This window comes from Streptomyces sp. NPDC059092, assembly GCF_042756365.1.
Taxonomy (GTDB): domain Bacteria; phylum Actinomycetota; class Actinomycetes; order Streptomycetales; family Streptomycetaceae; genus Streptomyces.
This window is the reverse complement of record NZ_JBHZEJ010000043.1, coordinates 12,582-70,252: the sequence shown is the minus strand read 5'-3', so window position 1 is coordinate 70,252 and position 57,671 is coordinate 12,582. Positions and strand designations below refer to the sequence as shown.

The 57,671-nt window shown below is 71.2% G+C and carries 42 protein-coding genes; 24 read left to right on the top strand and 18 right to left on the bottom strand.

What is annotated here, in order from left to right:
- Nucleotides 1-26: 26 nt before the first annotated feature.
- From ACFXPL_RS23675 to ACFXPL_RS23665, 3 genes are read right to left on the bottom strand one after another with little or no spacing between them, the layout of a single operon-like run.
- A complete protein-coding gene (locus tag ACFXPL_RS23675) occupies nucleotides 27-2,231 on the bottom strand; it encodes an MMPL family transporter (protein WP_384922919.1) in 2,205 nt (734 codons plus the stop codon).
- Between the two features lie 12 nt (nucleotides 2,232-2,243).
- Nucleotides 2,244-3,101, bottom strand: coding sequence for a TetR/AcrR family transcriptional regulator (locus ACFXPL_RS23670; protein WP_384922916.1), 858 nt, complete (start codon nucleotides 3,099-3,101; stop codon nucleotides 2,244-2,246).
- 56 nt (nucleotides 3,102-3,157) lie between these two features.
- Complete coding sequence (locus ACFXPL_RS23665; RefSeq protein ID WP_384922913.1) at nucleotides 3,158-3,925, bottom strand: DUF4097 family beta strand repeat-containing protein; 768 nt, start codon at nucleotides 3,923-3,925, stop codon at nucleotides 3,158-3,160.
- Between the two features lie 221 nt (nucleotides 3,926-4,146).
- On the opposite strand from ACFXPL_RS23665, the gene ACFXPL_RS23660 reads away from it, so the two are divergent.
- The 3 genes from ACFXPL_RS23660 to ACFXPL_RS23650 all read left to right on the top strand — a co-directional run bounded on the left by ACFXPL_RS23660 (nucleotide 4,147) and on the right by ACFXPL_RS23650 (nucleotide 7,185).
- Nucleotides 4,147-5,490, top strand: a complete 1,344-nt coding sequence (locus ACFXPL_RS23660; protein WP_384922910.1) for a MerR family transcriptional regulator — start codon at nucleotides 4,147-4,149, stop codon at nucleotides 5,488-5,490.
- Nucleotide 5,491: 1 nt separating this feature from the next.
- Complete coding sequence (locus ACFXPL_RS23655) at nucleotides 5,492-5,800, top strand: hypothetical protein (RefSeq protein WP_384922907.1); 309 nt, start codon at nucleotides 5,492-5,494, stop codon at nucleotides 5,798-5,800.
- A gap of 173 nt (nucleotides 5,801-5,973) precedes the next feature.
- Nucleotides 5,974-7,185: a hypothetical protein gene (locus ACFXPL_RS23650; protein WP_384922905.1), complete on the top strand. Its 1,212-nt coding sequence runs from the start codon at nucleotides 5,974-5,976 to the stop codon at nucleotides 7,183-7,185.
- A gap of 132 nt (nucleotides 7,186-7,317) precedes the next feature.
- Here ACFXPL_RS23650 and ACFXPL_RS23645 read toward each other — a convergent pair whose 3' ends face one another.
- Nucleotides 7,318-7,902, bottom strand: a complete 585-nt coding sequence (locus ACFXPL_RS23645) for a methylated-DNA--[protein]-cysteine S-methyltransferase (RefSeq protein ID WP_384922933.1) — start codon at nucleotides 7,900-7,902, stop codon at nucleotides 7,318-7,320.
- Between the two features lie 34 nt (nucleotides 7,903-7,936).
- Nucleotides 7,937-9,439 (bottom strand): AlkA N-terminal domain-containing protein, encoded by a 1,503-nt coding sequence (locus tag ACFXPL_RS23640; protein ID WP_384922930.1) that lies wholly within the window; start codon nucleotides 9,437-9,439, stop codon nucleotides 7,937-7,939.
- A gap of 562 nt (nucleotides 9,440-10,001) precedes the next feature.
- Here ACFXPL_RS23640 and ACFXPL_RS23635 point away from each other — a divergent pair.
- From ACFXPL_RS23635 to ACFXPL_RS23540, 20 genes are all read left to right on the top strand, one after another.
- Complete coding sequence (locus tag ACFXPL_RS23635) at nucleotides 10,002-11,852, top strand: phage tail sheath family protein (protein ID WP_384922902.1); 1,851 nt, start codon at nucleotides 10,002-10,004, stop codon at nucleotides 11,850-11,852.
- A gap of 34 nt (nucleotides 11,853-11,886) precedes the next feature.
- Nucleotides 11,887-12,411 (top strand): phage tail protein, encoded by a 525-nt coding sequence (locus ACFXPL_RS23630; RefSeq protein ID WP_382885789.1) that lies wholly within the window; start codon nucleotides 11,887-11,889, stop codon nucleotides 12,409-12,411.
- A 45-nt stretch (nucleotides 12,412-12,456) separates the two neighbouring features.
- Complete coding sequence (locus ACFXPL_RS23625; protein ID WP_384922899.1) at nucleotides 12,457-13,203, top strand: hypothetical protein; 747 nt, start codon at nucleotides 12,457-12,459, stop codon at nucleotides 13,201-13,203.
- Entirely contained in the window at nucleotides 13,196-13,984 is a 789-nt protein-coding gene (locus tag ACFXPL_RS23620) for a hypothetical protein (protein WP_384922896.1), read from the top strand. The genes ACFXPL_RS23625 and ACFXPL_RS23620 overlap by 8 nt, the downstream gene beginning before the upstream one ends.
- Before the next feature lie 4 nt (nucleotides 13,985-13,988).
- Nucleotides 13,989-14,864: a Pvc16 family protein gene (locus ACFXPL_RS23615; protein WP_384922893.1), complete on the top strand. Its 876-nt coding sequence runs from the start codon at nucleotides 13,989-13,991 to the stop codon at nucleotides 14,862-14,864.
- 5 nt (nucleotides 14,865-14,869) lie between these two features.
- Complete coding sequence (locus ACFXPL_RS23610) at nucleotides 14,870-16,885, top strand: ATP-binding protein (RefSeq protein WP_384922890.1); 2,016 nt, start codon at nucleotides 14,870-14,872, stop codon at nucleotides 16,883-16,885.
- The gene (locus ACFXPL_RS23605; RefSeq protein ID WP_384922887.1) at nucleotides 16,876-17,196 is read left to right on the top strand and encodes a hypothetical protein; all 321 of its coding nucleotides are present in this window, start codon (nucleotides 16,876-16,878) and stop codon (nucleotides 17,194-17,196) included. Before ACFXPL_RS23610 ends, ACFXPL_RS23605 begins: the two co-directional genes overlap by 10 nt.
- A complete protein-coding gene (locus tag ACFXPL_RS23600; protein WP_384922884.1) occupies nucleotides 17,193-23,681 on the top strand; it encodes a DUF4157 domain-containing protein in 6,489 nt (2,162 codons plus the stop codon). Before ACFXPL_RS23605 ends, ACFXPL_RS23600 begins: the two co-directional genes overlap by 4 nt.
- Before the next feature lie 26 nt (nucleotides 23,682-23,707).
- Nucleotides 23,708-24,304 carry a HEAT repeat domain-containing protein gene (locus ACFXPL_RS23595; protein WP_384922881.1) on the top strand — a complete coding sequence of 199 codons (597 nt, stop codon included), beginning with the start codon at nucleotides 23,708-23,710 and terminating at the stop codon, nucleotides 24,302-24,304.
- A complete protein-coding gene (locus ACFXPL_RS23590) occupies nucleotides 24,301-24,993 on the top strand; it encodes a hypothetical protein (protein WP_384922878.1) in 693 nt (230 codons plus the stop codon). Before ACFXPL_RS23595 ends, ACFXPL_RS23590 begins: the two co-directional genes overlap by 4 nt.
- Nucleotides 24,994-24,999: 6 nt before the next feature.
- Entirely contained in the window at nucleotides 25,000-25,362 is a 363-nt protein-coding gene (locus ACFXPL_RS23585; RefSeq protein WP_384922876.1) for a hypothetical protein, read from the top strand.
- Nucleotides 25,355-26,494 (top strand): hypothetical protein, encoded by a 1,140-nt coding sequence (locus ACFXPL_RS23580; protein ID WP_384922873.1) that lies wholly within the window; start codon nucleotides 25,355-25,357, stop codon nucleotides 26,492-26,494. Before ACFXPL_RS23585 ends, ACFXPL_RS23580 begins: the two co-directional genes overlap by 8 nt.
- 33 nt (nucleotides 26,495-26,527) lie before the next feature.
- The gene (locus ACFXPL_RS23575) at nucleotides 26,528-27,052 is read left to right on the top strand and encodes a phage baseplate assembly protein V (RefSeq protein ID WP_384922870.1); all 525 of its coding nucleotides are present in this window, start codon (nucleotides 26,528-26,530) and stop codon (nucleotides 27,050-27,052) included.
- Between the two features lie 65 nt (nucleotides 27,053-27,117).
- A complete protein-coding gene (locus ACFXPL_RS23570; protein WP_384922867.1) occupies nucleotides 27,118-27,465 on the top strand; it encodes a hypothetical protein in 348 nt (115 codons plus the stop codon).
- Entirely contained in the window at nucleotides 27,462-27,845 is a 384-nt protein-coding gene (locus tag ACFXPL_RS23565) for a GPW/gp25 family protein (RefSeq protein WP_384922865.1), read from the top strand. The genes ACFXPL_RS23570 and ACFXPL_RS23565 overlap by 4 nt, the downstream gene beginning before the upstream one ends.
- Nucleotides 27,842-31,078, top strand: coding sequence for a putative baseplate assembly protein (locus tag ACFXPL_RS23560; protein WP_384922862.1), 3,237 nt, complete (start codon nucleotides 27,842-27,844; stop codon nucleotides 31,076-31,078). The genes ACFXPL_RS23565 and ACFXPL_RS23560 overlap by 4 nt, the downstream gene beginning before the upstream one ends.
- Entirely contained in the window at nucleotides 31,075-34,977 is a 3,903-nt protein-coding gene (locus tag ACFXPL_RS23555; protein ID WP_384922859.1) for a putative baseplate assembly protein, read from the top strand. Before ACFXPL_RS23560 ends, ACFXPL_RS23555 begins: the two co-directional genes overlap by 4 nt.
- A complete protein-coding gene (locus tag ACFXPL_RS23550) occupies nucleotides 34,974-37,253 on the top strand; it encodes a hypothetical protein (RefSeq protein WP_384922856.1) in 2,280 nt (759 codons plus the stop codon). The genes ACFXPL_RS23555 and ACFXPL_RS23550 overlap by 4 nt, the downstream gene beginning before the upstream one ends.
- 103 nt (nucleotides 37,254-37,356) lie before the next feature.
- Nucleotides 37,357-39,009: a DUF6519 domain-containing protein gene (locus ACFXPL_RS23545; protein ID WP_384922853.1), complete on the top strand. Its 1,653-nt coding sequence runs from the start codon at nucleotides 37,357-37,359 to the stop codon at nucleotides 39,007-39,009.
- Between the two features lie 157 nt (nucleotides 39,010-39,166).
- Nucleotides 39,167-40,060, top strand: a complete 894-nt coding sequence (locus ACFXPL_RS23540) for a peptidoglycan-binding protein (RefSeq protein ID WP_384922850.1) — start codon at nucleotides 39,167-39,169, stop codon at nucleotides 40,058-40,060.
- Nucleotides 40,061-40,112: 52 nt separating this feature from the next.
- Here ACFXPL_RS23540 and ACFXPL_RS23535 read toward each other — a convergent pair whose 3' ends face one another.
- The 6 genes from ACFXPL_RS23535 to ACFXPL_RS23510 all read right to left on the bottom strand — a co-directional run bounded on the left by ACFXPL_RS23535 (nucleotide 40,113) and on the right by ACFXPL_RS23510 (nucleotide 47,434).
- Complete coding sequence (locus ACFXPL_RS23535) at nucleotides 40,113-41,537, bottom strand: phytoene desaturase family protein (RefSeq protein WP_384922847.1); 1,425 nt, start codon at nucleotides 41,535-41,537, stop codon at nucleotides 40,113-40,115.
- A gap of 485 nt (nucleotides 41,538-42,022) precedes the next feature.
- On the bottom strand, nucleotides 42,023-42,883 hold the full coding sequence (locus ACFXPL_RS23530) for an inositol monophosphatase family protein (protein ID WP_384922844.1): 861 nt from the start codon (nucleotides 42,881-42,883) through the stop codon (nucleotides 42,023-42,025).
- Nucleotides 42,884-42,960: 77 nt separating this feature from the next.
- Complete coding sequence (locus ACFXPL_RS23525; protein ID WP_384922841.1) at nucleotides 42,961-44,775, bottom strand: gamma-glutamyltransferase family protein; 1,815 nt, start codon at nucleotides 44,773-44,775, stop codon at nucleotides 42,961-42,963.
- A 402-nt stretch (nucleotides 44,776-45,177) separates the two neighbouring features.
- Nucleotides 45,178-46,356 (bottom strand): cytochrome P450, encoded by a 1,179-nt coding sequence (locus tag ACFXPL_RS23520; protein WP_384922838.1) that lies wholly within the window; start codon nucleotides 46,354-46,356, stop codon nucleotides 45,178-45,180.
- A gap of 108 nt (nucleotides 46,357-46,464) precedes the next feature.
- A complete protein-coding gene (locus ACFXPL_RS23515; protein WP_384922835.1) occupies nucleotides 46,465-46,605 on the bottom strand; it encodes a hypothetical protein in 141 nt (46 codons plus the stop codon).
- Between the two features lie 322 nt (nucleotides 46,606-46,927).
- Nucleotides 46,928-47,434 carry a GNAT family N-acetyltransferase gene (locus ACFXPL_RS23510; RefSeq protein WP_384922832.1) on the bottom strand — a complete coding sequence of 169 codons (507 nt, stop codon included), beginning with the start codon at nucleotides 47,432-47,434 and terminating at the stop codon, nucleotides 46,928-46,930.
- A gap of 103 nt (nucleotides 47,435-47,537) precedes the next feature.
- Between ACFXPL_RS23510 and ACFXPL_RS23505 the strand changes: the two genes are divergently transcribed.
- A complete protein-coding gene (locus tag ACFXPL_RS23505; protein WP_384922829.1) occupies nucleotides 47,538-49,049 on the top strand; it encodes a multicopper oxidase family protein in 1,512 nt (503 codons plus the stop codon).
- A 7-nt stretch (nucleotides 49,050-49,056) separates the two neighbouring features.
- Here the strand turns inward: ACFXPL_RS23505 and ACFXPL_RS23500 are convergent, their stop codons facing one another.
- The 7 genes from ACFXPL_RS23500 to ACFXPL_RS23470 form a co-directional block, all read right to left on the bottom strand.
- Nucleotides 49,057-49,395: a hypothetical protein gene (locus tag ACFXPL_RS23500; protein ID WP_384922826.1), complete on the bottom strand. Its 339-nt coding sequence runs from the start codon at nucleotides 49,393-49,395 to the stop codon at nucleotides 49,057-49,059.
- Between the two features lie 229 nt (nucleotides 49,396-49,624).
- Nucleotides 49,625-51,340 (bottom strand): IlvD/Edd family dehydratase, encoded by a 1,716-nt coding sequence (locus ACFXPL_RS23495; RefSeq protein ID WP_384922823.1) that lies wholly within the window; start codon nucleotides 51,338-51,340, stop codon nucleotides 49,625-49,627.
- 119 nt (nucleotides 51,341-51,459) lie between these two features.
- Nucleotides 51,460-52,746 carry an alpha-L-fucosidase gene (locus ACFXPL_RS23490; RefSeq protein WP_384922820.1) on the bottom strand — a complete coding sequence of 429 codons (1,287 nt, stop codon included), beginning with the start codon at nucleotides 52,744-52,746 and terminating at the stop codon, nucleotides 51,460-51,462.
- A gap of 106 nt (nucleotides 52,747-52,852) precedes the next feature.
- A complete protein-coding gene (locus ACFXPL_RS23485; RefSeq protein ID WP_384922817.1) occupies nucleotides 52,853-53,617 on the bottom strand; it encodes a carbohydrate ABC transporter permease in 765 nt (254 codons plus the stop codon).
- Between the two features lie 166 nt (nucleotides 53,618-53,783).
- Nucleotides 53,784-54,743 carry a carbohydrate ABC transporter permease gene (locus tag ACFXPL_RS23480; protein ID WP_384922927.1) on the bottom strand — a complete coding sequence of 320 codons (960 nt, stop codon included), beginning with the start codon at nucleotides 54,741-54,743 and terminating at the stop codon, nucleotides 53,784-53,786.
- A gap of 68 nt (nucleotides 54,744-54,811) precedes the next feature.
- Nucleotides 54,812-56,026, bottom strand: coding sequence for an ABC transporter substrate-binding protein (locus ACFXPL_RS23475; protein ID WP_384922814.1), 1,215 nt, complete (start codon nucleotides 56,024-56,026; stop codon nucleotides 54,812-54,814).
- A gap of 49 nt (nucleotides 56,027-56,075) precedes the next feature.
- Entirely contained in the window at nucleotides 56,076-57,407 is a 1,332-nt protein-coding gene (locus tag ACFXPL_RS23470) for an enolase C-terminal domain-like protein (protein WP_384922811.1), read from the bottom strand.
- Between the last annotated feature and the right edge of the window lie 264 nt (nucleotides 57,408-57,671).

The window sequence follows — 57,671 nt, the reverse complement described above, 5'->3', positions numbered from 1 at the left end:
GGGCTACGCGGCCCGGACCGGTGGTGTCACCTGACCGCCGTCAGCGGGCTCCCGTCCTTCCGCGGCTCGGTCCGGTCCAGCTCGGCGCCCTCGATGTCCAGGTCGGGCAGCAGCCGGTCCAGTCGGCGGGGCAGCCACCAGGCGCCCTTGCCGACCAGCACGAGGATGGCCGGCCCCAGCGTCATCCGGACCAGGAACGCGTCGACCATGATGCCGACGGCGAGGCCGAAGGCGATCGGCTTCAGCGTGAGGTCCTCGGCGGTCACGAAGCTAGCGAACACCGCGAACATGATCAGCGCCGCGGCGGTGACGACCCGCGAGGCGTGCCGCGAACCGGCGATCACCGACTCGTGGTGCCTGCCGGTGTGGACGAAGTCCTCCCGCATCCGGGAGACCAGGAAGACCTCGTAGTCCATCGCCAGTCCGAACAGCACCGCGATCAGGATGATCGGCATGAAGCTGAACACCGGTCCCTGGGTCGGCACCCCGACCAGACCGGCGAGCCAGCCCCACTGGAAGACGGCGACGACCGCGCCGAACGCCGCGGCCACCGAGAGCAGGAACCCGAAGGCAGCCTTGAGCGGGACGACGATCGAGCGGAAGACCAGCAGCAGGAGGAGGAGCGCCAGTCCGACCACGATCGACGCGAACGGCAACAGGGAGGCGCTGAGCTTGTCGGAGACATCGATCGCCGCGGCGGTCGAGCCGGTGACCAGGATCTCGGCGTCAGCCTTCGCGGCCAGTTCCGGTGTCCCGGCGCGGATGTCGCGGACCAGTCCCTCCGTACGCTCGTCACGCGGCCCGGCCTTCGGGACCACGGTGAGGACCGCCGTGGTGCCGTCCTCGCTGATCTGCGGCGCGCTGATGGAGACGACCTCGGGCAGGTCGATCCGCCCCAGGCCGGCCGCCACCTCGGCGGCGGCGGGCGCGGGATCACCGTCCGCGCTCCGGACGAGGACGAGCAGCCGGCCGTTGCGCCCGGGGCCGAAGGCGTCGGAGATCAGGTCGTACGCCTTACGCTGGGTGGACTCGGGCGCGGCAGTGCCGTTGTCGGGCATGGCCAGGGCGAGTTGGGCGGCCGGGAGCGCGACGGCGCCGAGCGCGATGACGACGGCGAGCACCGTGGCGAGCGGCCTTCGGGTGACCAGCCGGGCCCAGCGCTCGCCGCCGGAAGGCCGCCGGCCGCCGCCCGTGGCGCGCTCGCGGCGCTCGGCCCGCGAGCCGGGCTTCGGCCGCAGCCGCGTCCCGGCGAAGCCGAGCAGGGCGGGCAGCAGGGTGATCGCGACCGCCACCGCCATCAGGACGGTGCCGGCGGCGGCCAGCCCCATGACGCTCAGGAACGGGATGCCGACGACGGAGAGCCCGGAGAGCGCGATGATCACGGTGAGCCCGGCGAAGACCACGGCGCTGCCCGCGGTACCGGTGGCCCGGGCGGCGGACTCCTCCGCGTCCATGCCGTTCGTCAACTGGGTGCGGTGGCGGGAGAGGATGAGCAGGGCGTAGTCGATGCCCACGGCGAGCCCGACCATCAGCGCCAGGCTCGGTGCGGTGGAGGAGACGGTGGCGATGTTGGACACCAGCAGCAGTCCGACGAGCCCGACGGCCAGCCCGATCAGTGCGGTGAGCAGCGGCAGTCCGGCGGCCAGCAGAGAGCCGAAGGTGAGGATGAGGACGATGACCGCCACGCCGAGGCCGATCACCTCTCCGATGCCCACGGTCAGCCCGGCGGAGCTGTAGATCGTGCCGCCGACCTCTGCCTGGAGGCCGCTGGAGCGCGCCGAACCGGCGATCTTCTCCAGGGCGGTGACGCTGGAGTCCTCCAGCGCGTCGCGCTTGATCGGGTAGAGGACCTGTGCCAGCGCCGTGCGCTGGTCCTCGGAGACGGACTTCGCCTCGAAGGGGTCGACGGCCGTCTCGACCTGGGGCGCCTTCGCGGCCTCCCGTACGGTCTTCTGGATGACGGCGCGGAAGGCCGGGTCGTCGACGGTCGCGCCCTCGGGGGCGACGAAGACGAGTTGCGCCGTGACACCGATGGCCGCGGGCTGCGACTTCTCCAGTACGTCGATGCCCTTCTGCGACGGGGAGCCGGGGATGGTGGCCTCGCTGTCGAGATGCGAACCGAAGGTGGCTGAGCCGCCGATCGTCAGCGCGATGAGGAGCAGCCAGCCGATGAGGAACGCGCCTCGGTGACGGAACGCCGTCCGGCCGAGCGAGCAGAGCAGGGTGGCCATCGAAATATTCCTTCAGCCGTGGGACTGACCGGAATGGTCGGTAGGGGAAGCAAGCGCGGTGGACGGGGTGTGCGGAGCCTGCGGGGCTTTGGGGGCGGGCGGGTCGATCAGCGCGGTCAGCACCGCCGACAGCGCCTCTTCGACGGTGTCGGCACCGATCGCCTCCGGGTCGGCGACGCACTCGTTCGACAGGCCGTTGCACAGGCAGTGCAGGATCAGGGCAGCCAGTTCGGGCCGGACGGCCGGACGGACGCCGGTGCGTTCGGCGACCGCCGCGATCGAGCGGGCCGCGGTGGCGCGCTGGGCCCGGCGCAGCGGGGTCAGGATGGCCCTGGTCCGCTCGTCCCTGGCGGCGCGGGCCGCGAACTCCAGTCCGAGCCGGCCGCGTTCGGCGTCGCCGACGATGCGGCGCGCGACCGTACGGGCGGCCAGGCCGACCGCTTCGGACGGCTGGTCGGTATCGCCGATTCCCTTCATGACGGCGGCGAACTCGCTGTCGGCGCCGGCACCGAGGATGGCGCCGAACAGCTCCTGTTTGCCGGAGAAGTTGGAGTAGACGGCGCCCTTGGTGAAGCCGGCGGCGTTGGCGATGTCCTCCAGCCGGCTGTCGGCGTAGCCGTGTTCGGCGAAGGAGCGTGCGGCGGCCGTCAGCAGCCGGCGACGGACCTCGTCACGCGGGACGCGCGGGACGGGCCCGTCATGCTCGGCAGGGTGTGAAGGAGCGGGGTGCGGAGGAGCGGGGTGCGGAAGGGCGGGGTGCGGAAGGGCGGGGGCTGACGGGGCGGAGTGTTCCAGTGGGTCGGGATACCCGGGGTATTCGATACCCGGAGTACCGTGCCGCGTCGTGACTCCGCTGGACGGGAAGCGCATGGTGGTTCTCCCTGGGTGTGAGGAGCCGCGTCCGGGTCCGGTCGGCGGAGGGGTTCTCAGCGGGCCGTGCGCACGGTGATTCCGCCGTTGTCGGTGGTGGCGGTGATGGTGTGCGCGCTGCCCGCGTCGTTCGGCACGTCGACCTGGACCTTGCCGTTGTCGGTCTTGGTGGTGACCTTGTACGTGCCGTCCGGGACCTCGACCGTCACCCCGCCGTTGTCCGTCTTCACGCCCACCTGGTCGGGGACGGCGGTGAAGGCGAGATACACCTTTCCGTTGTCCGAACCGGCCTCGACGCGGCGCGACTTGAGTCCGGTGGCCCGTACCTCGCCGCTGCCGCTGCGTACGGTGAGGGCGCCGGACGAGTCGCTGACGGTGACCGCCCCGTTGTCCGAGGAGATGTCCAGGTCGGTGGTGAATCCCGACGCGGTGGTCCTGCCGTTGTCGCCGTCGATGGTGAGCGCGGTCCTCCGCGGTACGAGCACCTCGTACCGCGCGCCGCAGTTGCTGATGACGGATCCGCAGCTGGTGGTCAGGCTGAGCGCGTCGCCGGTGAGCTTCCACGACGCCTTCGGCTTGTCGCCGACGGCGGACCAGCCGGAGAACCAGCGGGTGACCTCGACCTCGTCGACGTCGGCGGGCTTGACCGTGAGGTCGCCGTTGCTCCGGGAGATCGTGAGCTGGTCCCCGACCGGCCCGAAGGAGCGCTTCTCGGGGGTGTTGTCGTCTCCCGTCGACTCACCGCACCCGGTGACGGCCACCAGTGCGAGTAACGCGCCGCCGGCCAGGATCGAGGTGCGGAAGATGCGGTTGGGCGGGGCCACGGGGTGCCTCCGAAGTCTGGGGTCCTACCGACCGGGTGGACCGATGACGCTACGGAGGAATCGACGTGCCATCGATCCGGTCCGCCCCCCGGATTCGGGGGGGGCTATCCCCCGGTCGTGCCCTACGGTCCGCCTCCCCGGGGTGCGTTCGGGCGGCGACCGGCCGCCCGAACGCACCCGGAGTTGACTTTCAGGTTGCCTGAACCTCGACAATCACCGCCATGGACAGCACTACAGGTTCCACCCCGACCGGCTCCACCCCCGTCGACATCTCGATCGGCCTCTTCCAGCCGGAGCTGCTGAGCATCAGCGCCTTCGCCCGGCGCGTCGGTGTCGCCCCGAGCGCCCTGCGCTTCTACGACGACTGCGGCGTCCTGGTCCCCGCCCGGGTCGACGCCACGACCGGCTACCGCTCCTACAGCCTCGACCAGGAGATGCGGGCGCGCGTCCTGCGAAGCCTGCGGGAGGCGGGACTGCCGCTCGCGGAGGTCGTGGTCGTGCTCGACGGCGATCCGGACGCGGCGCGTACGGTGCTGGAGCGGCACCGCGGCACCGTACGGGAACGGTCACGGACGGCCGATGCCACGATCGCGGCCGTGCTGCGCTCCCTGCCCGGTGCGGAGGGCCCGGACGGCGCGGACGCGGAGGCGAGCGCCCCCGGGGCCGGGCCGGTCACCCGGGTGCGGCTCGGTGGCGCGGAACTGGCCGGTGCCGTACGGCAGGTGGGGGCGGCCGTCGGCGACGATCCGGAACATCCGGTGCTCGGCCGCGTCCTCGTGGAGATCGACGAGAGCGAGGTCCGGCTGGTGGCCACCGACCGCTACCGCCTCTCGACCCGGGTCCTGAAGCCGGTGGTCGCGGTGGAGGGCCCGGACCGCCGGGTACTGCTGGACGCCGGGCCGTTGGCCGAGGCGGGCGTCTGGGCCGCGCGGTGCGCCGCGGTGACCGTCGAGGTCGACGCGGACGAGGCCCGGATATCCGACACGGACGGCTCGGGCTCCCGCGAACTGAAGCTGTGGGACGGCGAGTTCCCCGCCTACCGGGACCTGCTCACCGAGCTGCCCGAGGCCCGGCACCGGCTGATCGTCGACCGGACGGCGCTCCTCGACGCCATCACCGCGTACGCCAGGACGGACGACGAGACCGACGGCGGGGTGGACGGCGGGGTGGACGGCGAGACGGAGAACGGGGTGGACGGCGGAACGGACGGCCGATCGGGTGGCGAAGGCGCGGCGCGAGGAGCGCCGGGCACGTCGGCGGTCGCCCTGCGGCTCGGTGAGGACGACGTACACATCTCCCCGGCCGAGCGGACGGACCAGCCGCCCCGATCGGGCCGGTCGCACGACGCGTCCACCACCCTGCGCGCCCTCCGCATCGGCGAGACGCCCCTGCGGATCGGCTTCGACCCGGCCGTCCTCGCCGCGGCGCTCGAAGCGAGCGTCGGCCCCGACGTCCTGCTGGAGATCTCCGCCGTGACCGAACCGGTGGTGGTGCGCTCGGCGGACCAGGGCAGCTTCACCACCCTGGTCATGCCCGTCGCCCTCGCCGCGACCCCGGAGGACTGACATGACATCGGCAGGACGTTCGGACACGGCGACGGACCCGGGGACCCCCGTCGTACAGCTCTGCGCGCAGGGCACGCGGGCCGAGACGGATGGCCGGGCCGACGAGGCGCGGGCCCTGTTCCTGCGGCTCTGCGCACGCGCCGACCTGGAGGCGCTGAGTCTGCTCCTGCCCACCTGCATGGGGAGCCTCGGCACCCCGGAGGGCGAGGAGCGGGTCACGGCCGCCTTGCGCATGCTCCACACCGAGCGGCGCCTGCCCGACCCGGAGCAGCGCGCCCTCGCGGACGCGATCAGGGCCCGGGCGGCCTGACGGCACCCCCGTCACCTCATCCGCGCGCGGCTCGCCCCCGTCGCCCCGCCACACAGCCGATATGACGGACCGTTCGAGCCGAATCGCACGTTCATTCCGCGTTGGTCCCCCGTGCACGCCCTCGCGGCACCATCCTGGTGTCCCACTGGAGTCCCACGACCACCGGAGGCACCATGCGAAGGCAGACACGCGGCCGGCTCACGGCGGCCCTCTTCACGTCCGTGCTCGTCGGCTCCGCCGTCGTGGCCGGCGGGGGCGCGGCCCATGCCGAGGACGCGGCGGCGGCCCGTTCCGTACGGAAACCGGCCGCCCCGCCGGCCTCGGCCGCCCTGCCCACGCTGCCCGCGGCGGTCGACGGCGGTGCCTGGGAGTCCGGACACCTCCAGGGCATGGCTGTGGACCGCACCAAGGGCGTCATGTACTTCTCCTTCACCAACCTGCTGGTGAAGACGGATCTGAACGGCAGACCGCTCGGCTCCGTCACGGGCTTCACCGGCCACCTCGGCGACCTGGACCTCAACACGGCGGACGGCCGGGTGTACGGCTCCCTGGAGTACAAGATGGCGAAGGCGTTCTACATCGCCGTGTTCGACGGGGACCGTATCGACCGGATGAACATGGACGCGGCCTCCACGGGTGTCGTCTCCACCGTCCATCTCAACGAGGTCGTGAAGGACTACACCGCCGACATGAACGGCGACGGGGTCTTCGACGGCGACACCGCCGACACGCCGGACCACCGCTACGGTTGCAGCGGCATCGACGGGGTCGCCTTCGGCTCCTCGTTCGACGGCAGGGGCGGCCTCAAGCTCACCGTCGCGTACGGGATCTACTCCAACACCGCCCGGCGGGACAACGACCACCAGGTCCTGCTCCAGTACGACGTCCGGGCGTGGAAGAAGTACGAACGCCCACTGACCGAGGACGCCCCGCACACCTCGGGCCCTCCCGCGCCGGACGGCAAGTACTTCGCTTACACCGGCAACACCACGTACGGCGTGCAGAATCTGGAGTACGACGCGCGCAGCGGCAACTGGCTGATGTCCGTGTACAAGGGCAAGAAGACGACGTTCCCCAACTACTCCCTCTTCGTCCTGGACGGTTCCAAGCGCCCGGTGCAGGGTGCTGTGCGCGGCCAACGGCTCGCCGAACGCGGTACGTTGCTGTCGCTGCTCCCGCGCGGGCTGCACCACGCGGCGTCCGGTGTGTACGGCTGGGAGGCGGCCGGACAGTACGGGCTGATCTCCTTGGACGACGGCCGCTATTACGTCGCCGAGGCGGGCACCGTCCAGTCCGGCGGTGTGACCCGGCAGACCGGCCGCGCCGTCCTGCACCGCTGGACGGCGCTCACACCGAACCCGTTCACGCCGGCGGACGCTTCCTGACCCGGGCGGCGCGGTGGCGGGGCGGCCGGGCGGTGGGGCGGCGCGGTGGCGGGGCGGCCGGGTGGCCTGGTGGTGAGGCGGTCGACTGGTCGCGGGCGGCACGCCGCACCGCCGCTCACCGGCCGTCGCGTCTCACCACAGCCCGTCGGTCACCACTCCCCCGCCGGCCGCCGGGGCGCCCTCGAAGGAGAGGAGTTGCTGCTTGCGGCTCAGCCCGCCGCCGTATCCCGTGAGACTGCCGGTGGAGCCGATGACCCGGTGGCAGGGGACGATGATGCTGATCGGGTTCTTTCCGTTGGCCAGCCCGACGGCGCGCGAGGCGCCCGGCTTGCCGAGGTCTTCGGCGAGTTCGCCGTACGAGCGGGTCTCGCCGTAGGGGATCCGCAGAAGCCGCTCCCACACCTGGCGCTGGAACGGGGTGCCGTTCAGCGTCAACGGGACGTCGAACGCAGTCAGTTCACCGTCGAAGTACGCGGTGAGCTGACGCACGGTCTCGGTGAACGGCCCCGGGTCCTCGGCGCCGAAGGACTCCTCGGGCGGACGGTGGCGCTGCTCGTGCATGTAGAGACCGCTCAGGATTGCGCCGGTGGCGACGAGGGTCAGCGGTCCGTACGGGCTGTCGATCACCGTGTGAACTGTACGAGCGGTGTCAGCGGTGTCAGCGGTGTCAGCGAGATGAACGGTGTCAGCAGTGTGCACCGTACGCGTGGTGGCCATGGTGTTCTCTCCGGTCATGGTGGGGTCAACTCCCTCACGCGGGAAGGTGGTTGATGGCATGGTTCTCGGTGGCCCACAGATACTGCACGGCGTACGCGCGCCAGGGCCGCCAGGCGGCGGCGCGCGCGGTCAGCGCGGCGGGTGTCGAGGGCAGTCCGAGGCCCGCCGCGGCCCGGCGGATCCCGAGGTCCGTGGGCAGGAACGCGTCGGGGTCGCCGAGCGCGCGCATGAGGATCACCTCGACCGTCCACGGCCCGAAGCCGGGCAGGGCGTTGAGCCGGGCCCGCGCCTCCTCCCAGTCGCTGTCGGGGCCGAGCCGCAGCGTGCCGTCGGCGAGGGCCGCGACCAGCGTGGTGAGCGTCGTCCGCCGGCTGCGCGGCAGGGCCAGGGCCTCCGGGTCGAGCGCGGCGAGCGCCGCCGGGGGCGGGAAGAGGTGCGTGAGCCCGCCCTCGGGGTCGTCGACGGGCTCTCCGTACGCCCTGACCAGCCGGGCCGCGTGCGTCCTGGCGGCGGCGGTGGAGACCTGCTGTCCGAGCACGGCCCGTACGGCGAACTCGGCGGCGTCCACGGTACGGGGCACCCGCCGCCCCGGCGCCTTGTCGACCAGCGGGGCCAGCAGCGGGTCGGCGCGCAGTTGTCCGTCGACGGCGACGGGGTCGGAGTCGAGGTCGAGCATCCGGCGGCAGCCGCTGATCGCGACCGTGAGATCGCGCGGGTCGGTGAGGGAGAGCCGGCACGCGATGTGGTCGGGGCGCGGGGTGAGGGCGACGATGCCGTGTCCGTACGGGAGGGAGAGCGTGCGACGGTACGCGCCGTCCCGCCACTCCTCGACGCCCGGGACGGCGGTCGCGGCGAGGTGGCCGAAGAGATTGTCCGGGGTGAGGGGTGCGCGGAACGGCAGGCGCAGCGAGATCACTCCGGGGGTGGTGCGGGTCTGCTCCGTGGTGCGCGGGGCGCGTGAGCCGCGCGCGCCCCGGGTGGCCCGGGTGCGCAGTTCGCCCGGTGGGAGCGCGAAGACCTCCCGAACGGTGTCGTTGAACGCCCTGATCGAGGCGAAACCGGCGGCGAAGGCGACCTCGGCCATGGGCAGCCCGGTCGTCTCGATGAGCAGCCGTGCGGTCTGCGCCCGCTGGGCGCGGGCGAGGGCGAGCGGCCCGGCGCCCAGTTCGGCGAGGAGCTGGCGTTCGATCTGGCGGGCGGAGTAGCCGAGGCGGGTGGCGAGGCCGGGCACGCCCTCGCGGTCGACGACCCCGTCCTGGATCAGGCGCATGGCGCGGGCGACGGTGTCGGCGCGGGCGTTCCACTCCGGGGAGCCGGGGCTGGTGTCGGGCCTGCACCGCTTGCAGGCCCGGAATCCGGCCTGCTGGCAGGCGGCGGCGCTCGGGTAGAAGGTCATGTTCTCGGCCTTCGGCGGCACCACCGGGCAGCTCGGCCGGCAGTAGATGCGGGTGGTCAGGACCGCGGTGAAGAACCAGCCGTCGAAGCGCGCGTCCTTGGACCTGACGGCCCGGACGCAGCGCTCGGTGTCGGCGTGCATCGCGAGGTGCGTGGCGGTGTGCATGGGTCAAGCATCGGGCATGCGGAGCGTCCCGGCTGGCAGAAAAACGACATCAGCGTCCGGCGTCCACCGCGACCCGCACGGACCTCCCCCCTGGGCAAAGGGGCGCGCCGGAGGTAATTCTCTTCGGCTTGTTTCGGACCACGACTGGAAACCCTTCTGTGAAGCCACCGTGAATTCACCTCCATATTTCTCCGGTCACGCACCGCTGACCACGCAATACACCCGCCGCATGGTCCGTTCCGAAAAGGATCACCTGATGACCGAATCGGTCTCTTGACCATTCCTTGAGAAAGAAACGAGACTCGCAAGCAACACTCACACATCAAGAGACACAACGCATGATCATGCGGATGACCGCGCGGATGACCACCGCCAGCGGTCGGACGAATGACCACGCGAGACCGGTGCCGCTATCGCATGGGGGTGTGACGGGGGAACGCAGGGATTGCGTGCGCATGCGCATTCGACTTTCACGCATGTGCGCCACACCCTCACCTTTCCTCCTCACATCTTGGTGCGCGAAGGGAATGGAGGGGGAATGCCGACGCATATGGGCTACCCCGGCGTTTACATCGAAGAACTCCCCAGCAGCGTCCGTACCATCGCGTCGGTCACCACCTCGGTGACCGCGTTCGTGGGCCACACCCGCCGGGGCCCGCTCCATCAGCCGGTACGGGTCACCAGCTTCGCGGACTTCGAGCGCCGTTTCGGCGGTCTCACCGCACGCGGCGCCGTCGGCTACGCCGTACACCAGTTCTTCGGCAACGGCGGGACGGTCGCGGTGATCGTGCGGGTGGCCAAGGCCGGCACCGGCAAGGAGGCCTGCGTCACGCTCAACTCCACCGAGGGGAAGAGCGATTGCCCGGTACTGGAGGTGTACGCGAAGGAGCCCGGGGGCTGGGGTTCACGGCTGCGGGTGGCGGTCGACCACGACACCCCCGCCCCGGACCGTACGTTCAACCTCCAGGTCCTCGACGCGCGCGGCGGGGCCCGCGAGTCCTTCACCGGCCTGTCGATGGACCCCGGCCACGGGCGTTTCGTGGAGACGGTGGTGAACAACGGCTCCGCCCTCGTCCGGGTCAAGACCCTGGACCGGGACCGCCCTGACCCCTCGGGCACCGTGTCCAAGCCCTTCGCCGCGAAACTCCCCGATCTCAACGTCGAGTTGAAGGTGAAGATCGCGGACGTGGAGCGCGAGTTCACCCTCCACGACCCGCACCACGACGGCGAAGCGCCCACCAATGTGGTGGAGTTGGCGCTGCTGCTGGAGCGCAAGCTGCGCTCGCTGCCCGACGCCCCGGGGAAGCACACGTACGCCGGTGTCCAGGTCACCCCGTTCGGCCGCCGGATCCAGGTCGTCGCCGGGTCCATCGACCCCGCCGACGTCGTGCGCTTCATCGGGGAGTGCGCCAACGACCTGGGGCTGGAGGGCTCGGTCAACCCGCCCGCCTTCGCCCTGGAGGGCGGGGAGGACGGCGACCCGCCGGGCCCCCGCGACCTCATCGGCAGCGAGACGGCCAAGACCGGCATGCAGGCCCTGCGTGATGTCGACGACGTCAACCTGCTGGTCCTGCCGGAGCTTTCGGCGTACGAGTCCACCGCGGACATGGTCACCGTGGTCTCCGCGGCGGACCAACTCTGCAAGGAACGGCGGATCTTCCTGCTCGTGGACTCGCCCTCGGGATGGGGCACCGTGGACGCCGCACGGGCCGGGATCGGCTCCTTCGACGCGGTACGCGGCGATCACGCGGCGCTGTACTTCCCGCACGTGCAGCTCACGGATCCGCTCACGGGTCGGCTGCGCGCCTTCCCGCCGTCGGGCGCCGTCGCCGGTGTCATCGCCCGGGTCGACAGCGAGCGCGGGGTGTGGAAGGCGCCGGCCGGGACCGAGGCGCGGCTGGCCGGGGTGCGGTCGTTGACGGTCAAGCTCACCGACCGGGAGAACGGCCTGCTGGGCCCCCTCGGGGTGAACTGCCTGCGGACGTTCCCCGTGGTCGGCCCGCTCGTGTGGGGCGCCCGGACGCTGGCGGGCTCCGACGCGCTCGACAGCGAGTGGAAGTACGTGCCGGTGCGGCGGCTCGCGCTGCATGTCGAGGAGTCCCTGTACCGCGGTCTCCAGTGGGTCGTCTTCGAGCCCAACACCGAGCAGTTGTGGCAGCAGATCCGGCTGAAGGCGTCGGCGTACCTCAACGACCTGTTCCGGCAGGGCGCGTTCCAGGGCGGCACGCCGCGCGAGGCGTACTTCGTCAAGTGTGACAAGGACACCACCACCGAGGCCGACATCGACAACGGGGTGGTCAACGTCGTGGTCGGCATCGCGCCGGTCAAGCCCGCGGAGTTCGTGATCGTGAAGATCCAGCAGGTCGCCGGAGAGTTCGACCTTTCCTGACCAGACCGAGGTAAAAGGAACCCGAAGGAAACCGATGGCTGAGTTCCAGATCAACGCCCATCGCTTCGACCCGTACAAGAATTTCAAGTTCCTGGTTCTCTGGGACGGGCGAACGGTCGCGGGCGTCAGCAAGATCAGTCCGCTGAAGCGCACCACCGAAGTGGTCAAACACCGCCACGGCGGCGACCCCAGTTCTCCGCGCAAATCACCGGGCCGCTCCGAATTCGAGGGGGTGACGCTGGAGCGCGGCGTCACCCACGACCCGGAGTTCGACCGTTGGGCCAACAAGGTCTGGCAGGTCGGTGCGGGACTCGGCGCCGAGGTGTCGCTCCGCGATTTCCGCAAGGACATCATCATCCAGGTCCTCAACGAGGCCGGTCAGGTCGCCGTCTCGCACAAGCTCTACCGGGCCTGGGTGAGCGAATACCAGGTGCTCGGCGAGCTGGACGCGAACGCGAACGCCGTCGCCATCCAGAGCGTCAAGCTCGAATGCGAGGGCTGGGAACGGGACTACGAGGTGGAGGAGCCGGTGGAACCGTCCTTCACCCATCCGGCGTAGCGCCGCCCCTCTCCCCACCCAGACCCTGACACGGAGGAACGAGGGATGACGCCGACGGGCCCCGCCGAGCTGCTCGCCACCTGGGAGGCCGGGCTGGCACAGCACGACTCGGAGAGGTCGCTGCTCCTGCACCACGCGGCCCGCCCCGGGGCCGCCGCCGACACACTGCTGTCGCTGCCCGTCGGCGAGCGGGAGGCGGATCTGTTCGCGCTGCGCCGGGCGCTGTTCGGCGAACGCATGCAGGTGCGCATCGGGTGCGGGGGCTGCGGGGCCGACATGGAGTTCGACCTCGACGCGACGGTCTTCGGCGTCCGGGGTCGGAGTCCGGACGGGCCGCTGCGGGTGGCGGAGGGCGAGTGGGTCGTCGAGTTCCGGCTGCCCAGCGTCGCCGACCTCGCGGCGGCCGGTGCCGTCGACGACGCGGCGGACGCCCGCCGGCTGCTGGTGGCGCGCTGCACGGTGTCGGCCGTGCGAGGCGGGGAGGCCGTACCTCCGGAGCGGCTGGCCGCGCTGCTGCCGGCCGAGGTGCAGCGACGGCTGGCCGAGGCGGCGTCGGAGGCCGACCCGGCAGCCGAGGTGACCTTGAACGTGAGCTGTCCCGAGTGCGGTGGTGCCACCCCCGCCGAACTGGACATCGCTTCCTACCTGTGGACGGAACTCGACACCTGGGCGAGGGACTTGCTCCTCGACGTTCATCTGCTCGCCACCGCCTACGGCTGGAGCGAAGCGGAGATCCTGGCGCTCAGCCCGCTGCGGCGCCGCTACTACCTGGAGCTGTGCGCGGATGTCTGACTACTTTGACCGGCTGCTCGCCCGCTACACACCGGTGCCGGCGGCTGACAGCGCCGGCGGCGGCACCGGGGGCAGTGACGGCTCCGGCGGTGCGGGGGGTACGGACAGGGTGACCCGGGTACGGCCCCGGCTCCCCGGACCGTTCGAACGCGTCGAGGCGCTGCGCACGACGCCGCGGGAGCCCGACGCGCCCGCCTCGCTGATCCCGTCGGCTCCGCACCCCGCCTGGGGAGCGCCCGAGTGGGTGGAGCGCGAACGGGAGGTACGGACGGACCGGCACACGGTCGTACGGACCGAGACGGCCCGGCCGGGCGACCCTGTGGAGCGGGCGGCGGCCACCGACCCCTTCCGCGAGGTGGAGCAGGCCAGGCCCTCGGCCAGGCCGTCCCCGTCCCCGGCTCCGACGCCGGGAGCCCGCCGGGGCACGGACGACGGCTCGCTCACCCCGCGCCGTACGGCGGAGGCCCTTCGGACGCCGGGCGGCGCGCCCGCCACCGCCCCGCTCGGCGCGTCCGGTTCCCTCCGGGCCGCCACCGGGCGGCCCAGGCCCCGCGACGTCGATACGACCACCGCGCGCGGCGCCGCGCAGAACGGGGTGGGACGCCGGGCGCCCCGGCCTGCCGAGCGCACCGTCCACGTACAGATCGGTCGGCTGGAAGTGAGCGCGGCGCCGCCACCCGGCCCGCCGCGCACGGCGGCCGACCGCCCGGGCACCGCCGGACGGCGTGCGCCCACGCTGACCCTGGACGACTATCTGACCCGCGGCGAGAGGAGGAACTGATCCCATGAGCAACGCACTTGCCTTCGCCACGGTCACCCAGGCCCTGGCCCTGCTGATCGGGAACAACCTGTCTCCGGAGATGGACATCGCGGTCACGGTGGAGACACGCAAGCCGCCCGCCGAACCGCCGACCGAGCCGACGATCCATGTCTTCCTCTACCAGGTCACACCGAACCCCTCGATGCGCCACACCGACCTGCCCACCCGCGCCTCGGACGGCACCCTGGTCAACCGCCCGACGGCGGCGCTGGATCTGCACTTCCTGATCAGCGCGTACGGGGACGAGACCACGCTGGTCGGGCAGCGCCTGATCGGCTGTGTGGTCCGCACGCTGCACGAAATCCCCGTCCTGCCACAGGACTTGATCGAACTGGCCGCCGAGCGGCCGTATCTGGCCGGGAGCGACCTCGCCCGGTCCCCGCAGCGGGTGCGCTTCACCCCGACGGTGATGGACATCGACGAGACGTCCAAGCTCTGGGGGATGCTCCACCAGACGCCGTACACGCTTTCGGTGGCCTACCAGGCGTCGCTGGTGCTGATCGAGGGCCGCGAGAAGCCGGTGCCGGCGAAGCCCGTGGAGCGGCGGACGGTACGGGCGGTGCCGCTCGGCGCACCGGGCGAACCGGCCCCGGCCGAGCCCGTCGGTCCCGCCGAGGACGAGGCCCCCGCGTCCGCGCCCGTTCCCGCGAAGAAGCGCGCTCAGGGCAAGACCCCGGCGCCCAAACGGGCGGCATCGGCATCCCGTACCCGCAAGGTCACCGCCACGAGCGGACGCGGCCGGACGCCTGCGCGCGCCGATGACACCGGCGCGGGCGCCGACACCGACACCGAGGCGGGCGCGGGCAACGTCGCAGGCGACGGCGACGGCAAGGAGAGCTGAGGGACATGGGCAAGACGGGGGCAGGTGAACACATGGGCACGGACAAGGATGGGGTTCGCTCCGGTACGACGGGCGGCCGGGCGCTGACCGAGGCCGTACGGTCCGTCCTCACGCGCGTCGACGCCCACGCGGGGCGCGCGCAATCCGGGGACACCCCAACTCCCCCCGAGACAAACCCGTCCCACTCCCCCACCGACTCCACCGCCCCCGCCCATCCCTCCACCCTGGAAGCCCTCGCCTCCTGCTTCGGACTCAGCGCCTTCGAACGCGAGGTCGTGCTCCTCGCCGCGGCGGCGGAGCTGGACCCCACCACGGGCGCCCGCTGCGCCGCGGCGAGCGGCGCCCCGGACCGGGCGTACCCGACGTTCTCCCTCGCCCTGGCCGCGCTCACCGAACCGCACTGGAGCGCGCTGACACCCGTCGCTCCGCTGCGCCGCTGGCGGCTGATCGAGCTGGACGACGAGACCCGGCTGACCACGTCCCGGCTCCGGCTCGACGAACGCATCCTGCACTTCCTGGCCGGCTCGCCCTATCTGGACGCCCGGCTGCACGGGCTGCTGCGCCGTACGGCCGTACCGGACACACTCCCCGCCTCGTACGGCCGGGCGGCGGACCGGGTCGCGGCGGGCTGGGCGGGCGGCGCGGGACCGCGGGCCCCGCTCCGGGTCGAGCTGGTCGGCGGCGACCCACGCTCGCGCGCCGACATCGCCGCGGCGGCGGCGAGCCGTTCGGGGCTCGGGCTCTACGCGCTCACGGCGGAGGACCTGCCCACCGTTCCGGCCGAACGTGACCGGCTGGCCCGGCTCTGGCAGCGCGAGGCGGTACTGCTGCCGGCCGCGCTGCTGGTGGAGGCGGACGACCGCCTGGACCGTGAACAGGGCGCCGCGGCGGACGCGTTCATCGAGAGCGCGGCCGTACCGCTCTGCGTCTCCAGCACCGATCCGCGGCCGAACGAGCGCTCGCGCGGTGAGCGGGTCACCGTACCGGCGCTCGACGCCGAGGAGCAGCTCAGCGTGTGGTCGGACGCCTTCGACGGCGTTCCGGACGTCTCCGAGGACGATCTGCGCCACCTCGTGGAGCAGTTCTCGCTGCCGCCGCATCTCATCCAGGCCGCCGGGGCGACCGTCGTACGGGATCTGCCGCACGCGGACGGCGACGCGAACGCCACCACGCTGGCCTGGCAAGCCGGCCTCGGCGAGGCCCGGATGGGCATGGACGAGCTGGGCCGGCGCATCGAACCACAGGCGTCCTGGGGCGATCTGGTGCTGGCGGAGCGGCAGTTGAGAATCCTGCGGGAGACCGTGGCGCATGTACGGCAGCGGGCCACCGTCTACCAGGATTGGGGTTTCGCGTCGACGCTGCGCCGTGGCCTCGGTGTCACCGCGCTCTTCGCGGGCGGCTCGGGCACCGGGAAGACCCTGGCCGCCGAGGTGATGGCGAGGGAACTGGGGCTGGATCTCTTCATCATCGATCTGTCGCAGGTCGTCAGCAAGTACATCGGTGAGACCGAGAAGAACCTGCGCAAGGTCTTCGACGCCGCCGAACGCGGCGGCGCGCTGCTGCTGTTCGACGAGGCGGACGCGCTCTTCGGCAAGCGGAGCGAGGTGAAGGACAGCCACGACCGGTACGCGAACCTTGAGGTGAGCTATCTGCTGATGCGGATGGAGGCGTACCGGGGCCTGGCGATCCTCACGACCAACATGAAGCAGGCTCTGGACACGGCGTTCATGCGCCGTATCCGCTTCGTCGTCGACTTCCCGTTCCCCGGCGAGTCAGAACGGGCCGAGATCTGGCGGCGGGTGCTGCCCGAGCGGGCCCCGATGAAGGGCATCGACCCCGCGCTACTGGCCCGGCTGACCGTGGCGGGCGGCTCCATCCGCAACATCGCGCTGTCGGGCGCCTTCCTCGCGGCTGAGGAGGGCGACCGCCTCCAGATGCGCCACATGCTGGAAGCGGCACGCACCGAATACCTCAAGCTGGACCGCTCGTTGGCGCCTTCGGAGGTCCAGGGATGGATCTGAACGAGGCGCCGCGCACGGTACGGGTGGACATCGGCGAGCTGGTCCTGGACGGCTTCGACCGGCTGGACCCCGAGCGCGTATCGGCGGCGTTCGAGGCGGAGTTGACCCGGCTCGTACGCGACCGGGGCATCCCCCTCGCCACGGGAGGCGGCCGGGCACTGGACGCCCTGACCGGACTGCCGCCCCTGCCCGCGACCACCTCACCGCGCCGCCTGGGCGAGGCCCTGGCACGCGCGGTGCACGCGGGGCTCTCGGGGCGCGGCGAGGAGACGTACACCCCGCCGGACGGACCACGAGGGGGCGGGCGATGAGCGCGCATACGTCATCCGCCGCGTCGCAGGAAGCCCGTTCGGCACAGGAGGCCGGACGGCGCAAGCGTAAGGAGCGCGCGGCGGCGTCCCGTACCCCCGAGCCCAAGGACATCGTCAGCGGCGCGGGCCAGCCGCTGGACCTGAGCGTGCGCCGCGAGCTGGAGGAACAGCTCGGCCACGACTTCAGCCGCGTACGCCTCCACACCGACCGCGACGCGGGCACCCTCACGGACCTGCTGGGCGCGGACGCGGTCGCCGTGGGCCAGGACATCTTCTTCCGCGAGGGCACCTACCGTCCGGGCACGGCCGACGGACAGCGCCTGCTGGCCCACGAGTTGCTGCACACGGTCCAGAACCCGGACGGCCTGGGCACCCTGCGCGCGGGCCGCGGCCTGGGCGCGGTGAGCCTGCCGCAGCAGGCGATGGAACGCGAGGCGGAGTCGACGGCGCAGTCCCTCGTACGGGACGGGTTGCGCGACCGGGACGAGCAGTCGGCGGCGGTCGAGGAGGGCCAGGCAACACCCGGCTGGCTCCGCTACGCGACCGTCGACGCCGACCGTCAGCGTCTTGAGCAGATCGACCCGGCGACGCTGGTCGACCGCCTGGCCAACGGCGTCGTACGGTCCCTGCGCGGCGACCCCGAGGACCGGTCGAAGCGCACCCGTATGCAACTGGTGCGGCTGCCGCTTGAGTTGCAGGACGCCGTGCTGGACCGGCTGGAGAGCAGGCTGCTGAGCCCGGAGCACGAGCGGGTGCTCGACCTGGTGGACCGGATCGAGTCGGACGGCGAGCCCGAGCTGAGCGCGCTGGACGCGCCCGCCGTGGAGCCGGACACGGCGGCCGAGTTGCGGTACGGGCGCGAGAGTGGGCTGCGGGCGTCCGAGGAGCGACGGCGGGAAGAGGAACAGGAGAAGCCGGAGGGGCAAGGGGAGAGCGAGCGCGATCAGGAACGAGCGCCTGCTCCGGGACACGAGAAGAACGCGGACGGTGGGCCCCCGCGAGCCGGGGCGGGCGCGACGTCGACGGAGCCGCGGCCGACAGCTCCCCAGGCCGAGGGGACCACGTCCGAGAAGCCGGGCGGCGAGAAGGCGGACAGGGGAGAGACACAGTCTCCCGCGGCGCCGGAGGCCGCGGATCAGCAGCCTGCCGCGGCCGCGAGCAAGGAGGAGTCGGCCGCCAAGAACCGTACGGGCGCCGCCGAGCCGGTCGTGGCGGACCGGCAGCCGAAGCAGGAGGACAGGAAGGGCCAGGAGAAGCCGGCCGGTTCCCCGACGGCGTCCGGGAAGGACACCGAGCTGCCGGCTCCGCTCAGCACGCTCGACGGAACGCGCGGCCAGGATCTCGACGGTCCCGAGGAGAGGGCCGACGAGGACCCGTTCGGCTCCCGCAACGAGTCGGAGGTGGAGGCCGGGAGCGACGAGAAGAGCGCCTGGGACATCAAACTCCAGCCGGAGGACTTCCTTCCCGCGCAGGACCTGGACGTGTCCGCCGTACCGACGGCGGACAAGCTGGACCCGTCCTCGTCCGCCACCCCGGCGATGCCGTCGTTCCCGGCGCCGCCGACGACCAAGGCCGACCAGGTACAGGCGGAGCGGGACGCGGAGGATGCCGAGGACGCCGCGGCGGAGGCAGCGACGGAGGCGGAGGAGACCGGCGCCGACACGGAGCAGTCGCGGTCCGGGGACCAGCCCGAGGACGTGGTGCAGGAACCGGGGCAGAACGCGGGGTCGGCACCCGCGCCCGTGCCGCTGCCGGGGCCGGGGTCGGCGTCGAGGGACCCGAAGAGCGGAGCCGACCCGAAGGCCGGTCCTGTCTCCGCGCAGATCACGGTGCAGGAGGCACCGGGCGCCACGTCCGGGAGCGGCACCGCTGAGGTGGGGGGCGCGGGCAGCACGACAGCCGGGGGCGGCGATGCCTCGGGCGGCGCGCAGGAGAAGGCGTCCCAGGAGGCGGTGGGCGGCACGTCGGCCGCCCCGGAGTCCGCGGCGAAGGAGGACCAGAAGAAGGCGCCCCCGACAGCTCCGGCTCCGGCTCCGGCTCCAGGGGCCGGAAACGAGGCCACTTCCAGTCCGGAACCCTCGGCCCCTGCGGCCGCGAAAGCGCCGAGCTCCGCTCCGAATCCCTCTGGTCCGGCGACAACAGCACCCGCACCGTCTCCCACCACACCGCCACCCCCACCTGCCGCCCCACTCGCGGAGTCGCCCTCCCCCGCGCCGAAGGCGAAGCGCTCCACTCCAGCTCCTGCCGCCAAGGCGTCGGGTGGTGGACGAGGCGGAGGCGGCGGCGCGGGTGCGAAGGCGGTAGCACCGGCCAAGGGCAAGAAGGGCGCGGCACCGGTCCCCGACCTGTCGACGGCGTCCCCCGAAGCCGGCCTGTCCACCGCGTCGAAGCTGAAGCCGCACTTGGCGGTCCAGGCCATGACCGGGGTGAGCGGCGCGGTGGACCGTACCGTCGACGACGAGCACAGGACGCTGGCCGCAGCGCCGCCCACGATGCAGCGCCCGGCGGGCGCACCGCAGACGCTCCAGGGCGCCCCGAGGACCGACGCACCGGCCCAGTACTCGGACGACCCGGCCCAGAGGTCCGAGGCTCCGGACGACGAGAAGGCCGAGGTCACGGGCGCCAAGGAGCCCGGGGGCGAGATCGAGGCGGAGAAGGCGGAGGAGCCGGGCGGCTGGGACACGTTCAAGATGGCGCTGGGCTTCATCGGCGGCAAGGTCGTGAACAAGGTCGCGGGCTTCTTCGGCGCCGACAAGCCCGTCGTGGACCCTCAGGAACTGGCGGCCAAGTTCGCCGGCCTGCCGACCAAGGACGAAGCGCTGAAGCAGGCCCAGGCGGGCGATGCGCCGGACGTCGAGATGCAGGGGGCGGCGGGCGAGACCTCCGACGAACAGGGCGCCAGTGTCGACGCCAAGGGCCAGGAGACGGTGGCGACGGGGCGCGACGACGCCGCTCGCGACATGGGCGAGCGCCAGGTCTACCCGAACGCTCCCAAGGAGCGGATGACGGCGAAGATCCCCGGCTCGAAGGGCGGCAAGGGCGGGGCCCCGGCGGCCGGCGCGGCGACCGGCTCCGTACCGCCCGAGGCGGCGTCGGAGGTGGCCGAGCACGAACGCGGACCTGAGTTCCAGGCGGCGTTCACCGACGGTCAGAAGAGCGTGTCCGACGGGCGGCAGACCAAGGGCGAGGACTTCCGCGACTCCCAGGCGAAGCACAAGCAGCAGGTCGAAACGGAGATCGGGACCAACACCAGGAGCCAGACGGACGAGCGCGAGAAGGCTCTGGCCAAGGTCACGACGGAGCGTACGGGCTGGCGCGAGGAGCAGGACCAAGAACTCAAGACGCTCGGCACGAAGAAGACGGACAAGCAGGAGAAGGTCCGCAAGGACGTCAAGGAGAAGGAGGAGAAGACCGACGACGACGTCGGGAAGGAGAAGGAGGACGGCGACAAGAAGATCCGGGACGAGAACACCAGGGCCGAGAAGGACGCGGAGAAGACACGCGACGACAGCGTCAGCGAGTCGGGCGACTGGGTCAGCAAGGCCTTCGACTGGATCAAGCAGAAGGTCATCGAGATCAAGAACACGATCGTGCGCGTCATCAGGCAGGCGCGCGACGCGGTCGTCGGCTTCATCAAGAACTTCAAGGAGACGGTCGAGCGCTGGATCAACGAGGCGCGAAAGTTCGTCGTCGACACGATCAAAAACCTGATCAATGACCTGATCGAGTTCGCCAAGTCGATGGTGCGGGCGGTCATCGAGCTGGCCAACCGCATCCGAACCCTGATCACCACTCTGATCGAGACGGCGATCGCGCTGGTCAACACGTTGGCCAACGCACTGAAGCAGATCGTCTCCGACCTGCTGAACGCCATCGGCAAGATGCTGAGCGGCATCCTGGACTTCCTGAAGAAGATGCTCCAGGCCGCGGTCGACGCGGTCCTGAGCGCGGTGAAGTCGGTCCTGGACTTCGCCTCCAAGCTGCTGAGCGCGCTGGGCGACTGGATGCTCATCGCGGTCGACTTCCTCATGGACCCGGGCGGCTGGCTGAGCGGCGCGAAGAACTCGGCGGTGGACGGGGCGAAGAACCACCTGTTCCGGGAGGTCTCCTCAGCCGTCAAGCAATGGTTCCAGGACAAGATCCAGGAAATCATCGGGGTGCCGAAGGCAGTCCTGGACAAGCTGCTCGGCGGCGGCATGAAGATGGCCGACATCGTCAAGGAGGCGTGGAACGCGGTAGTCCCCCAACTCCCTTTGATCATCGGCGAACTGGTCATGACGAAGGTGGTCGCCAAACTGATCCCCGGCGCGGGCTGGGCCCTGGCGGTCATCGACGCCATCCGCACGGCCTGGGGCGCCCTGAGCGCGATCCTGAGCGCGCTGGGCATGGTCCTGGACTGGCTGAAGGCGGTACGCCGCGGCGGCGCGGGCATCCTGTTCGCGAAGGCGGTAGCGGCGGGAGTGGTGGCACTCCTGGAGGTCCTGTACCAGGCGCTGCTGACGGGCATCGGCAAGTACGTCTCGAAGGTGGGCCGGCGTCTGAAGGACGTAGCGGCCAAACTCGGCAAGCCGAAGCCCAAGAAGCCGGGCGGCCCCAGGGGCGCGACGGGCGAGGACGCGGACAGCAGGGGCGGGCCCCGCACCGACAAGCAGCCGGGGGCCCAGCCTTCGAGTCAACCGGCGTCCAGCGCCACCTCCAAGCCTCCTGCCACTCGTCCGGCGGCCGGGGCGGTTCCGACACAGAAGCCTGGGCCCGGCACGAAGCCAGGACTCGACAAGCCCGCTGGAAGCGGGCCGAGGAAGCCCAAGGACACCGACCCCGCCGAGCCCAAGAACACGGACAGCGACAGGAACGGCAAACCGAAATCCGGCAAGGACGAACCCGAACCGGACATCCGCCCGGCGCTTTCCGCGACCCCCAAGCCGAAGGACAAAACCCCGGACAAGCCCAGGGACACCAAGGAGCCCACCAAACCGAAGGACGAAGAAAAGGGCCTCCAGAAGCCAGACGCGAAAGACCCGAAACACACCAAGGACAAGAAGAACAACGAGGACGGACCCGACAGGGCAAAGGACAGCGAAAAGTCGGGCACGCGCAAGGACGGAACGCGAACTCCATGGACCAGAAAGGGCGATGAACGGCACCCGAGGGACGCGGATCCAGCTAAGAAGGGGCAAGAAAAGAAGGACCGGCGGAAAAAAGAGGAGAATTCGAAGGAGTCCAAAGATGCCAGGCTCCGTAGGATCGTTGCAAAAATAAAACCCCGACTGGGTAATATGCTTGATCGAGGAGTTCCACGCCCCGTCCTCAACGCGTCGCTGATACCGATGAGGATGTGGTACCGACTCACCTCACTCAACGCCGAGGGGGGCAAGCGCTTCGGGATCGAAGCCACTCTCAACCCAAAGGAGCAGGTACTCAAGGCGTTGGGAATCACCATACCCAGACGCGAACTACTCGAATTCCTCCAAGGGTTGGCCACGAGACTTGAAGCCGACCCGAACATGGTCACCGCCAGCCAGAATGTTCAGCTATCCCCAAAGCTCCCAGGCATTGTTCCACAGCACACCGTGAACGCTCCGACACCACCTCCTGCCGTCTCACGCATCACCCGCAATGACCAGCCGTTGGGGCTGCAAGAACAAGAAGTCATGAACGTCTTCGACGAGGGACAAACATCTGGCGCAACCACACCGTCCCCACCAGCCGTGCGACGCCAACAGACCGGCCCCAGAGCAGCCAACAAGATCGTCACTGGCGAAGGAATCACATGGGAGGAACAGTCGGCCCACTCTTACAAGTCGGCAAACAAAAAGGACAGGAAGACCGGCGAGAAAAACAGGATACTCGGAATTCCCGACGAATATACGCAACAGGGGAACTGGCCTGAAGCCGTCGAATATCTCGACAATCACTTCCGCGCAAAACCACAGTCCGGCACTCTCGATAAGGTCCAGCGCGTCAACCTGCTCAAGACGGCATGGATCATTGGAAACCAGGAGGTCGACCGCGACCCGATGGCACTCGTCACGAACGCGCTCGTCGTGCAACGATTGAAGAAGGCACAGCTGAGTGGCGCCTCTCCTGCTCGACTCACCAGAATGTTCCTGGAGATCCCAGCAGCGTTCAAGGGTTCCGAGCGAGCCGGTGAGATCCTCAATGAGGATGTGGCGGGCCATCGCTCGATCGCCGGAGCACGAGCAGCGATTCAACATGAACTTGATGGCGAAAGCAAGGAAGACGCCCGGCGGCGACGGAACAGGGAGCGAGCGCCACTCAATAATGCCAACCGCCTGGCGAACCGGCACGTACAAGCCGTGTCTGCTTGGATGAAGGAGTTCAACGTCGAACAGAAAGTGGAAGCATCACTCAACGCCGAGAACCTGGCCGGCACCGAGAGTCGTGAAAAAATCATCAAAGAAAGAATATTCCACGAGATCGAAGACATGGTGCGAGAAATGTATGGCGCCACTGAACGCCGGTAATCCCCGACACGCCCAGGAGAGTGCACATGATCGAGCCGAACCACCGCACACACCGCTACGTGCTGCACCCAGACACCCACTGGAACAACGTGAGCGATTTCGCTAAAACGCTCGGTTGGCCATTGGTACACGAGACTCCAAGGAACCAGGCAGAGGCAACCGACGGCCAGATGATCTGGCAGTCACCATGGGGAACCTCCTTGCATTACATCGTGGATGCGACATCCGGGATCGGCTATATCACGCTGGCGGGACCGGACAAGGAAACGGTGGCACCGTTCACCGCTCAGGCACACAGGGCATTGACACCTTGGGAGCTCGAAGAGCTCTACCAGCGGATTGACAATGAGGGCGACCCGATCGAACGCGGAAAACTGACGTTGAGGATCGGGTTGGCGGCACCGCCGGAGCCGACCCCTGGCTGTCTCATGCGTATCCGGAGTTCGCTCACGGACGAGGATCCGCGGATCCGGCTCGCCGGACTGTGGGCAGCCTCGTACGCCGGCTACCAGGAGCTCGTCCCCGTGGTCCGCGACATCGCTCAGGGCGACACGGAGACCTGGCTCCGTGCCCGCGCCGCAAGCATCGTTGCTGCTTTCGAGGAAGCAGGTAGCGCTCAATGACCCGCTACGCCGACATACCCAAGCCCATCCGCTCCGGCATCGTCATCGTCGACCCCGAGCGCGGCACCCCGCAGAGCATCATCGTGCTGCAGTTCAACCCCGACACCCTCGAACGCTCCGTCTCGCCCCAGTCGGTCGGCGGCAGTGGGGATTCCGGCGGCGGCGGGAGCGGAAGCGGGGACAGGAACGAGGCCCTGCGGCTCAAGGGGCCCGCGCAGGAGACGTGGAAGTTTACCGCCGAGATCGACGCCACCGATCAGTTCGAGGTCGCCGCGCCCGACGGGATTCATCCTCAGCTCGCCGTGCTGGAGATGCTCGTGCAGCCCACGACCGCGCAGCTCCGGGCTGCCTCGCGGCTCGCGCAGAACGGGACCATCGAGATCAGTCCGATCGAGACGCCGCTCACCCTCTTCACCTGGGGCAGCAAGCGGGTGATGCCCGTGCGGCTGACCGAGTTGTCCGTCAACGAGTCGGCGTTCGATGTGAATCTCAATCCGATTCGGGCGAGCCTCAGTATCGGGCTCAAGGTGCTCACCGTCAGCGATCTGCCCGCCGGGCATCGCGGGGCCGAGTTGTATCTGGCGCATCTCGCGCAGAAGGAGCGTCTCGCCGCCGCCGCTGTCGGTGGGCGGCTCGGGAGCCTCGGGCTGAGTGGTGGCGTGGGATTCAGCGCCGGGATCGGGAGGTAGACCGTCATGATCGAGCCGTACGAGAGTGCCCTCGACGCGATTCCCGGGGCCCATCCGTATCCCCGCGACAGTCGTTACCACGATGTCGAGATCGGGGTGCGTGTCCAGGCCGACGGGACCGAAGTGCGGTATGCCAAGCGGCGGTTGTTGCCGGCCCTGGACGCAGCGGAGGGCACGGTCGCGACCCACACCGTCAGCGGCGGTGAGCGGCCCGATCATCTCGGGCAGCGGTATTTCGGGGACCCCGGGCAGTGGTGGCAGATCGCCGACGCGAACCCCGTGCTCGATCCGCGTGAGCTGACCGCCGAGCCCGGTCGGCGCATCGACGTTCCGCTGCCGGGCGGGTTCGCCGGGGGTGGCCGTGGCTGACGAGCCGATCGGGAACGGGCCCGTACACCTGACCCTGCACATGGGGCCCCAGCTCACCCGGCCTGTGCCCGCCGAGGTGGGTGAGGCGTTGCTGTCCGCACAGATCACCACCACCGCCGGGGAGCGCAGCGGGTTCCAGATCGCGTTCGATCTGACCAAGACCGGGGTGATCAACCGGCGGCTGCTGCCCGAGGGGTTCTTCGATCCGCGGACCCGGGTGATCGTCACCGCGTCCGTCAAGGGGACGTCGACCGTGCTGCTCGACGGGCTGATCGTGCGGCAGGAGGTCGGGGCCAGCAATCAGCCGGGGCAGACCACCCTCACCGTCACGGGCGAGGACCTCACCCTGCTGATGGATCTGGAGGAGCGGACCGACCGGTATCCCAATCTCGCGCCGTCGCAGCGTGTCGAGCGGATCCTCGCCAAGTACGCGGGCTACGGCATCGATGCGCGCATCATCCGCGAGCAGGTGCGGCAACCGCCCCGCGAGCAGTGGCGCGTCGACTACCAGACCGGGACCGATCTCGGTTACGTGAACGACCTGGCCAAGGCCAACGGCTACACGTTCTATCTCGAACCCGGGCCACGCCCCGGGCGGTCCGTCGCGTTCTGGGGGCCCGAACAGCGGCTCGGGCAGCGGCAGCACGCCCTCAACGTCAACATGGACAACAACTCCACCGTCGACCAGCTCACGTTCGCGTACGACGGGACCGCCCGCGAGGAGCCGCAGGCGCGCGTCCAGGATCCGCGCACCCGCGACGTCACCCTGCTCGCCCAGCCCGACATCAGTCCGCTCCGCCCGCCGCTCGGCCGCCGCGCCACGCCCGCGCTCAAGCGCAGGACGCTCTCCGGCACGGCCAAGAAGGACCCGGGGCAGGCCGAGGCGGAGGCGCTGGCGCGCGCCGCGACGTCCGCCGATGCCATCTCCGGGTCGGGTTCGCTGGATGTGAACCGGCACGGCTACATCCTGCGCCCGCGCGAGCTGGTCGGGGTGCGCGGCGCCGGGGTGACGTACGACGGCGACTACTACGTCAAGTCCGTCACCCACAACCTCAGGCCCGGCTCGTACCAGCAGAACTTCACGCTCTCCCGCGAGGGCCTCATCGCCAGGAGCACCACCGTCCGTCCGTGAGGACGCCAGGGACCAGACCAGGAGCTACTTCGTATGGCGGCACCGAACAACCGCTTCCTCGGCAAGTTCCGGGGCCGGGTGGTCGACAACAGGGATCCGCTGCGGATCGGCAGGGTCACGGCGCAGGTGCCGGACGTGCTCGGGGACGAGGCGTCCACCTGGGCCATGCCCTGCCTGCCGTTCACCGGGCGTCAGTCGGGTCAGTACGTGGTCCCGGAGATCGGGTCGGGTGTGTGGGTGGAGTTCGAGCAGGGGGATCCCAGTTTCCCTGTCTGGACCGGGAGTTGGTACGGGGACGTCTCGGAGTTGCCGCCGCTGGCCAGTGCCGAACTGCCCGGCTCGCAGCCCGTGGTGATCCAGACCCCCGGGCGCCACAAGCTGGTGATGTCGGACGTGCCCGGCGGCACGGGGATTCTGCTGGAGGCCAGGGGCGGCGCGTTCATCCGGATCGACGAGAAGGGCGTGACAGTCGGCAACGGGAGTGGCGCGACGATCGAGTTGATCGGTGACGAAGTGCGCATCAACGGTGGGCGGTTGACCGTGCCCAAGAAGCGATGACCACAGCAGCTATGAGCACAGCAGCGACGAGCACAGCAGCGATGTGCACAGCGACGGGGAGAGACATGTTGTCCGGGAATCTCATCAGCACCGGTTTCGCCATCAGTTGTCCACACGGCGGCCGGGTCACACCCGCCTCCGGCACCGCGTCCGGTGTACGGATCGACGGCCTGCCCGTGCCCGCGGCGACCGACACGTTCACCGTCACCGGCTGCCGGCACACCGTCGACCGCGTCCCGTACCCGTGCGTCACGGTCCGCTGGACGCCGGACCACGGCGACGACTGCGTACGGATCGACGGTTCGCCGGTGCTGCTGGACAGCACGTCCGCGCTCTGCTTCAGCGCCGCGCTCGTGCCACAGGGGCCGCCGGTCGTGACCCCGCTGTCCCGTCGGGGGGTGTGCGCGCGATGAGGAACGCCACCGTACGGAGCGACATCGCCCTTCCCTTCCGGATCGACCGCCGGGGTCGTACCGCGCACGCCGCCTACGACGACCATGTACGCGACCTCATCGAGCAGTTGCTCTTCACCAGTCCGGGAGAGCGCGTGATGCGCCCCGACTTCGGGTGCGGACTGCTCGATCTGGTCTTCACGCCCAACAGCCCCGAACTCGCCTCCGCGGTGGAGCTGTCCGTACAGGCATCGCTCCAGCGCTGGCTGGGGGAACTGATCGAGGTGGAGGCCCTGGACGTGATCAGCGAGGAGAACGTGGTGCGGGTGCGTCTGCGGTACGTGGTGCGCTCCACCGCGAGCCTGCGCGACGAGGTGTTCGAGGGGAGTGGTCCGGCATGAGCGGGCCCGGAGGCCAGGTGGAGTGCCGGGCGGACGGACGGCGCGCGAGGGTACGGGCCGCGCGGCTCGGCGGTGTGGACGCGGTCGAGGTCGGTGACGACGGGCTGACGCTCACCGTCACCTTTCTCGGGAAGGCTCCGCACGGGCTGTGCCCGGAGAACGTACGGATCGACGGCGGCCGGCGGATCACCGGCATCGAGGCCGTGGAGGTCTCCGTCGAGCGCGAGGAGGACCCGGAGCTCGACGACCGGCTGTTCGTCACACTCGACCGGACCGGGGACACCTCCCGCTACCGCTTCTCCCTCGTCGACACGGACCCGTACGGCAGGCCGGGCACCGAGCCGTTCCCCGGCTTCGACCAGCGGTATTTCTCCGCCGGATTCGACTTCCGGGCGGACTGCCCGACGCCCTTCGACTGCGTGGACGAGGCGGCGGACCGTCATCCCGGGGTGCCCGGCACCGACGCGCCGCCCGCCACCGCCGCGGCCCCCGTGATCGACTACGTGGCCCGCGACCACGACTCGATCCGCAGGGTGATCCTGGACCGGCTGGCGCTGACCACGCCCGGCTGGGTCGAGCGCAACGCCGCCGATCTCGGCACGACACTGGTCGAACTCCTCGCCCACACCGCTGATGTGATCGGTTACCAGCAGGACGCGGTGGCGACGGAGGCGTATCTCGACACGGCGCGGCGCCGGGTCTCGGTGCGCCGGCACGTGCGGCTCATCGACTATCCGATGCACGACGGGGTCAACGCACGCGCGTTCGTGACCGTCGAGACCGTGCGTCAACTGACCCTCGTTCCCGGTACGTTCCGCTTCGCCGCCGTCGACGTACGGCGCCTGGGCCCGCGCGACCGGCCCGAGACCGGCACCGTCCTGGACGACCGGGAGCTGGCCGTGCTGGAAGAGCGCGGGTCGGTGGAGATCTTCGAGCCGGTCGTCCCCGAGGACTCGCCGCCGAGCACCAGGCCCCTGGTGCTGCGGCCGGAACACAACACCATCCGCTTCTGGACCTGGGGCGGCGAGGTGTGTTCGCTGCCCCGTGGCACCGTCTCCGCCACACTGCGCGACGCGTGGACGGACGAGGAGTGCTCGGCCCGTGCGCTGGATCTGTCGCCCGGCGATCTGCTGCTGATCGAGGAGGTACGGGGAGCACGTACCGGTACGCCCGGTGACGCCGACCCGGCGCACCGGCAGGCCGTACGCCTCCTGTCCGTCACCCCCGCCGTGGACCGGCTGGCGGATCAGCCCGTGCTGGAGGTGGTCTGGGCGGCGCAGGACGCGCTCGCCTTCCCCATCCGTCTCTCCACGCGCGGCGGACCACGCTGCGAGCCGGTCGAGGACGTGAGCGTGGCACGCGGCAATGTCGTGCTCGTCGACCACGGCCGGTCGCTGGACTTCGGTCACCACGACGGTGGTGGAACGTGTGAGACGGTCGTCGTACCGCCCTCGCCGGCCGTCCTCGGGTCCTGCGCGCCCGCCGGTTTCGGCTGCGGGGACCAGGACCAGGGAAACGCACCGGCAGCCCTTGTGAACTTCCTTCTCGACCGGACGCGTTGCGGGCGTGCGCTCACCCCGCACCAGGTACGGGAGCTGTTCACCGTCGTCGGGGACGCGGCCACCGAACGCGTCGGCATCGGGCTGGAGCAGGCGGGCCGCAAACGGGAGAAGGTCGTCCCCGGCACCGCGTACGCGCAGGCCGAGGCGCTGGCGGCGCTGCTGGCCCAGACCACCTATCCGGGTATCGCGCCGCGCTTCCGGCCGGTGCTGCACCGCTCCCCCGTGGTGCAGTCCGTGCCGTTCCCCGAGCCCCGCCACGTCTCGGCGGGACAGGCCGACCGACTGGCGGCGATCCCCGGCCGAGTACGGCAGCGGCTCGTGGAGCTGTGGCGCGGCGCCCGCGACCACGACGGGCTGTCGGAGCCGGAAGTCCGGGAACTGACCGTGCTGTTCGGGCTACGGGTGCTGGAGCGCCACGAGCTGCGCCGCCATCCGGTGCGCGCGCTGCGGGAGTTGCTGCACCGCAGCGAGCGGCTGCTGGCCGCGAAGCTGCGCCGGATCGAGGTACTGAGCGCGCGGGCCCGCGCGGGCGCGGTGCTCGACGGCGCCATCGTCTGGGAGATCCAGCACAGTTGGGGACCGGAGTACGCGGCCGGGCTGCACAGGGCCGATCCGGTGCTGCACGGTCCCGCCGCCGCCCTCGTACAGGATCCGCGGGCCGCTCTGCCCGCCGTACGGGTGAAGGACGGCGACGCGTTCTGGGCTCCCCGCCGGGACCTGCTCGGCAGTGGGCCACGTGACCGGCACTTCGTGGGCGAACTGGAGGACGACGGGCGGATCGCGCTGCGCTTCGGCGACGGGCGGTACGGGGCGCGGCCACGTCCGGGTGCCCGGCTGGAGCCGCGCTACCGGCTCGGCGGCGGTACGGCGGGGAATGTCGGGGCCGAGGCCATCAGCCATCTCGTGCTGTGCCGTGATCCGGACGCGTCGGTGAGTTCCCACGGTGGCGAGGACCTGACGTCGGTGCGCGGGGTACGCAACCCGCTGCCCGCCGTCGGTGGCACTGATCCCGAACCCATTGACCAGGTACGCCAGTTGGCCCCGCTCGATTTGAAGCGCTCGCGGCTGCGCGCGGTCACCGCCGAGGATTACGCGGCGCTGGCGACGTCTCTGCCCGGGGTGCAGCGGGCGGCGGCGGAGATCCGCTGGACCGGGAGCGTGCGGGAGGCGCATGTCGCCGTCGACGCCCTGGGGTCCGGTGAGCCCTCCGCCGAACTGCTCGACTCCGTGTCGTACGCGCTGGAGAGCTACCGCCGGATCGGCCACGACCTGGTGGTGGGGCCCGCCCGTACCGTACCGCTGGACGTCGGCCTCACCGTGTGTGCCGCGCCCGGCCATCAGCACGGACAGATCCTGGCCGAGCTGTACCGGCTGCTGGGCAGCCGATGGCTGCCGGGCGGCGGACTCGGCTTCTTCCACCCCGACGCGCTGACCTTCGGCGAACCGGTCCGGCTGAGCAGGCTGGTGGCCGTGGCGGCGGGCGTACAGGGCGTGGAGAGCGTTCAAGTGACCCGGCTACGCAGGCTGTTCCACGGAGATCCCGTCGATGACACCGCACTGGAGGACGGCGTGCTGCGGCTCGGACCGCTGGAGATCGCGCGTTGCGACAACGACCCGGACCGGCCCGAGAACGGCCGGCTGTCGATCGAGCTGGGCGGAGGTGCCCGATGAACGGCATCCCCGGAAACGGCGACGGAACCGGCGATGGGTGCGGCTGCGGCTGCGGCTGCGCGGGACACGACGAGCGGTACGCGCCCGAACCGCTGTACAACCCGCCGGGCCGCGCGGCGCTGAACTACCGTGTCGGAACGTACGGTTCGTTCCTCGCGGCCATGCTCGACCGGCTGGCCTCCCCGGCCTACCCGGCGCTGCGCGGGCTGACCGTCCGCACGCCCGACGACCCGGCGATCGGTCTGCTGGACGCCTCGGCGGTCGTCGGTGACCTGCTGACGTTCCACAGCGAGCGCGTGGCCGACGAAGGGTATCTGCGCACGGCGAACGAACACCGCTCACTGGCGCTGCTCGGACGGCTGGTCGGGCACCGGCCCCGCCCTGGCATCGCCGCCGACACCCACCTCGCGTACACACTGGACCGCGATCCGCGCGCCGAGGACCTGCCGGTGCTTATTCCCCGTGGGGCGCGCGCCAACAGTGTGCCGGCCGCCGACGGGGAGGAGTCGCAGGCGTTCGAGACCAGTACGGACCTCACCGCGCGCGCCGCCTGGAACGAGCTGGCGGTACGGCGCCGCCGGCCGGCCCTGCTCACCCCCGACGATCTGCGCGAGCGGTCCGAGATCCAGGTCTCGGGGGCCGACACCACGCTCCGGACCGGCGACAGACTCCTGTTCGTCTTCGGTACGACGGCGGGAGCGACGGGCTCTTCCGAGGGGCAGGGGCAGCGGCTGTTGCTGCCGGTCGCCCGCGTCCGGATCGACCGCGAGGAGGACGTGACGGCGATCGGGCTGCCGCAGTCCCCGCCGCCGTCGCTCACCGAACTGGTCGCGGAGCTGCGCGAGTGGATCACCGAGGACGACCGGGAGACGGAGGAGGGCGACCCGACCCCGGAGAACCCCAACCCACGCCCGGTCAGCATGCTCATCTCGGTCTTCGACGACCAGGTGCTGGCGCCGCTGCGCACGGACCTGCCCGGGATCACCACTCCGGCGCAGCTCGTACGGCGTCTCGCGGACCCGCACGAGCGCATGGCCGAGGCGGCGGCCCTGGCCGCGCCCTACGAAGACGTGGCGGCCTGGTTCGAACAGTTGGCCGCGGTAGTGGGTGAACTGGCCGCGCGGGCGGCCGATCTGGAGACCTCCCGGACCGAACAGCCCGAACGGCCCGACCAATCCGGCCAACCCGAACCGACGGGCCGGCCCGTACCGCGTCACCAGCCCCTCCGGCCCGGGGCCCCCGGTGCCACGACCGGGGCCGCCCTGCGGGCGCTCGGCGCCGTACTCCCCGCGCTGCGCACCCGCGCCGCGAAGCCGCCGTCCGCGAGCCGCACCACGGCGCCCGGCCCCGGGCACCTCCTCGCGCCCGGCTCCGACCTCGGCGCACGGCTGCTGGCCGCGCTCGATCCACGGGTGGCGGACGGCCTGTACACGGCGTGGCGGAGCGCCTCCCCGGCGGCCCCCGCCCCGGGCGCGGCCGTACCCCTGCTGCGTGAACTGCTGGCGATGCGGGTGACGGCCGCCCCCTTCGGGGCGACGGCGCCGCTCCAGCCTGTACAGGACGAGCGCGGCCGGGTCATCCGGCAGACGGACTGGCCGCTCACCGGGTCGGCGCTGACCACCGTGCGGATCGTGTTCGACACGGCGGGCAAGGTGCCGGTGCGGGCCGAGTTCCAGCACACGGAGCACGGTTCCTCCGTGCAGACGTCGGAGAACCTGCCCGCCGAGAAGACCTTCGGCCTCGGCCCCGGTCAGGTGTCCCTGAGCAGCCGGCCCGGGCGGGGCACCGGTGACAGCGCGGACGGCGGCGACCGTGCCGAGCCGGAACAACCGGGTGTGGCCGTCGAGTTGCTGCCCGCCCTCCCCGAGCGGACCCTCTTCGTCTCCCTCCCCGGGGACGACGGACGCGTCCGGGTCACCGTCCGGAACGGCGAGCCGGTGGAGTGGGTACTGGCCCCCGGTGAGCGGCGGCAAGTCGCACACGACGGATATGAGTTGACCGTCCGCTACGCGTCCGGCAGTGAGCCCGCGAACGTCGAGGTCGGCATCGCGACCGTCCCCGAGCAGCACCGTCGCCACATCCTGCCGCTCGATTCCGCGCAGGACGGCATCGCGGTCGGGAGCTGGGTCGCGATCGAGCGTCCCCGCAAGGGCGCCCCGGGCCCCGACGGGATCCCCGGCGACCCGGCGCTCGCGTTCGTGACGACCAGGGTCACCGCCGTACGCACCGCCGTGTACACCGACTACGGCATCACCGGCCGGGGCACCGAGCTGACCCTCGCGGAGCCGTGGCTCGACGCGCACGACGTGCTGCTCTCCACCATCCGCGACACCGTCGTGCACGCGGGCGGCGAGCCGCTGCGCCCGGCCGATGAGCCGCTGGGCGCGGACGTGGGCGGCAACGAGCTGGAACTCGCCGTCCTCTACGACGGGTTGACCGCCGGCCGCCATCTCGTCGTGTCCGGGGAGCGCACCGACATCCCCGGTACGGCCGGGGTGCGGGGCACCGAACTGGCGGTGATCGCGGCGGTGGAGCAGCGCCTCGACCCGCTGCTGCCCGGCGACCATGTCCACACGACGCTGACGCTCACGGCCGGCCTGTCACACCGCTACCGGCGTGACACGGTGCGCGTGCGGGGCAACGTGGTCCCGGCGACGCGCGGCGAGAGCCGCGACGAGCCCCTCGGCAACGGCGACGCGGGCCGGATCCACCAGACGTTCACACTCTGGCAGTCACCGCTGACCTGGCTGCCCGCCGACAACCCGCTGGGCGCCGTCCCGACCTTGGAGGTGCGCGTCGACGGGCTGCTCTGGCACGAGGTGGACAGCCTGGCCGGACACGGGCCGCGGGACCGGGTGTACGTGTCGGGGACGGACGCGGACGGGCGCCCTGCGGTGACCTTCGGCGACGGGGTGTTCGGCGCGCGGCTGCCCACCGGGCACGAGAACGTACGGGCCCGCTACCGCTTCGGCACCGGTCGCGCCGCCAATGTCCCCGCGCACCGCGTCACCCAGGCGATCACCCGGCCGCTGGGGATCACCGGCGTGACCAATCCGCTGGCCGCGACGGGTGGCGCGGACGGTGACGGCCCCGGCCTGACCCGGCGCACGATCCCGCTCGCGGTCTCCGCGCTCGACCGTCTCGTCTCCCTCAAGGACTACGAGGACTTCGCCCGCTCACGGGCGGGCATCGGCCGGGCGGTGGCCCGCGAGATCTTCGACGGCCGGCGCCGGGTGCTGCACCTGACGGTCGCGGGGACCGACGACATCGCGATCGCCGACGACTCCGAGGTGCTGCGCGCGCTGCGTCGCTCGCTCGTACGGTACGGCGACGCGCGCCTTCCGGTCCGGGTCGACGTGCGCGAACTGGTGCTGGTGCTGCTCGCGGCACGGGTGAAGGTGGCACCCGACCACACCTGGACCGTGGTCGAGCCCCGGCTGCGGCAGGCGCTGCTGTACGGGTTCGGCAGCGGGCGGCGGGAGTTGGGCCGTCCCGTCCAGCTCTCCGGCATCCTGGCGACCGCGCACCGGGTGCCCGGCGTGGACCATGTCGACGTCGATGTCCTCACCGGCGTACCGGCATCGGTCACCGTCGACGGACTGGCCGGTCTCGCGGGCGAGTTGACCCGCCCGCGCGCCTCGGTCCCGGCCCGGCTCGCCACGTACGACGTGGACACCCACCGGGTCACCGCGACGGACGGCGAGACACTCACCCTGATCGCCGCGCGGTACGGCCTGGCACTGGCCGAACTGCTGCGCCTGAACCCGGACATCACCGACACCCGGCGGCTGGCGAAGGGGCGGGTGGTGGTGGTCTTCCGGGGCATCAGGCCGGCGCAGCTCGCCGTACTCACGCCGGAGGTCACGGACACACTGATTCTGACGGAGGTCACCGCATGAGCAGGGAACCGGACGGGCTCGCGGAGCTGCTTCCGCAGTGGCACCGGCTGCGCGACGCCGAGGACGGTGAGCCGCTGCGCGCCCTGCTCGCGGTGATCGCCGAACAGGTGGACCGGGTACGGGACGGGGTGGAGCAGGGGTACGAGGACTGGTTCGTGGAGACGGCGGCGCCGTGGGTGCTGCCGTACCTCGGCGACCTGGTCGGTTACACCGCCCTGCCGGGGTTCGAGCGCGTCCAGGCGCGGGGACTGGGCGCCGAAGGCGCCGAAGGCGCGGGCGGGGCGGAGGCGGCGGACTCCCGCGGGCGCCTCGCGGAGGCCCTGGCGCCGCGCCGCGATGTCGCCGCGACGGTCGCCAACAGGCGGCGCAAGGGCACCCTCGCCCTGCTGGAGGAGCTGGCCGAGGGGGTGGCCGGCTGGCCGTCGCGGTCCGTGGAGCTCTCCCGGCTCGTCTCGCACCACCAGCCCGTCAAGCTGTACGGAGCCGCGACCGACGCCACCCGGGCCCGGCGCCTGGAGCGCGGCCGGCTCGCGGACGTACGGGACGGCGCCGCGCTGGATCTGGCGGGCGGCCCGTTCGGCGCGGTGGCGCGGACGGCGGAGGTACGGCGAGCGGGCTCGGCGCGCCGCGCGGGCGGCAACTCCCCTTCCGGGGTAGGGCTGTTCGTGTGGCGGCTGAAGCCGCACCAGGTGACCGGGGCGCCCGCGTACTGTGTCGACCGGGCCCGCAACCTCTACACGTTCTCGATCCTCGGCAACGACACCCCGCTGGTGACCAAGCCGGTGCCCGAGCCGTCGCCCACCCATGTCGCGACGATCGACCACGTCCCCGCGTACATCCGCCGCAGGCAGCTCGCGGACCGGCTCGCGGACTACTACGGCCCCGGAAAGAGCTTCACGATCCGGCGCGACGGCGGACAGGAGCCGGTGCCGCTGTCGGACCTCGTCGTCGCGGACCTGACCGACTGGCGCTACCGCCCCGCGCGCGGGCAGGTGGCCGTCGACCCGGTGCTCGGCCGGCTCGCGTTCGGGGTGCGTTCGGCGCCACGTCAGGGCGTCTGGGTCAGCTATCACACCGCGTTCTCCGACGACACGGGCGGCGGTGAGTACCCGCGCGAGCGCGAGACACCGGTCACGGCGACGGTCTACCAGGTCGGGCCCGGCCGTCCGTACCAGCGGATCATGGACGCGTACGGCGCGTGGCGCGACGACCGGCGGGGCGGGCGCCGCGGCCCCGACGGCATCATCGAGATCACGCACAGCGGCGCGTACCAGGAGCAGTTGGACTTCGAGCTGGATCCGGGCGACCGACTGGAGGTACGGGCTGCGGAGGGCGCGCGGCCGGTGATCCGGCTGCTGGACTGGTACAGCAACCGGCCCGACGCGCTCAACATCCGTGCCAGGGAGGGCGGTAAGGACGGGAACGGTCACGGAGGCGGGAGCGGGGGCGGCCCGGACGGCGACACCCCGCCCACGAGTGCCGACGCGGCCACAGGCACGGGCACGGGGCGGCCGGCGGCGCCGCGGATCGTGCTGGACGGCCTGCTGATCACCGGACGAGGTCTCCATGTCTCCGGGCCCGTCGGCACACTCGTCCTGCGGCACTGCACGCTCGTACCCGGCTGGTCGCTGGAGCCGCACTGCGCGCCGCACTCCCCCGAGGAACCGAGCCTGGTCCTGGACCGCACCACCGCGTGCGTGGCGATCGAGCGGTGTGTCCTGGGCACCATCGAGGTGATCGGTGACGAGGTACGGCACGACCCGCTGCCGATCCACATCCGCGACAGCGTCCTCGACGCCACCGGTCACGACCGGGCCGCCCTGTCCGCGCCGGACTGCCGCCACGCCCACGCCGTACTGCACGCGCACCGCACCACGGTGATCGGCGAGATCCACACGCACGCGGTGGAGACCGCCGAGAACAGCATCTTCACGGGGGTGGTCCGGGTGGCCCGGCGGGGCGTCGGCTGCATGCGGTTCTCGTACGTGCCGCCCGGCTCGCGCACCCCGCGGCGCCACCGCTGCCAGCCGGATCTGGTGGGCCGGGAGAACGCACCGCTCGTACGGCCGCTGTTCACGAGCGAACGGTACGGGACACCCGCGTACGGGCAGCTCGCGGACGGCTGCGCCGAGGAGATCGGGCGGGGCGCGGACGACGGCTCCGAGATGGGCGCCTTCCACGACCTCTACCAGCCGCAGCGCCTGGACAGCCTGCGGGCCCGGCTCGCCGAGTACACCCCGGCGGGCACGGACGCCGGGATCATCCGAGTCACCTGACCGCGCTCCCGGCCGCCGCCGCACCGGCCCGCCCACCGCCCCATGTCGTACCGAAACGTCGTACTGAAACGTCGTACCGAACTTCCGAAGGGGACCCCTTCCCATGCACGCAGACATCTCCCGCGACACCTTCCGGCCAGAGCGGCACTACTCGGCCGTGATCGCGCAGCAGGGCCGAGTCCAGCTCGACGCGGACGCCAACGAGCAGGCCGCGATCCAGCTCGCCCAGGCCCGTACCGTCGCCGCCGATCTGATCGGTCAGCACGGCGGTCCGCGCGACGCCACCGGCTTCGCGGTGGGCTTCGTGCCGGGCAGCCGGGAGCTGGACGATCTGACGATCGGCGGCGGCCGTTACTACGTGGACGGCATCCTGCTGGACGCGACCCGTCCGGAACACGGCGTCCCGGTCGTGGACGACGAGCCCGGGAAGCCGGACGCCGAGGACGGCGACGGAGACCCGGCGCCCACCGCGCCGGAGCCGCCGGCCGGCTGGACGTACTGGGACCAGCCGGACGCGTACCGCGACCCGGAGCGCCCCGGCGACCGGCTGCCCGCCCAGTTCCCCTATCTGGCCTACCTGAAGGTGTGGGAGCGCTCGGTCACGGCGGCCGAGGACCCGGTACTGCGCGAGGTGGCGCTCGGCTCCGCGATGCCGGACACGGCGGCCCGGCTCAAGGTCGTCTGGCAGGTGCTGCCGCTGCCCGGCGCCGCGCTGGAGCTGGACACGGCCGACGGATCGCCCCGGAACCAGGACCAGGTACGGGAGGCGTTCGCCCGCTGGGTGGCGGCGCAGGCGCCGACGGCCCGGATGGCGGCGCGCAGCCGGCGGCCGGACCACGCGGACGAGGAACCGTGCCTGGTGAGGCCGGACGCCCGGTACCGGGGGCCGGAGAACCAGATGTACCGCGTGCAGATCCACGAGGGCGGCACGGCGAAGGAGGCGACATACACGTGGTCGCGGGAGAACGGCTCCGTGACCTTCGCCGTCGACGAACTCGATGGTACGTGGGTCGAGTTGGCCTCCCTCGGCAGCGACGACAAGCTCGACCTGAACGTCGGTGACCTGGTCGAGTTCACCGACACCGGCGCCCTGGGCCGGGGCGAGCCGCTGCCGCTGCTGCGGGTGGAGGAGGTCGACCTGCCGGGCCGGCGCGTACGGCTCTCCGGTGAGCCGGAGCGCCATGTCGGACGGCGCCCCGAACTCCACCCGTTCCTGCGGCGCTGGGACCACCGGCCGGGCGCACGCCGCACCGGGAGCGGCGGTACGGGCGGGGCCGGCCGGACCGAGCAGGGCGCCGGGAGGACGCGCGGCGGCGCGCTGCGGATCGAGGAGGGCGGCTGGCTGCCGCTGGAGGACGGCGTCCACGTGTACTTCGAACCGGGGAAGACCTACCGTTCCGGTGACTTCTGGACCGTGCCCGCGCGTACGGCCACGGGCGACGTCGAATGGCCGACGGACGCGGCCCGCCGGCCGCTGCTGCGCTCCCCGCACGGGATCGCGACGCACTACGCGCCGCTGGCCTGGGTGCTCAGCGAGAGCGCGGTGACCGATCTGCGGCTGGCCTTCGGCCCGCTGGCTGCGCCGGTCCCGGCGGCGAGCGAGGCGGAACTGGCCGTGGAGCGCGCGGCGGAGGAGGAGACCGTGGCCGCGGAACGGGCCGCGGCGAAGGCGGCGGCGCAGCCCCCGGCCCCCGCTCAGCCCCCGGCCCCGGCGGAGGCCCCGGCCCCGGACGGCACGGACCGGTCCGGGAGCTGATCCCGCGCGGACAGCCACCGGCGAAGAGAACGGACCGCGCACAGCACACCCCGCAGCGCCCTCGCACCCCCTTCTCCTCAACACCAGCGACACCAGCACCAATAGAAGCAACACCAGTAACAGCGACACACCCGGACATCCGCGAAGGAGCACCACGATGGCCACGCCTCTGACCGCCGCAAAACTGCTCAAAGCACTCCGCGACGAGGGGCTGAACGTCGTCGAACACCGGAGCTGGCGCACCCACAACCGCAACCAGAAAGGTGCCTGGGGGCCGATGCACGGAGTGATGATCCATCACACCGTCACCTCCGGATCCCAGAGCTCCGTCGAACTCTGCTACAACGGCCACTCCACGCTCCCGGGGCCGCTCTGCCACGGGGTGATCACCAAGGACGGCTCGGTCCATCTCGTCGGCAACGGCCGCGCCAACCACGCCGGTCTCGGTGACGACGACGTGCTCCGTGCGGTGATCAACGAGACGTCGCTGCCCGCCGACAACGAGGCCAACACCGACGGCAACCGCTATTTCTACGGCTTCGAGTGCGTCAACCTGGGCAACGGCAAGGACCCGTGGCCGGCCGTGCAGCTCGAAGCGATCGAGAAGGCATCGGCGGCGATCTGCCGGGCGCACGGCTGGGGTCAGCGCTCGGTGATCGGCCACAAGGAGTGGCAGCCCGGGAAGATCGATCCGCGCGGTTTCACGATGGACTCGATGCGCACCAGGATCGGGAACCGGCTCGGTGGCAAGCCCGAGGGCCCGTCGACGCCTCCGGCCAAGCCTCCGACCAAGCCCCCGGCGACGTACGAGCCGTTCCCCGGAGCGGCGTTCTTCGCGGCCGGGCGGCGCAGCGCGGTCGTCACTGCGATGGGCAAGCGGCTGGTGGCGGAGGGGTGCGGAAAGTACCAGGTCGGGCCGGGCCCCGACTGGTCCGAGGCCGACCGTGCCTCGTACGCGGCGTGGCAGCGCAAGCTGGGGTACGAGGGCGGCGACGCCGACGGCGTCCCTGGCCGGACGAGCTGGGACCGGCTCAAGGTCCCCCAGGTCTGACCGGCCCGCCGCCGACGCCCCCGCTCGCGCTGCGCCGGCCTCGGCCTCGGTCTCAGCTTCCGCCCTGCGCCCGCAGCCGCCGCCAGACGGCCTTCGCCGCGTTGTGCCCGGACATGCCGTGCACCCCGGGCCCCGGCGGCGTCGCGGAGGAGCAGAGGAAGACCGCGGGGTGCGCGGTGGTGTACGGGAAGAGGGAGATCTTGGGGCGCAGCATGAGCTGGAGCCCCGAGGCGGCGCCGCACGCGATGTCCCCGCCCACGTAGTTGGCGTTACGGGCGGCCAGCTCGGGCGGGCCGGCGGTGGCGCGGGCCAGGACGCGGTCGCGGAAGCCGGGCGCGAAGCGTTCGATCTGGCGCTCGACGGCATCCGTGAGGTCGCCGTCCCAGCTGTTCGGGACATGGCCGTACGCCCAGAAGACGTGCTTGCCCCCGGGCGCGCGCGAGGGGTCGACCAGGCTGGGCTGGGCGGTGATCAGGAAGGGCGCGTCAGGTGCCTGTCCGCCGGACGCCTGGCGCAGGGCGAGCCCGATCTCCCCGCTGGTGGGGCCGATCTGGACGGTGCCGGCGCGGCGGGGCTCCTCGGCGGTCCACGGGACGGGTCCGTCCAGGGCGTAGTCGATCTTGAAGGTGCTCGCGCCGTACCGGTAGTTGTCGTAGACCCTGCCGAGGCCGGCGATCCTGGCGAGCGCGGTCGGGGAGGTGTCGAAGACGTACGCGCGGGCGGGCGGCAGGTCGTCCAGCCGCTTGACCTCGTACCCGGTGTGGATCGTGCCCCCCAGATCGCCGAGGTACCCGGCGAGCGCGTCGGAGATCGACTGGGAGCCGCCGCGCGGCACGGGCCAGCCGCCCGCGTGCGCGGCGAGGGCGAAGATCAGGCCGACGGCGCCGGTCGCGAGGCCGTCGAGCGGGGCGATCACATGGGCGACGAGCCCGGCGAACAGGGCCTTCGCCCGCTCGTCGCGGAAGCGGCGTGTCAGCCACGTCGACGGGGGCAGTCCGGTGAGGCCGAAGCGGGCCAGCGTCACGGGGTCGCGGGGCAGCGCGGTCAGCGGCAGGGACATGAAGTCCCGTGCCAGGGAGTCCCATTTGCCGAGGTAGGGCGCGACGAGCCGACGGTACGCGCCCGCGTCGCGCGGGCCGAACGAGGCGGCCGTCTCGGAGACGGAGCGGGACAGCACGGCGGCCGTACCGTCGTCGAAGGGGTGCGCCATGGGCAGGTCGGGGTGGAGCCAGTCGAGGCCGTACCGGTCGAGCGGCATGGTCTTGAAGACGGGGGAGCCGATCCCCAGGGGGTGTACGGCGGAACAGGGGTCGTGGCGGAATCCGGGGAGGGTCAGCTCTTCCGTCCTGGCCCCGCCGCCCACCGTGTCCTTGGCCTCGAACACGGCCACGGAGAACCCCCGTCTGGCCAGCTCGACGGCGGCGGTCAGCCCGTTGGGTCCCGCCCCCACGACGACGGCATCGAGCATCGACGTCACCTCGGACTCCTTCATCAGCCGGTGACAAGGAACCCCAGGATATTCCCGGGCACCGACAGCCCGAAGGCGGGTACGGTCCGCGCACGGTGAAGGACACGACGAACGAACCGACGAACCGACGGACCGAAGGAGACCCACGCTTACCGTGAGTGCTGGATCAACTACCCTTCGCCTCGATGCCAGGTGGGACACAGGAGCCTGCCGGGGCATCGGACATGAAGGGACTCGCCGAGCGAACGCGGCCTGGGTGCCCAACGACCACTACCGTATCGAGGGGCCATGAACCGGCCCCCACGCCCGGCGGCTTCCTCTTCGTACGGAGGACCGCCGACGGCGCGTGGGAGACCGGCGCGTACGAACGCGGGACCAGCGAGACCATCGCCCGTCGTACGAGCGATACGGCGGCCTGCCGCGCACCTGCTGCGCCCGCTCACCTGACCCGCCCGCGGAACGCCCAGGACCCAAGGCGCCCGGACGCACGGTGCTCAGGACCCGGCCAGCAGCCGCTCGCGTATCCGCTCCGCCGTCGCCCGGTCCCTGGCGGCCGTGAACGGGAGCGCGTTGCCGCCCGCGACGCGGTACGGCTCGCCGGTCAGCGTCGCGTGCGCGCCGCCCGCCTCCGCCACCAGCAGCAGGCCCGCCGCGTGGTCCCACGCCAGCTCCCAGCTGAAGGCCACCGCGTCGAGGGCGCCCCGCGCCACGGCCAGGTACTCCAGCCCCGCCGCGCCGCACGGGCGGGCGTCGATCCCCTCCACGCGCAGCCCCAGCAGGGCGTGCTTCTGCTCGGGCGTGGTGTAGTCCGGGTGGGACGTCGCGACCCGCAGGGGCACGGCGGCGTCGGGCGGCCCCGGGCGCAGGGGCACGCCGTCGAGGAACGCGCCCCGGCCGCGTACCGCGATCGCCATCTCGTCCAGCGCCGGCGCGTACGTCCACGACGCGATCAGCTCGCCGCCCTGGGCGAGGGCGACGAGGGTGCAGAAGCCGTCCTCGCCGCGGATGAACTGGCGGGTGCCGTCGACCGGGTCCACGATCCATACGGGCGCCTCGCCACGCAGCGCCTCGTACCGCGCCGGGTCCGCGTGGACGGCCTCCTCGCCGACCACGGCGGAGCCGGGGAGCAGCGCGGTGAGCGCGGCGGTGAGGTACTCCTCCGCGCGGCGGTCCGCGACGGTCACGAGGTCGTGCGGGGCGCTCTTCTCGGTGATCTCGTGCGCCGCGAGCCGCCGGTGGCGGGGCATGATCTCGGCCGCCGCCGCCTTGCGTACCGCCTCCTCCACGGCGGAGATCTGGACGGCCTGAGCCGTCCCGCGCAGGGGAACCGTTCCGTACACCGAGTCGTCGACCATGTGTCCAGCCAATCATGGACCACTGACATCCGGCAGTCGGGAAGGTGACGGGGAGGGGCCGGGAGGCGGTCGGCCGGTCAGCGTCCCACCGCGTATCCCTGCATGCCGCGCGGGTTGGCGGCGGCGGAGAGGATGCCGGTCTCCGGGTCCCTGGCGACGGCGCAGAGCCGCCCCTCCGACCAGGCGTCCCCGACGGTGACGTCGTGACCGCGGCGACGCAGTTCCGCGACGACGGCGGGGTCCATGCGCTCCTCCACGGTGACGCTGCCGGGGCGCATCCCGCGCGGGTGGAAGGAGCCGGGGAAGCTGTCGTTGTGCCAGTTGGGGGCGTCGATGGCGCCCTGGAGGTCGAGCCCGCCGCGGACGGGGGCGCGCAGGGCGAGCGCGAGGAAGAAGTGGAGCTGCCACTGGTCCTGCTGGTCGCCGCCCGGGGTCCCGAAGGCGACCACGGGGATGCCGTCGCGCAGGGCGAGGGACGGGGTGAGGGTGGTGCGGGGGCGGCGGCCGGGGGCCAGGGAGTTCGGCAGGCCGGGGTCGAGCCAGGCCATCTGGAGACGGGTGCCGAGCGGGAAGCCCAGTTCGGGGACGACCGGGTTGGACTGGAGCCAGCCGCCGCTGGGGGTGGCGGCGACCATGTTGCCCCAGCGGTCGACGATGTCGAGGTGGCAGGTGTCGCCCCGGGTGGCGCCGTCCGTGGCGACGGTGGGTTCGCCGGCGCCCGCCGCCGGGGCGCCCAGCGGCCCGAAGCCGGGCTCGCCCGCGGCGACGGCGCGCGCGTGGTCGCTGAGCACGGGCTCACGCCCGTCCGGGCTGCCGGGGCGCAGCGCGTACGAGGCCCGCTCGCCGATCAGCGCGCGGCGTGCGGTGTTGTACGGCTCGGACAGCAGCGTGTCGAGCGGTACGGGGGCGGCGTCGCCGTACCAGGCCTCCCGGTCGGCCATGGCGAGCTTGCACCCCTCCACGAGGAGGTGGACGTAGTCGGCCGAGCCGTAGCGGGGCAGGTCGGCGGCGCGGGCGGGCAGCAGGGCGAGCTGCTGGAGGAAGGCGGGCCCCTGGCTCCAGCCGCCCGCCTTGCAGAGGGTCCAGCCGTTCCAGTCGTAGGTGACGGGTTCCTCGTACGTGGCCGACCAGCCGGCCAGGTCGGCGGCGGCCAGGGTGCCGGTGTGACGGGAGCCGCTGGTGTCCAGGGTGGGGCGGGCGGATTGCGCGAGCAGCGCCTCGGCTATGAAACCGGTGCGCCAGATCTCCCGGGCGGCCTCGATCTCGGCGGTACGGTCGCCGGCTCCGGCGGCTTCGGCCTCCGCGATCAGCCGGCGCCAGGTGGCGGCGAGCGCGGGGTTGCGGAACAGCTCGCCGGATACGGGCGCCTTGCCGCCGGGGAGGTAGACCTCGGCGGAGGAGGCCCACTCGGTCCCGAAGAGTTCCCGGACGCTCTCGACGGTCCGGCCGACGCGTTCGACGGGCGCGTGGCCGTCTTCCGCGTACCCGATGGCGTAACGCAGCAGCGTGGCGAGGGGTTTGGTGCCGTGGTCGCGCAGCAGCACCATCCAGGCGTCGAAGGCGCCGGGCACGGCGGCGGCGAGCGGTCCGGTGCCGGGCACGAGGTCGAGCCCGAGGGAGCGGTAGTGCTCGATGGTGGCGCCCCGGGGCGCGGGCCCCTGCCCGCAGAGCACACGGACCTCGTCGCCGGCCGGGGCGAGGATGATCGGCACCTCTCCGGCGGGGCCGTTGAGGTGCGGCTCCACGACGTGGAGGACGAAACCGGCGGCGACGGCCGCGTCGTAGGCGTTGCCGCCGTCCTCCAGGACGGCCATCGCCGACTGCGAGGCGAGCCAGTGGGTGGAGGACACCATGCCGAAGGTGCCCTGGAGAGTCGGCCGGGTCGTGAACATACCGCGTCTCACCTGCGCTTGTGTCGGAGTCCATCGGGCCGATCAGCGCTCACGACACCCCTGGGGAGTTTCCGGGGAGTTCTGGCCACGGTTCTCGTTCGCCTGATCGGTGAGCAGACTACCGACCGCCCGTCGTCCTTTCCGCCCCCTGTTTCCGGCATGAAGTGGGCTGAGCGATCGAGCCTGACGGTCGGTGACGGGTGTCCTGTGTGCCTGACCGTATGGAAGCACGGCGGCACCACCATGACGGTGGCCGCGTTCGGCATCGCGGACAGCCGGATCGCCCGAATCTGGGCGATCCGCGTCCCGGACAGACTCCCCCGGACCACCCCGCACCCCGGAGCCGCCGTCCGAGGCACCGCGGCGGCCCGGTGGGCGCCCTGCGGGGTGCGGTGCCGAGTGTCAGGTCGCGGGTTCGATCGCCACCTCCAGGTGGTCGAGGCCGCGCAACCCGTTGTTGATCATCGGTCGGCGTTCGAGTATTTCGAAGCCGGCGACCCGGTCGGCGAGCCTTTCCAGCAGCGCGCTCATTTCCAGCCTGGCGAGGTGCATCCCGACGCACACGTGCTCTCCCCGCCCGAAGGCGAGGTGGTCCGAAGGGCGGCGGGTGATGTCGAAGCGCGCCGGGTTCGGGTAGTGGCGCTCGTCGCGGTTGGCGGAGGCGTAGAGCAGCGCGACCCGTGAGCCGGCGGCCAGCGGAACGCCGCCGATCTCGTGGTCCTCGGTGAGCACCCGGCTGAACTGGGGCGCCGGGGTTTCCAGGCGCAGCGACTCGTTGATCGCGTGCGGGATCAACGAGCGGTCCGCGCGCAGCAGATCCCACTGGTCCGGGTTCTGGGCGAACAACGCGACCGCGTTGGTGATCGCGAGGATGGTCGTGTCCAGGCTGGGAGTGACGTAGTCGAGCATCATGACCGGGCACTTGTCGTGCGGGATCTCGCCACGGTCGGCGGCCTCGTAGAGCTGTGCCGCCCAGCCGTCGGGGTCGATTTTCCCCGGCACGGCGTCATTCATGGCGAATGCCATGAACTCCTCGACGACCGGCCCCGCCGCGGCTGCCCGGTCGTCGGCGGGCCCCTGGGTGTTCCAGATGGCCGCGGCCCACTCCAGCATCTTCTCCCGCCCGTGATCGGGGAGCCCGACCAGGTCCGACACCACGGTCATGGGCAGGTACTCCGCCAGTTCGGTGACGACCTCGAACCGGCCCCGGCCGACCAGCCGCTCGACCACCTGGTCGGCCTCGGCCTCGATCCGCGGTGTCACCTCGCGCATCCGGTCCGGCCGCAGCGGCCGCCCCAGCACCGAGCGCATCGCCGTGTGCTCGGGCGGATCGCTGCACAGCGTGATCCCCTCCAGTTGGGCGTTCACGTCCGGATCCACGAACACTCCCCGCGCTGACGAGAACGTCCGCCAATCCATCAGGGCGGCTCGCACCTCGTCGTAGCGGGGCAACGCGTAGAGGTCGTAGCGGGACAGGTACACCACGGGCCCGAGAGCCCGAAGCTCGGCATAGATGTCGTACGGGTCGATGCGTGCCGATTCGGTGTAGAGATCGACGTCGCTGGTGGGTATGGGGGACAACGGGCCTCCAGGAGAAGGGTGGAGCGAATACGGCGACGACCTACGTGCTGGTGCCGCTCGGAAGGAAGGCCGAAAAGGCCCGTACGGACCGGTCGCGCCCGGTCTTGGTCAACCGCCCGCGGTGACGGGCGTGGGCGTCCGGTCCGGTGACCGGCCCGCGAAGCCCAGCAGCCGGTCCGGTGCAGGGGCGTCCGGGCTCACCGGCAGGATGTGCCCGTGCGCGGGCAGCGCGGTGAACAGGATGCGCATCGACAAACTCCGTCAGCGGGTCAGGAAGGGACGACGGGAAGGGCGACGTGCTGCCGACGGTGTTGTTGACCGCGGGGACGAGGGCACCGGGCGACACCGATCCGCCGCAGCGGGGCTGTTCAGGCCCGCGGAACGGCCGGAACGCGTGGAGGGCATGCCAGTGGGCTCCTCAGGAACGTACGGTCGGGAAGGGGCCACCCGAAAGGGACCGCGTGGGAAGACTCTCCCGCGACGGGGGGATCCTTCGCGTCGGTAAGAACTACGTACGTCTGCGTACGTCGAGGTCCGACCGGAGCGATGGCCGCGACGACGGCCGCGACGATCAGCCGCCGTGGAGTTCGTAGAAACGCCAGAGGTGCCGCAGGCCGGCCGGGATCTCCGAGCCCTCGTAGGGCGGACGCTCGGTGAACCCGCGGGATGCGTAGAGGCGGTGGGCCTCGGCCATGAAACGGTTGCTGTCCAGCCGGACGGTCCGGGCACGGAAGTCGTCACGGGCGCGCTCCAGCAGCCAGTCCAGCAGCCGCGAACCCAGGTGCGCACCGCGCCGCCCGGGGCGCACGAACATCCGCTTGATCTCGACCGTGCCGTCACCCCGCGCACGCAGGGCCGCGACGCCGACGGGGACGCCCTCGGCCTCGGCGAGCGCGATCAGCCCCGACGGCCTGCGGAACGGGGCGAGCACCGCGCTGGTGTGCTGGGCGTCACCGGCCATGGCGAAACCGTAGGTGCGCTCGAACGTGGCGAGCGCCCACGTCATGTACTCCGTCATCAGGTCGAGTACGGCGGCGTCGTCCAGGGTGGTTGCTTCCCTGATCCGGGATTGAGCCAAGGTTCTCTCCTTTCACGACTGTCGGCGGAACCGTCGGCGGAACGCCGGGTCTACGTAATTCACGCCGACGCGAAGGGGCCTTCCGGCGCGGGACGGTGTCCCCATGAAACGACGCACAGCGCTGAAGGCCCTCGGATTCGGCATCGGAGGCGCGGTTGTCCTCACCAGCGGTGGTTACGGTGTCTACTATGCCGCCGCGAAGCAGGACACGGTCGGCGAGATCGCCTTCGACAAGGCCCTGTCGATCCCGCCGCCGGCAGAGTCGAAGACCAGCACTTCGGGTACCCGGGTCTTCACCCTCGGCATCCGGTCGGGCAGGACCCGGTTCAAGGCCGGGGCGACCACCCGCACCTGGGGCGTGAACGGTACGTACCTCGGTCCGACGATCCGCGCGCGCCGCGGCGAGCAGGTCGAGTTCGCCGTGCGCAACGGCCTGGATCAGGACACCTCGCTCCACTGGCACGGGATGCACCTGCCCGCGGCCATGGACGGCGGACCGCACCAGGTCGTCCCGGCCGGAGAGACCTGGCGACCGCGGTGGACGATCGACCAGCCCGCCGCGACGCTCTGGTACCACCCGCACGTACACGGCTCGACCGCCGACCACATGTACCGGGGCCTCGGCGGACTGTTCATCGTCGACGACGAGGACACCGAGGCGTCGAAGCTGCCGTCCGAATACGGCGTCGACGACCTCCCGATGATCGTTCAGGACCGTGCCTTCGACGGGGACAACCAGTTCGAGGAGCGGGTGCCGCTGGGCGGCGCGCTGGGCGTGATCGGTGAGGAGGTGCTCGTCAACGGCACGATCGGTCCGTACGTCGACGTCACGACCAGGCTCGTGCGGCTGCGGCTGCTCAACGGCTCCAACGCGCGCCTGTACAACTTCGGGTTCTCCGACGACCGGACGTTCTCGCTCGTCGCCACCGACGGCGGCCTGCTCGCCGAACCGTGGAACGCGGAGCGCCTGTACCTCTCGCCGGGGGAACGCGCCGAGATCGTGGTCGCCTTCAAGCCAGGAGAGCGGGTCGAACTGCGCTCCTACCCGTCCGAGTACGGCGGCACCCTGGGACGGATCGAAGGCTTCGACGACCGCCTCGACATCTGCCAGTTCCGGGCCGCGGCCGCCCTGTCCGACGGCGCCGAAATCCCTGCCGCGCTCGGCGTCGCACCGGACCTCGCCGGCGAAAAGGTCGCGCGGGAACGCTCCTTCGTGCTCGCGTCGGACCAGATCAACGGCCGGTCGATGGCGATGGACCGCATCGACTTCGGTGTCCGCGAGGGCACCGTCGAGGTGTGGGACGTGGTCAACGACAACGGTTTCCTGCACAACTTCCATGTCCACGATGTGCAGTTCCAGGTGCTGACGGTCGACGGCGGGAAGCCGGAACCACACCTGCGCGGCTGGAAGGACACCGTCCTGCTGGCACAGGGAAAGCACTACCGGCTGGCGATGCGCTTCCGCGGCCACACCGACCCGAACACTCCGTACATGTACCACTGCCACCTGTTGCAGCACGAGGACAACGGCATGATGGGCCAGTTCGTCGTCCTGGGCGAAGGCGAGAAGGCCGGCGTCGTGCCGCGGACACACCACCATTCTGTCCGGCCGTGAGTCAGGATCACCGCTCGTCCCGCGGCTCGGTCTCGCGCAGGCAGCCTCCTCCGCCGCGCTCACCGGCGACCTCGACGAAGCGATGTCCGCGATCGCCGAGGAGGAGGCGATCGCCGACGCGACCGGTGCGCCTCCGGTCATCTACCACCGGGCAGCTGGCCGCGATGCGCGGACGCCGTGAGGAGGCGTCCGCGCCGTTCGAAGCCGTCATGGCGACGGCCACCGCCACGGGACAGGTGGTCTCCAACGTCCACTGGGCGAGCGCCGTGCTCAACAACGGCTTGGGCGAATACCGGGCGGCACTGGCCGCCGCACGACGTGCCACCGCCGAAGGGGAACTCTTCACCGCGGGGTTCACCCTGCCCGAGCTGGTGGAGGCCGCCGTACGGTGCGGCGAGCACACCGCCGCCGCAGCCGCGCCGGCGTCGCTGACCGAACGCACCGACGCCGGTGGAACCCCCTCGGGCCTGGGGATCGCCGCCGACGCGCGAGCGCTGGTGCGGGAGCGGAGAACGACTACGCGGGGCCGGGGAAGTGCGCCGGCACCTGGCCGCCCAGGACGCCGGGCACTGCGGTCAGTGCGATTCGCGGGTCACCTCCGAGCCGCTGGAACCGATCAGGAAGTCCAGGTCGGCGCCAGTGTCGGCCTGCAGGACGTGGTCGACGTAGAGCCGTTCCCAGCCGCGCCGGGGGCTGGCGAAGCCGGCGACGGTGGCCTTGTCGGGGGTTCTGCGGGCGAGTTCCGCGGCCGGTACGTCGAGGTCGAGACGGCGGGCCTCCACATCGAGGCTGATGAAGTCCCCCGTCCGCACCAGCGCGAGGGGGCCGCCGGCCGCGGCCTCCGGTGCCACGTGCAGGACGACCGTGCCGTACGCCGTCCCGCTCATGCGGCCGTCGCACACCCGGACCATGTCGCGGACACCTTGTTCGAGCAGCTTCCTGGGCAGCGGCATGTTCGACACCTCCGGCATGCCGGGGTAACCCTTGGGGCCGCAGCCTCGCAGTACCAGGACGGAGTCGGCGTCGACGTCGAGGTCCGGGTCGTCGACGCGGGCGTGGAAGTCCTCGATGCTGTCGAACACGACCGCCCGGCCGCGGTGGCGCAGCAGGTGGGGTGAGGCCGCCGCAGGCTTGACGAGCGCCCCGTCGGGGGCGAGATTGCCCCGTAGAACGGCGATGCCGCCCTCGGCGACCAGGGGTTCCGAGCGGGTACGGATGACCGCGGAGTCCCAGATCGGGGCGGAGTCGAGGTGGTCCACCAGCGGCTTGCCGGTGACGGTCAGCGCGTCGGGGTCGAGCAGGTCACGGACCTCGCGCAACACGGCGAGCAGGCCGCCCGCGCGGTGGAAGTCCTCCATGAGGAAGCGGCCGGCCGGCTGGAGGTCCACGAGGACCGGCACGCGTGAGCCGATACGGTCGAAGTCGTCGATCGACAGGTCGACCCCGAGCCGGCCGGCGATGGCCAGCAGGTGGACGACGGCGTTGGTCGACCCGCCGACGGCGGCCAGCGCCACGATCGCGTTGTGGAAGGACGCCCTGGTCAGGAAGGTGCTCGGGCGCCGGTCCGCGGACACCATCTCCACCGCCAGCCGGCCGGTGCCGTGGGCGGCCTCCAGCAGGCGGCTGTCGGGGGCGGGGGTGCCGGCGACACCGGGGACGACCGTGCCCAGGGCTTCGGCCACCAGTGCCATCGTCGAGGCGGTCCCCATCGTGTTGCAGTGGCCGCGGCTGCGGATCATCGACGACTCGGACCGGACGAACTCCTCCTGGGAGAGCGTGCCGGCCCGTACCTCCTCGGAGAGCCGCCACACATCGGTGCCGCACCCCAGCGGCCTGCCGCGGAAGGTTCCGGTGAGCATCGGGCCGCCGGGCACCACGACGGCGGGCAGGTCCACCGAGGCGGCGGCCATGAGGAGCGACGGAATCGTCTTGTCGCAGCCGCCCAGCAGGACGACGCCGTCGATCGGGTTGGCCCGGAACATCTCCTCGGCCGCCATCGCGGCCATGTTGCGCCAGAGCATGGCCGTGGGCCGCATCTGCGTCTCGCCGAGGGACACCACGGGCAGGTCCAGCGGGATGCCGCCCGCTTCGTACACACCGTCACGGACCGACCTCGCCACCTCCGTCAGGTGGGCGTTGCAAGGGGTCAGGTCCGAGGCGGTGTTGGCGATGGCGATCTGCGGACGGCCGGTGAAGGCGTCCTCCGGCGCGCCACGCCGCATCCACGCCCGGTGGATGTAGGCGTTGCGGTCCTCGCCCTCGTACCACTGCGCACTGCGGAGACTCACCATCGGGTTCCTTCCGTCAATCGACACGGCTGTCTGATCTCTGGAACGCCATCTCTGGAACGCCATGGAGCATACGCAGACGTACGAGGGACCGACAGACGGCAGCGGGTACGGCGCTACGGTCAGGCGTCCTCCTTCAGGAACAGTTCGACGACGGGGACGGCCACGTCGGGGCGGATGATCGGCAGGGTGAGGGTCAGGGTGCCGGCGGGCTGGCCGCCGAGGCCGGTGGTGAGGGCCTTCACCGAGGGGTCGATCTCGCGGAACGGGATCTCCGACGCGTCGTTGAGGAGCTGCGCGTACGCGACCTTCCCGCCGAGGTCCGGCAGGTGCAGGTGCTCGAAGGGCCAGGCGAAGAGGTGCAGGTAGAGGCGGTTGCCGCGCTGGGTGTAGCGGGTGTCCGCCGGGGCGCGGAAGGGTGCGGGGCCGGCGCCGCGGATGGAGCGTGCGTGGCGGCGCATCCACTCCCCGATGCCTTCCAGGGCCGTGACCGCCGTCGCGTCGAACTCACCGCGTCCGGTGGGGCCGACGTTCAGCAGCATGTTGCCGTTGTTCGAGACGCCGTCGACGAGCATCCGCACGAGGAGGTCGACGCTCTTCACATTGACGTTGTCACGGTCGTACCCCCAGCTCCCGTTGAGGGTCTGGCACGCCTCCCACACCACGGGGACGCCGTCGGCCTCCATCGGCCGGTCGGGCTGGTACTGCTCCGGTGTGACGAGGTCGCCGGGGATGTCGAGCCGGTCGTTGACCACGATCTCCGGCTGGAGACGGCGGGTGAGGGCGAGGAGTTCTTCCGAACCCCAATCCTCGGCGCCCTTGCCGTTCCACACGTCGTGGTGGTCGTCCTGCTTGTAGGAGAAGTCGTAGAAGAGGTAGTCGATGGTGCCGTACCCGGTCAGCAACTCCTCGACCTGGCCGTGGAGATAGGCGCGGTACCTGTCCATGTCCCGGCCCTCGTTGAGCCGTTCGATCTCCTCGGGCGCGTCGTCGCGGCGCGGGTGGTGGCCGTCGATCGTGAAGTCCGGGTGGTGCCAGTCGATGAGCGAGTGGTAGAAGCCGACGCGCAGTCCCTCGGCGCGTACGGCGTCGACGAACTCGCGGACGAGGTCCTTGCCGATGGGGGTGTTCATCGACGTGTAGTCGGTGAGCCGGGAGTCCCAGAGGCAGAAGCCGTCGTGGTGCTTGGTGGTGAGGACCACGTAGCGCATACCGGCCTTCTTGGCGGCCCGTGCCCACTCCGTGGGGTCGAAGAGGTCGGGCTCGAAGTGGCGGAAGTACTTCTCGTACTCCGCGTCCTTCGTCCGCTCGTGGTTCTTCACCCACTCGTGGCGGGCGGGCAGGGAGTAGAGGCCCCAGTGGATGAACATGCCGAAGCGGTCCTCGGTGAACCAGGCGGGAACGGTCATGGTCGGATTCCTTCCGTGTGAGCGGGGTGCGGCGGCGCGTGCGCGTGTCCGGCTTGTACGTGCAGGTGTACGGGTGCGTGTACGGGTGCGGGGCGGGGCCCGGGGTTCAGCGACCGCCGAGGCCGCTGGTGACGATGCCCTTGACCAGGTGTTTCTGAAGGAGGACAAGGATGATCACGGTGGGCAGCATGGAGACCACCGACGCGGCCATGACGAGGTTCCACTGGCTGCCCTGCTGGCCGAAGAACGCCTGGAGGCCGAGTGGGATGGTGGCGTGCGCGTCGACGTCGTTGACGACGACCAGCGGCCAGAGGAAGGAGTTCCAGTAGCTGATGAAGGTGAAGACGGCCAGGACCGCGAGGGTCGGACGGGCGAGCGGCAGCATCACGCTGAAGAAGGTCCGGACGGTGCCGGCGCCGTCGACGCGGGCGGCGTCGTCCAGTTCCTGGGGCACCGTCAGGAAGAACTGGCGGATGAGGAAGGCGCCGAGGGCGGTGAACGCCCACGGCAGGATCAGCGCCTGGAACGTGTCGACCCATCCGACGCCCTGCATCATCACGTACATGGGGATGACGAGGACGTCCTGCGGGATCATCAGGGTCACCAGGAAGAGCAGGAACGCGAGGTTCTTGCCGCGCCAGCGCAGCCGGGAGAAGGCGTAGCCGCTGAGCGCCGCGACGGCGAGGTTGACGGCGGTGCCGAGGGTGGCGACGAGTACGCCGTTCAGGATGAAGCGGGCGAACGGCAGATACGTGAAGACGTCCACGTAGTTCTGCCACTGGATCGAGGAACCCCACAGGGTGGGCGGGTTCGAGAAGGTCTCGGAGTCGGGCTTGAGGCTGGTCGCCACCATGTAGATGAGCGGTGCCATGAAGAGCAGGGCGATGAGGCACAGGATCGCGTATCCGGTCGCCCGCCGCGCCCGCGAGACGGGGCCTGCCCCGGCGGACCGGCTCGTGACGGGCCGGCTCTTCGTGGGCCGCCTCCTGGTGGCGGCTCCGGTGTCCGCCCCTCCGGCTGGGATCGTCCGCGTACCGCTACCCATAGTGCACCCAACGCTTCTGGCCGAGGAACTGGACCGCCGTGATACCGAGGATGATGACGAACAGCACCCACGCGCCCGCCGAGGCGAGCCCGAGCTGCTGGTTCTGGAAACCGGTGTTGTAGATGTACTGGACGAGCGTCTCGGTCGAGGTGCCCGGACCGCCCTTGGTCAGCAGGAACGGCTGCGCGAACACCTGGAACGAGGTGATGAGGGTCATCATCGTCGCGAAGAAGATCGACGGTGAGATGGCCGGGAACTTGATGCGCCAGAACGTCTGCCACGGGCCGGCGCCGTCGAGCTGCGCGGCCTCGACCAGGTTCTCCGGCACCGCGTCGAGCGCCGCCGAGAAGATGAGCAGGTTGTAGCCGAAGCCCTGCCAGACACTCATCGCGACGATCGCGAACATCGCCCACTTCTCGTCCGCGAGGAAGTTCGGCGCCTGGGTCCCGATCGTCGACCGGAGTGTGGAGTCGATCAGCCCGTCGGGCTGGTACAGCATCCGCCATACGACGACGTTCGCCACGATCGGCGTCACCGTCGGGATGAAGAACAGCACCCGGAAGATCTGCCGGTGCCGGATCCGCGGGGTCAGCCAGGCCGCGAGACCGAGCGAGATCACCAGGTTCAGCGGCACGTACAGCACCACGAAGCCGACCGTGTTGAGGATGACGGTCCGGAAGACGGGGTCCGAGAACAACTGGGTGTAGTTCCCGAGCCCGTGCCACGAACGCTCCCCGATCAGGGGCCAGTTCATGAAGCTCACGGCGAGGGACGCGAGGATCGGGACCACCGTGAAGATCGCCAGTCCGATCGAGTGGGGCGCGGCGAACGCGGCTCCCCACCAGGAGCGCCGTACGCCCTCCGGCTCCGAGGCTTCCGAGACCTCCGAGGTCTTCGAGGCCGCCGTTCCCGTCGTGCCCACCGCGTCCCCGCCGCCCTGCGCGTCCGCCATGTCCTTCACCGCCCGCCTTCTTCCGTCCTCGTCACCGGGAGGGACCGGTGACGGCACCGCCGTGCTCCTCACTGGGCGAGCTGCCCCGCGATGGACTTCATGGTGTCCGCGCCCGGGGACTGGCCGTTGACCGCCTGGATCGCGTACTGGACGAACAACTGGTTGAGCTGGTCGCTCTGCTTGTTGCCCGGCAGGGGGGTCGCGGCCTTCTGCGCCACGGTGAAGACGGACTCGGCGCCGTCGATGCCCGCGTTGGCGTACCAGGCCTTCTGGGCCGCCGTACGCGCGGGGAACGCCCTGCCCTGCTGGGCGAGGGACGTCAGGATCTTCTCGCTGGTCATGGTCTCGATGGCCTGGTACGCCTGCTCGGGGTACGCGCACTGCTTCGATATGCCGAAGCCGGAGCCCGCCGAGAAGCTGGAAGGGCCCGAGGTGCCGGACGGGATGGTGGTCACCCCGAGCGGGAACTTCACCTTCGACTTCTGCTGGAGCAGCGACCAGGGGCCGTCGATGTAGAGGCCGGCCTTCTGGTCGACGAAAGCGTTGTCGTCGGCCGAGCCGTCCGCGCTCGCCTGGGTCGCCTCGCCCTTCTTCACCAGGGAGGAGATCCAGTCCAGTCCTTGAGCGAACTTCTGGTTCTCCGCGTTGAGTTGACCGTCCGAGCTGATGACCCGGCCGCCGTTGTAGCCGAGGATCATCGACTCCAGATTGAGGTCCTCGACCGTCGAGGCGAACATCGTCTTCCCCGCCGCCTTGAACTTCGCGGCGGCGGCCTCGAATTCGGCGACCGTCCACCCCGGCTTCGGCTCCGCCGCGCCGACCTGCCGGAAGAGGTCCTTGTTGTAGAACATCATCAACGGGCCGGTGTCGTACGGCAGCGCGTAGAGCTTGCCGCCGACCTTCATACCGTTCAGCGCCGTCGAGTCGAAGGCCGTCAGATCGGTGCCCGCGCTCTTCGCGTACGTGTCGATCGGGCGCAGCACGTCGGTGTAGTTGGCCGTCCGGAGGCTCTGTACGGTGACGACGCACGGGGCGCCGCCGGTGCCGAGCTGGGTACGCAGCTTGGTCCAGTAGTCGTTGAAGGGTGAGCCCTGGACCGTGACCTTCGCCCCGCCGTTCTCGCCGACCGCGTCGGCGACCTTCTGCCAGGCCGCCTTGTCCGCCGTACCCGAGATCCACATCGACCAGACGAGGCTGTCCTTCGACTGACTCGACGTGCCCGTACCGGACGAGCATCCCGTCAGCGCGAGCACCATCGCGGCGCCCGCGGCCGTGGCGCTCACGCAAAGCCGTTGTTTCATTGCGACATCCACTTCGTTGTGTATGGGTGCTTCACCGGGGTGGTGTTGAGCCGGGCCCTTCCTCGTGCCGCGCCCATGCCGCGCCATCGGGGTAGGAGAAGGTGGTCAGGGACGTGCCGAGCATGTCGGCGCCCGCGCCGGGTGCCGACGGCGGCCAGTAGCGTCCGTCGTGGACGTCGACCGGTGTGACGAAGTGCTCGTGCAGGTGGTCGACGTATTCGAGGAAACGTTTCTCTTCGGTGCCCGACACCGCGACGCGGTCGAACATGGAGAGGTGCTGGACTGCTTCGCAGAGCCCGACGCCGCCGGCGTGCGGGCAGACGCGGACGCCGTGCTTCGCGGCGAGGAGGAGGATCGCGATGTTCTCGTTCACGCCCGCGACCCGGGTCGCGTCGATCTGGAGCACGGAGACCGCGTGCGCCTGGATGAGCTGTTTGGCGACGACCCGGTTGGGCATGTGCTCGCCGCTCGCGACGGGGATCGGGGCGACCCGGCGGGCGATCTCGGCGTGTCCGAGGATGTCGTCCGGGCTCGTCGGCTCCTCGACCCAGGCGAGGTCGAACGGGCTGAGGCGGTCGATCCAGGCCACGGCCTCGTCGACGTCCCACCGCTGATTCGCGTCGACCGCGATCGCGACCCCCGCGCCGACCGTCTCCCGTGCGACGCCGAGCCGCCTGATGTCGTCGTCGAGGTCCCCGCCGACCTTCAGCTTGATCTGTGTGAAACCGTCCGCGACCGCCTCGCGGCAGCGCGCGGCCAGCAGCTCGTCGTCGTATCCGAGCCACCCCGGCGTCGTCGTGTAGGCCGGGTATCCGTGCGCGAGGAGGTCGCGACGGCGCTCCTGGCGCCCCGGCTCGGCCTTGCGGAGCAGTTCCAGCGCCTCGTCGCGGGTGAGCGCGTCGGTGAGGTAGCGGAAGTCGACCAGGTCGACGATCTCCTCGGGTGACAGCCCGGCGAGCAGGTCCCACAGCGGCAGCCCCGCGCGCTTCGCCCGGAGATCCCACAGGGCGTTCATCACGGCGCCGATCGCCATGTGCGTCACACCCTTCTCCGGGCCGAGCCAGCGGAGCGGGGAGTCGTGGACGAACGAGCGCCAGGCGGAGCCGAGGTCGGCGCAGAGGGCCTCGGCGTCCTCGCCCACCAGCCGGTCACGCAGTGCGTCGACGGCTGCGGTCTGCACCTCGTTGCCCCGGCCGATCGTGAAGACGAATCCGGTCCCGACGTGACCGTCCGCCGCGTCCGTGGCGATCTCGACGTACGCCGCCGAGTAGTCGGGCGACGGGTTCATGGCGTCCGAGCCGTGCAGCTCCCGTGACGTGGGAAAGCGGATGTCCCGCGTCGACACCCTCGTGATCCGGCTCACCGCGACTCCCTCGTCCTGCCTCTGCCGCCCGGCGTTGACGACCAAGGCGTGCCGCGATCAAAACATCGGATGTATCGAGTGTCAAGGGATCGGTTCTCCCCTCATTGCAGCGTTATTGAGCCGTGAGCCGGGGAAGAGTTTGGATGAATCACCGAGGGTCGTTCGGCCCTCCGTACATGCGTCAGGCCGCCACCCGGAAACCGGGTGGCGGCCGGCGGGGTACGGTCCCCTGTCTCTTATAAAAATCTGACGCTGCCGACGACG

Coding starts and splice junctions, on each gene's coding strand:
- ACFXPL_RS23615 (WP_384922893.1), top strand. CDS start 13,989: ATGAGCAACGCACTTGCCTTCGCCACGGTCACCCAGGCCCTGGCCCTG.
- ACFXPL_RS23545 (WP_384922853.1), top strand. CDS start 37,357: ATGCACGCAGACATCTCCCGCGACACCTTCCGGCCAGAGCGGCACTAC.
- ACFXPL_RS23515 (WP_384922835.1), bottom strand. CDS start 46,605: ATGCGCATCCTGTTCACCGCGCTGCCCGCGCACGGGCACATCCTGCCG.
- ACFXPL_RS23635 (WP_384922902.1), top strand. CDS start 10,002: ATGCCGACGCATATGGGCTACCCCGGCGTTTACATCGAAGAACTCCCC.
- ACFXPL_RS23590 (WP_384922878.1), top strand. CDS start 24,301: ATGACCCGCTACGCCGACATACCCAAGCCCATCCGCTCCGGCATCGTC.
- ACFXPL_RS23505 (WP_384922829.1), top strand. CDS start 47,538: ATGAAACGACGCACAGCGCTGAAGGCCCTCGGATTCGGCATCGGAGGC.
- ACFXPL_RS23610 (WP_384922890.1), top strand. CDS start 14,870: ATGGGCAAGACGGGGGCAGGTGAACACATGGGCACGGACAAGGATGGG.
- ACFXPL_RS23540 (WP_384922850.1), top strand. CDS start 39,167: ATGGCCACGCCTCTGACCGCCGCAAAACTGCTCAAAGCACTCCGCGAC.
- ACFXPL_RS23565 (WP_384922865.1), top strand. CDS start 27,462: ATGAGGAACGCCACCGTACGGAGCGACATCGCCCTTCCCTTCCGGATC.
- ACFXPL_RS23570 (WP_384922867.1), top strand. CDS start 27,118: ATGTTGTCCGGGAATCTCATCAGCACCGGTTTCGCCATCAGTTGTCCA.
- ACFXPL_RS23640 (WP_384922930.1), bottom strand. CDS start 9,439: ATGCACGCCGACACCGAGCGCTGCGTCCGGGCCGTCAGGTCCAAGGAC.
- ACFXPL_RS23595 (WP_384922881.1), top strand. CDS start 23,708: ATGATCGAGCCGAACCACCGCACACACCGCTACGTGCTGCACCCAGAC.
- ACFXPL_RS23495 (WP_384922823.1), bottom strand. CDS start 51,340: ATGGTGAGTCTCCGCAGTGCGCAGTGGTACGAGGGCGAGGACCGCAAC.
- ACFXPL_RS23655 (WP_384922907.1), top strand. CDS start 5,492: ATGACATCGGCAGGACGTTCGGACACGGCGACGGACCCGGGGACCCCC.
- ACFXPL_RS23560 (WP_384922862.1), top strand. CDS start 27,842: ATGAGCGGGCCCGGAGGCCAGGTGGAGTGCCGGGCGGACGGACGGCGC.
- ACFXPL_RS23490 (WP_384922820.1), bottom strand. CDS start 52,746: ATGACCGTTCCCGCCTGGTTCACCGAGGACCGCTTCGGCATGTTCATC.
- ACFXPL_RS23585 (WP_384922876.1), top strand. CDS start 25,000: ATGATCGAGCCGTACGAGAGTGCCCTCGACGCGATTCCCGGGGCCCAT.
- ACFXPL_RS23620 (WP_384922896.1), top strand. CDS start 13,196: ATGTCTGACTACTTTGACCGGCTGCTCGCCCGCTACACACCGGTGCCG.
- ACFXPL_RS23575 (WP_384922870.1), top strand. CDS start 26,528: ATGGCGGCACCGAACAACCGCTTCCTCGGCAAGTTCCGGGGCCGGGTG.
- ACFXPL_RS23625 (WP_384922899.1), top strand. CDS start 12,457: ATGACGCCGACGGGCCCCGCCGAGCTGCTCGCCACCTGGGAGGCCGGG.
- ACFXPL_RS23600 (WP_384922884.1), top strand. CDS start 17,193: ATGAGCGCGCATACGTCATCCGCCGCGTCGCAGGAAGCCCGTTCGGCA.
- ACFXPL_RS23660 (WP_384922910.1), top strand. CDS start 4,147: ATGGACAGCACTACAGGTTCCACCCCGACCGGCTCCACCCCCGTCGAC.
- ACFXPL_RS23550 (WP_384922856.1), top strand. CDS start 34,974: ATGAGCAGGGAACCGGACGGGCTCGCGGAGCTGCTTCCGCAGTGGCAC.
- ACFXPL_RS23530 (WP_384922844.1), bottom strand. CDS start 42,883: ATGGTCGACGACTCGGTGTACGGAACGGTTCCCCTGCGCGGGACGGCT.
- ACFXPL_RS23675 (WP_384922919.1), bottom strand. CDS start 2,231: ATGGCCACCCTGCTCTGCTCGCTCGGCCGGACGGCGTTCCGTCACCGA.
- ACFXPL_RS23485 (WP_384922817.1), bottom strand. CDS start 53,617: ATGGCACCGCTCATCTACATGGTGGCGACCAGCCTCAAGCCCGACTCC.
- ACFXPL_RS23555 (WP_384922859.1), top strand. CDS start 31,075: ATGAACGGCATCCCCGGAAACGGCGACGGAACCGGCGATGGGTGCGGC.
- ACFXPL_RS23630 (WP_382885789.1), top strand. CDS start 11,887: ATGGCTGAGTTCCAGATCAACGCCCATCGCTTCGACCCGTACAAGAAT.
- ACFXPL_RS23670 (WP_384922916.1), bottom strand. CDS start 3,101: ATGCGCTTCCCGTCCAGCGGAGTCACGACGCGGCACGGTACTCCGGGT.
- ACFXPL_RS23645 (WP_384922933.1), bottom strand. CDS start 7,902: ATGGCCACCACGCGTACGGTGCACACTGCTGACACCGTTCATCTCGCT.
- ACFXPL_RS23480 (WP_384922927.1), bottom strand. CDS start 54,743: ATGGCGGACGCGCAGGGCGGCGGGGACGCGGTGGGCACGACGGGAACG.
- ACFXPL_RS23650 (WP_384922905.1), top strand. CDS start 5,974: ATGCGAAGGCAGACACGCGGCCGGCTCACGGCGGCCCTCTTCACGTCC.
- ACFXPL_RS23525 (WP_384922841.1), bottom strand. CDS start 44,775: ATGTTCACGACCCGGCCGACTCTCCAGGGCACCTTCGGCATGGTGTCC.
- ACFXPL_RS23605 (WP_384922887.1), top strand. CDS start 16,876: ATGGATCTGAACGAGGCGCCGCGCACGGTACGGGTGGACATCGGCGAG.